The following is a 56312-nucleotide window of genomic DNA, read 5'->3' as shown; positions in this document are numbered from 1 at the left end:
AGAGTTCAAGGTACCGGTGATTGTCGAGATCATCCTGGAGCGTGTGACCAACATCTCCATGGGGACCGAGATCAACGCCGTCAACGAATTCGAAGACCTGGCACTGGTCGGCAACGACGCGCCAACGGCGATTTCGTTGCTCGATTAACTGCTGACCGCTCTCCCTGTGGGAGCTAGCCATGTGGCGAGGGAGCTTGCTCCCGCTCGGCTGCGAAGCAGTCGTAAAGCTTTTGGGGCCGCTGCGCGCCCCAGCGGGAGCAAGCTCCCTCGCCACACAGGCCCGCTCCCACAAAGGGGAACCTCACAAGATTTACGGGAGACCACCATGCCGCGTTTCGCAGCCAACCTGTCCATGCTGTTCACCGAACAGGATTTCCTTGCCCGTTTCGACGCCGCCGCCAAGGCCGGTTTCAGTGGTGTGGAATACCTGTTCCCGTACGACTTCAGCTCTGCCGAAATCAAGGCCAGGCTCGATGCCAACGGTCTGACCCAAGTGCTGTTCAACCTGCCGGCCGGTGACTGGGCCAAGGGCGAGCGCGGTATCGCGTGTCTGCCGGATCGCGTTGAAGAGTTCCGCGCCGGGGTCGATCTGGCGATTGCCTACGCACAAGTGCTGGGCAACACCCAGGTCAACTGCCTGGCCGGTATCCGTCCGCAAGGCGTGGACGATGCCACCGTGGAAAAAACCTTCGTCGCCAACCTCAAATACGCCGCCGACAAGCTGCAGGCGGCCGGTATCAAACTGGTGATGGAAGCGATCAACACCCGCGACATCCCGGGCTTCTACCTGAACAACACGGCGCAAGCCCTGTCGATTCGCGAGCAGGTCGGCAGCACCAATCTGTTCCTGCAATACGACATCTACCACATGCAAATCATGGAAGGCGATCTGGCCCGCACCCTGCAATCGCACCTGGGCGAGATCAACCACGTGCAGCTCGCGGACAACCCGGGGCGCAATGAACCGGGCACCGGTGAGATCAACTACCGCTTCCTGTTCGAACACCTGGATCGCATCGGTTATCAGGGTTGGGTGGGTTGCGAATACAAGCCGCTGACCACCACTGAAGCAGGCCTCGGCTGGCTGAAAACCCACAACGCAATCTGACGAACACATGACCCTGTAGGAGCTGCCGAAGGCTGCGATCTTTTGATCTTGACCTTCAAAAGCAAAGTCAAAAGATCGCAGCCTGCGGCAGCTCCTACGGCTGTTTATAAAAACAAGAGGATTTTCTCATGGCTAAAATCGGATTTATCGGCACCGGCATCATGGGCCACCCAATGGCTTCGAACCTGCAGAAAGCCGGTCACAGCCTGTTCCTGTCGGCGCACCACGACGCCGCTCCAGCCGATCTGGTCGCCGCTGGCGCCGTCGCCCTGGCCAACCCGCGCGAAGTGGCACAGGAAGCTGAATTCATCATCGTCATGGTGCCGGATACCCCGCAGGTCGACGACGTGCTGTTCCGCGCCGACGGCGTTGCTGCCGGTATCGGCAAAGGCAAAGTCGTGATCGACATGAGCTCGATCTCGCCGACCGCCACCAAGGCTTTCGCCAAGAAGATCAACGAAAAAGGCGCGCAGTACCTCGACGCTCCGGTATCCGGTGGTGAAGTCGGCGCCAAGGCCGCGACCCTGAGCATCATGGTCGGTGGCGACGCCGATGCCTTTGAACGCGCGCTGCCGCTGTTTCAGGCCATGGGCAAGAACATCACTCTGGTCGGTGGCAATGGCGACGGTCAGACCGCCAAAGTGGCGAACCAGATCATCGTCGCGCTGAACATTCAGGCCGTGGCGGAAGCCCTGCTGTTCGCCTCGAAAAACGGTGCCGATCCAGCCAAGGTGCGTGAAGCACTGATGGGTGGCTTTGCTTCGTCGAAGATCCTCGAAGTGCACGGCGAGCGCATGATCAAAGGCACCTTCGATCCGGGCTTCCGCATCAGCCTGCACCAGAAGGACCTGAACCTGGCCCTGCAAGGCGCCAAGGAGCTGAACATCAACCTGCCGAACACTGCCAACGCCCAGCAAGTGTTCAGCACCTGCGCGGCGATCGGTGGCAGCAACTGGGACCACTCGGCGCTGATCAAGGGCCTGGAACACATGGCCAACTTCTCGATTCGCGATAAAAAATAAAACCACTGCCCCACCGCTTAAACCTGTGGGAGCGAGCTTGCTCGCGAAGAGGGAGTATCAGTCGACATGGATATTGACTGATCCATCGCATTCGCGAGCAAGCTCGCTCCCACAGGGATCTCTACCGCCCTTTCGAATAACAAGAATTCCGGGAGCCCGCCATGTCGGTCGATCCGCAACAACTGCTGCGCGAGCTGTTTGCCACAGCCATCGACGCGGCCCATCCGAACCAGGTCCTCGAAGCCCATCTGCCTGCCGATCGCACGGGTCGGGTGATCGTCATCGGCGCCGGCAAAGCCGCAGCTGCCATGGCCCAGGTGGTCGAGCGCAGCTGGGAAGGTGAAGTATCCGGCCTGGTCGTGACCCGTTACGGTCACGGCGCTCCATGCGAAAAAATCGAAGTGGTCGAAGCCGCGCATCCGGTACCGGACGCTGCCGGTCTGGCCGTGGCCAAGCGTGTGCTGGAATTGGTCAGCAATCTGACGGAAGACGACCGTGTGATCTTCCTGCTCTCCGGCGGCGGCTCTGCCCTGCTCGCGCTGCCGGCTGAAGGCATTACCCTGGCTGACAAGCAATCGATCAACAAAGCCCTGCTCAAATCCGGCGCGACCATCGGCGAGATGAACTGCGTGCGCAAGCACCTCTCGGCGATCAAGGGCGGCCGCCTGGGCAAGGCTTGCTGGCCTGCCACCGTCTACACCTACGCGATTTCCGATGTACCGGGCGACCTCGCCACGGTCATCGCCTCCGGCCCGACCGTGGCCGACCCGAGCACTTCGGCCGAAGCGCTGGCGATCCTCAAACGCTACGGCATCGAAGTCCCGGCCTCGGTACGCACCTGGCTGCAAAGCGCGGAATCGGAAACCGTCAAACCCGGCGACCCAAGCCTCGCGCGCAGCCACTTCCAGTTGATCGCCCGCCCGCAGCAATCGCTGGATGCCGCTGCAGTGAAATGCCGTCAGGCCGGTTTCAGCACGCTGATCCTCGGCGACCTCGAAGGCGAATCCCGCGAGGTGGCGAAAGTCCACGCCGGCATCGCCCGGCAGATCATCAATCATGGCCAGCCACTCGCTGCACCGTGCGTAATTCTCTCCGGCGGCGAAACCACGGTGACCGTGCGCGGCAATGGCCGTGGCGGACGCAACGCCGAATTCCTCTTGAGCCTCACCGACAGCCTCAAGGGCCAGCCCGGCGTCTACGCGCTGGCCGGTGACACCGACGGCATCGACGGTTCGGAAGACAACGCCGGCGCGATCATGACCCCGGACAGCTATGCCCGCGCCGCCGCCCTCGGTTTGAGCGCCAGCGACGAGCTGGATAACAACAACGGTTACGGCTACTTCGAGGCGCTCGACGCGCTGATCATCACCGAGCCGACCCGCACCAACGTCAACGACTTCCGCGCCATCCTGATCCTTGAGAACTGCAAATCATGACGCCTGATAAAAAGGTCAAAATCCTCGCCACCCTCGGGCCTGCCGTCGATGGCATCGAAGACATCCGTGAACTGGTCGAGGCCGGGGTCAACATCTTCCGCCTGAACTTCAGCCACGGCGATCACGCCGACCACGCCAAGCGCTATCAGTGGATCCGCGAAGTCGAGCGCCAGCTCAACTATCCGCTGGGCATCCTGATGGATTTGCAGGGGCCGAAACTGCGCGTCGGCAAGTTCGCCGGAGGCAAGGTGCAGCTGCATCGCGGTCAGGCGTTCCGCCTCGATCTGGACGCCACACCCGGCGATGAACGCCGGGTGAACCTGCCGCACCCGGAGATCATCGCCGCGCTCGAAACGGGCATGGATCTGCTGCTGGATGACGGCAAACTGCGCCTGCGCGTGGTCAGCAAATACACCGACGCGATCGACACCACCGTGCTCGCCGGCGGCGAACTGTCGGACCGCAAAGGGGTGAACGTGCCGCAAGCGGTGCTCGACCTCAGCCCGCTGACCGCTAAGGATCGCCGCGACCTGAGCTTCGGTCTGGAACTGGGGGTGGACTGGGTGGCGCTGTCGTTCGTGCAACGTCCGCAAGACATTCTCGAAGCCCGCGAACTGATCGGCGACAAGGCCTTTCTGATGGCGAAAATCGAGAAGCCGTCAGCGGTTGAACAACTGCGTGAAATCGCCGAATTGAGTGACGCGATCATGGTCGCTCGCGGCGATCTCGGCGTGGAAGTGCCGGCGGAAAGCGTGCCGCAGATCCAGAAGAACATCATCAGCACCTGCCGCGAACTCGGCAAACCGGTGGTGGTGGCGACGCAGATGCTCGAGTCGATGCGCTTCTCCCCGGCGCCGACCCGCGCCGAGGTCACCGACGTTGCCAACGCTGTGGCTGAAGGCGCGGATGCGGTGATGCTCTCGGCCGAAACCGCGTCCGGCGAATACCCGCTGGAAGCGGTGCAGATGATGAGCAAGATCATTCGTCAGGTTGAGAACGGTCCGGACTATCAGACGCAGCTCGACGTCAGCCGACCGAAAGCCGAAGCGACGGTGTCCGATGCCATTAGCTGCGCGATCCGCCGCATCAGCAACGTGCTGCCTGTGGCGGTGCTGGTCAACTACAGCGAGTCGGGCGCCTCGACATTACGTGCCGCGCGGGAACGGCCGAAAGCGCCGATCCTCAACCTGACGCCGAACCTGCAGACCGCGCGGCGTTTGAGCGTGGCGTGGGGCATTCATTCGGTGGTCAACGATCGCCTGCGTCAGGTCGATGAAGTGTGTTCGACCGCGCTGGAAATCGCTCAGGCGCAAGGCATGGCAGAGCGTGGCGATACCTTGCTGATCACCGCCGGGGTGCCGTTCGGGCAACCGGGATCGACCAACTCACTGCGGATCGAAACGCTGATCTGACCCCATATTTTTGATGTGAATACAAAACCTGTGGCGAGGGGATTCATCCCCGATTGACTGCGCAGCAGTCACAGCTTTTAAGAGAGTGACGGTTTTCAGAGAAAAACCGCATTCACCGAGGGGCTGCTTCGCAGCCCATCGGGGATAAATCCCCTCGCCACGGGCAACTCGGTTTCACTGACTTTCAGAACTGCCATGCCTGCCAATCATTTCAACAACCACTGCCCCGACTGGGCCGAGGCTTTGCTCAACGGTTTCAGTCAGATATTCCTTCAGCGCCACCCGCTGTGCGGCTTGCTGTGCCTGCTGGCGATTCTGCTCACTGCGCCGGTGCTGTTTGCCGGTGCGCTGCTCGGGGCCGTCGCCGGATTGCTCACCGCACAACGACGTAACTATGCCAAGGCTGATCGTCAGGCCGGGTTGTTCAGTTACAACGGCGTGCTGCTCGGTCTGTTGCTCAGCCTGTATTTCCCCTGGTCACCGCTGCTGCCGCCGCTGATTCTGGCGGCTGGCGGGCTGAGCGCGATGCTCACTCAGCAATGGCTCAAACATGTGTACCGCAGTCGATCGATACCGGCTTACACCTCGCCGTTCGTGGCCATCGGCTGGATTTTGCTGCTGTTCGCTGAACCGTCGGCGCCGATCACGGCAATCGAAATGAACACATTGAATCTACTCGCCGCTGCACTCAACGGCTTCGGTCAGGTGATGTTCCTCGATCATCCGCTGGCCGGTACGTTGATCGGCATCGGTTTGCTGATCGCCGATCGCCGGGCGTTCTGCTGGGCGCTGCTGGCCTCGGCCGTCGGTCTCGCGTCGAGTCTGCTGCACCACGAAACCGCTGCCGCATTATTGGGTCTGGGCAGCTACAACGCGGTGCTCGCCGCCCTCGCCTTCAGTGCGCAACGCCAACATCCGTGGCTGCCGCTGCTGGGCATCGTCCTCGCGCTGCTGGTCACCCCGCTGTTCGCCGCCCTTGGTCTGGCGACGCTGACCGCGCCATTCATCCTCGCCGGCTGGCTGATCCGCGCCGGGATCCAGATGCTTGGCAAAGCGGCCGGCGACGCCACGCCTTGCGCACAGGGGGACAATCAACCTAGGCTGCGCTGATCTTCCATTCAGGCGTTATCCATGGACAGCAGCAACAGTTGGCGCGAACGGCTTTACGTGATGATTTTCCAGAGCGACACCCTCGCCGGGCGGCGCTTCGACGGCACCTTGCTGTTGATCATCCTCGCCAGCCTGGTGGTGGTGATGCTCGACAGCATCGACAGCATTCACCAGAACTACGCCGATGTGCTGGCTTACATCGAGTGGGGTTTCACCGTCATTTTTCTCGGTGAATACATCCTGCGCCTGTATTGCTCACCGAAACCGTTGCGCTACGCCTTCAGTTTCTACGGACTGGTGGATCTGCTGGCGATCGTGCCCGGCATCCTCGCGCTGTATTACAGCGATGCGCAGTACCTGCTGATCATCCGCATCATTCGGATGCTGCGGATCTTCCGGGTGCTCAAGCTCAGCCCGTACCTCAAGCAAGCCAACTATTTGATGTCGGCGCTGCGTGGCAGCAAGCAGAAAATCGTCGTGTTCCTGGTCAGCGTCTGCACCCTGGTAACGGTGTTCGGCACCCTGATGTACGTGATCGAAGGCCCGGAACATGGCTTCACCAGCATCCCCAAAGGCATCTATTGGGCTATCGTGACCCTGACCACCGTCGGCTTCGGCGACATCGTGCCGAAGACCCCGCTGGGCCAGGTGATTTCGTCGCTGGTGATGATCACCGGTTACTCGATCATCGCCGTGCCCACCGGGATCTTTACCGCCGAACTGGCCAACGCCATGCGCGGCGAACAGCTGCAACATGACTGCCCGGTGTGCAAGAAAAACAGCCATGAACATGGCGCGGCGTTCTGCTCCCGTTGCGGTAATGCGCTGTTCAAGAAACTGGAATAAGCACAGAGCTTTTTAATCTTTAAACGACTATGCCAGCCCCGTTATAGTCACTAGCAAATTGGCATCACCCACAATCCCTGTAGGAGCTGCCGAAGGCTGCGATCTTTTGATCTTGTTTTTAGACCAAAATCAAAAGATCGCAGCCTTCGGCAGCTCCTACACATAAACAACAAGGAATGCGCAGTGAAAAAACTCTTTGGCGCCTCACTTCTCGCCGCCGGTCTTGCCTTTGGCAGCGTGGCTCAAGCCGCACCGACCCTGCTCAACGTCTCCTATGACGTGATGCGCGATTTCTACAAGGACTACAACACCGCGTTCCAGAAACACTGGCAGGCCGAACACAACGAAAACATCACCGTGCAGATGTCCTTCGGCGGTTCGAGCAAGCAGGCGCGCTCGGTGATCGACGGCCTGCCGGCTGACGTCATCACCATGAACATGGCGACCGACATCAACGCCCTCGCCGACAACGGCAAACTGGTGCCGGAGAACTGGGTCACCCGCCTGCCGAACAACAGCGCGCCGTTCACCTCGGCCACCGTGTTCATCGTCCGTAAAGGCAACCCGAAAGCCCTGAAAGACTGGCCGGATCTGCTCAAGGACGGCGTGCAAGTGATCGTGCCCAACCCGAAAACTTCGGGCAACGGCCGCTACACCTACCTCTCGGCCTGGGGCTACGTGCTGAAAAATGGCGGTGACGAGAACAAGGCCAAGGACTTCGTCGGCAAACTGTTCAAGCAAGCGCCGGTGCTCGATACCGGTGGCCGCGCCGCGACTACCACGTTCATGACCAACCAGATCGGCGACGTACTGGTGACCTTCGAAAACGAAGCCGAGATGATCGCTCGCGAGTTCGGTCGCGATCAGTTCGAAGTGATCTACCCAAGCGTCTCCGCCGAGGCCGAACCACCGGTGTCGGTGGTCGACAAAGTGGTCGACAAGAAAGGCACCCGCGCTGCGGCCGATGAATACCTGAAGTACCTGTGGTCGCCGGAAGGCCAGGAAATCGCCGCCGCCAACTACCTGCGTCCACGGGACCCGGCGGTGCTGGCGAAGCACACCGACCGCTTCCCGAAAGTCGACTTCCTGTCGGTGGAGAAAACCTTCGGCGACTGGCGTTCGGTGCAGAAGACCCACTTCAATGATGGCGGGATCTTTGATCAGATTTATACCGTTCAGTAAGGCTTAGCAGTAACGAAAAAGGCGACCTCAACAGGTCGCCTTTTTTGTGGGCATTGGCAATCACCACAGTCCCCCCTGTGGGAGCGGGCTTGCTCGCGAAGGTGGTGTGTCAGTCAAAAACATGTATCTGACACACCGCCTTCGCGAGCAAGCCCGCTCCCACAGGGGATTGTTTGTCAGCCAGTTACATCGGTGGGGTCACGCCATCCTTGCCGGCGGAAATCGATTGCGCAGTCAACGTGCCGTCGGCGTCCTGGGTGACGAAGCTGACAATCTTCACCCCCACCCTGAGCAAGCTGCGATCCCCCGGCGTCAAATTGACGATCGGCACATCCTCCGGCACCAGGATCTTCTGCTGCCCGCCCTTGTAGTTGACGGTCAGCACCCGCCCATTGCTGACCACCAGATCACCAACACTGCCATTGGTCATGCTGCTGCCCTTGGCCAGATCAAACGGCCGGTGGCCATCGCCGCTGCCGGCCAGTTCCGGCGGGAAGACGTGCACTTCCATTGCCTTGAGCGTGCCATCCTCCTGCGGCATGGCGGCCGAGCCGATGTAGCTGCCGGGTTTGATGTCCTCGATATTCGCCAGAGTCACGGCGCGGACTTTGGTGTCACCGGTCAACTGAATCACCACGTTCTCGCCGCTGTTGACGTGGACGTTCAACGAGTCGGCGCTGACCCCGGTGATCTCACCGCGCACGCCGAGACGCATACCGGGAGCATCGGCCGCCTGCACCGCAGCAGCGCCGAGCAGGCCGATCAAGGCAATCGTGGTGGTGTGACGCAGCAGCTGGCGCAACATGGCATTCCTCCGGTGATGAGCAGTAAAAGCGCAGCGGTAAACATAAGCACGCTATCGAAGAAGATGTAAGTGAATGTATCATCAGCCCTCCCCGGCCGGACGCAAGGTTCGCCGATGGACGACACCGCCGTTGAAGCCAATCATTCCGCAACGGAATAACTGATATCGATACAAGGCTTCTACCGCCGCATCGGTGCGTCCCTTAGCCTCACCGCATTCCCTTTCGCTGGATCGAGAAACCTTATGAACGCCACAACTCACGCAATGACCCGAGGCATGGTGCTGCTGTTCGCCTTCTGCTGCGGCGCGATCGTCGCCAACATCTACTACGCGCAACCGATCATCGGGCTGATCGCGCCGGACATTGGTCTTTCCGACACCATGGCCAGTTTCATCGTCTCGCTGACGCAGATCGGTTATGCGTTAGGCTTGTTCTTCCTGGTACCGCTGGGTGACCTGCTGGAAAACCGCCGGCTGATGATCATCACCACGGTGGTGGCGATTGCCAGCCTGCTCGGCGCGGCGTTCACCAGTCAGCCGAATGTGTTTTTACTGATCTCGTTGCTGGTGGGTTTCAGTTCGGTGTCGGTGCAGATCCTGATTCCGCTCGCCGCGCATCTGGCGCCGGAAGAATCCCGTGGCCGGGTGGTCGGCGGGATCATGGGCGGTCTGCTGCTGGGCATTCTGCTGGCGCGGCCGGTGTCGAGCGTGGTGGCTGACCATTTCGGCTGGCGCGCGATGTTCATGATTGCCGCCGCGTTGATGGCCGCGATCAGCGTGGTGCTGGCACTGACCGTGCCCAAGCGTCAACCGGATCACAGCGCTTCCTACGGCCAGTTGCTCGGCTCGCTGTGGACCCTGCTGCGCCAGCAACCGATACTGCGTCAGCGCGCGTTTTATCAGGGCTGCATGTTCGCCACCTTCAGCCTGTTCTGGACAGCGGTGCCACTGGAACTGGCGCGCAACCATGGCCTGTCGCAAAGCGAAATCGCGATCTTCGCGCTGGTCGGTGCCATCGGCGCCATCGCCGCACCGATCAGCGGACGCCTGGCGGACGCCGGCCACACCCGCATCGCTTCGCTGCTGGCGATGCTCTTCGCCAGCCTGAGCTTCCTGCCGGCCTTCATTCATCCGGCCTACAGCGTGATCGGTCTGGCCGTGACCGGCGTGGTACTGGATTTCTGCGTGCAGATGAACATGGTGCTTGGCCAGCGCGCGGTCTACTCGCTCGACGCCAAAAGCCGTGGTCGCCTGAATGCGCTATACATGACCAGCATCTTCATCGGCGGCGCCTTCGGCTCGTCGGTTGCCAGTGCGGTGTATGAGCATGGCGGCTGGTTGTGGATCGTGATTGTCGGCAGCGCGTTCCCGCTGCTGGCGCTGTTGCGGTTTTTGAGTGCTTCGCAGCGTGGTTCTTTGGCAACGGCGTAGGCATCAAGGCTCGCTCCCACAGGTTGCTCACTGGGCCTGTGGGAGCGAAGACGCTTAATACCGAACCAGTTTTTCCATCGCCGCATCCGCCAGAAACGAAGAGCGGCTTTTGACATTGTGTTCACGCACATAACGATCGATGCGCTGGATCACATAGCCTGGCAACGTCACGTTGACCTTCTCGGTCTTGCCCATGTACGGCGAGATATCCAGCTCGAGCATCCCCCAGCCCATGTCGGCAAACTCCGGATTATTGCGATGCGCCGCTGCCGACGTCGGCATCGGAATCGATTCCCCGTCCGCCGCCATCTCCTGCAACATGAGATGGGCGACTTCAACGGCTGCGTTATAGGCGTCCTCGAAAGTGTCCCCGGCCGTGACGGCGCCGGGAATGTCAGGTATCTGAATACCGATGGCGGTGTTGTCGTCACCCCATTCGATGCAGATCGGATATTGCATTATGGATCTCCCTTGTAGCTGGCTGGCGGGTGGTACAACCCGGCACGCCTCCTGATGCTTTTGACCGTCCCCAGCGGCAAATCCTTTTTAGGGTGAGGAACGGGAATGGTGTACGGGTTGTAACGATGCGTGAAGATGTGATGACTGCCGGTGACTCGATCCAGCGTCCAGCCTGCCTCCTCCAGCTCCTTGATCAATAGCCTGCTTTGCACCTACCGCCTCCTTGCTCCGGCCGAATAAAAGTAACTCTAGAGTTATCTTTACTCAAGCACATAAATCTGCAGGGCGACGTTTGGTTGTTTTACCGCATGTGATTGAATGGACGCGGATTACACTCAGCACCCTATTCCCTGTGGGAGCGGGCTTGCCCGCGAAGGCGTCGGATCGGCCAACACATGTGCTGAATGTCAGACCGCTTTCGCGAGCAAGCCCGCTCCCACAAGGGGGGTACGACAACTTTCAGATTTGCAGGAAGACTGATGGACCGCCTCGCCGCCATGGAAACCTTCGTCTACGTCGTCGAAACCGGATCGTTTTCCGCCGCCGCCCGACGGCTGAATATCGGTCAGCCCGCCGTGTCGAAAACCATCGCTCAGCTGGAAAAACGCCTGGCTGTCAGCCTGTTGCTGCGCTCGACTCGCGGCCTGACTCCGACCGAAGCGGGGCTGGCGTTTTTCGAACGGGCCAGACGCGCCATCAATGAAGCCAACGAAGCCGATAACGCCGCCCGTGGCAGTGCCAGCGGTTTGCGCGGCAACTTGCGGATCAGCGCTGCGGTGACCTTCGGCCGCCTGCATGTGGTGCCACAGTTGGGGCCGTTTCTCGATCAGCATCCGCAATTGAACATCGAGCTGATGCTTGATGACCGCAACATCAATTTGGTCGAAGAAGGCATCGACGTCGCCCTGCGCATGGGCCCGCTCAGCGACTCTGGTCTCACCGCGCGCAAGATCGCCGACTGCCGCCGCGTGGTGCTCGGCAGCCCGGCCTACTTCGATCGCTACGGCGAACCGAGCTGCCCTGCCGACCTCAATCAGCATCAAGGCATCGTCTACAACCTCAGCGGCGGCGCCACCTGGACCTTCACCCAGGGCAGCGAACAACAGACGCAAACCCTGACCGGCCGCCTGCGGGTCAGCGCCGCCGAGGGTTTGCGTGCAGCCGTGCTGGCCGATCAGGGCCTGACCATCGCCTCGCAATGGATGTTCGCCCCGGATCTGGCAAGCGGCGCGGTCAGGGCGGTGATGGGTGACTGGCGTTTGCCGGATCAGGACTTGTGGGCGGTGTTTCCCACGGGGCGGATGGTCAGTGCGAAGGCGCGGGTGTTTGTGGAATACATGGAAAATTTGCTGACACACCTGAACTGAACCGGCTTATGTTTCGTTTATTGCGATTTTCGTTTAATTCGAATAACGTTCCAGCATCCTCTCTTCAGAATGTTGGAATTCATTATGTCGATCGTCCTTCACCCCTCTCTCAACCTCCCGGTGGAGCGCGAAGTCAAAGCCGCAATTGAAGGCAAACGCGCGCTCGCCGCCTACCTGGCGACCCAATTCGAAACACAGCACATCCAGATTTTCGACGAACAGAACCAGGCGCATCAGGTCGAGCTGCCGACCTCGGCATTACAACTGCTGATGGATATTCTGGCGGCGCTGGCCGAGGGTAACGCAGTCAAAGTCGTACCGGTGCATGCCGAGCTGACCACTCAGGAAGCCGCCGACCTGCTCAACGTCTCACGCCCGCACCTGATAAAACTGCTGGAAAGTGGCGAGTTGTCCTACCACAAAACCGGCAAGCACCGACGTGTGCGTTTCGCCGATTTGATGGACTATAAAACCCGGCGCGATACCGCCAGCGAGCAGGCAATGGCGCTTCTCGCGGAGCAGGCACAGGCGTTAAGGACAGGATACGATTGAGGCATTCACCTTTCACCGCTGTATACGATGCATGTGTTTTGTACCCCGCCCCATTGAGAGACTTCCTCATGTGGCTCGCGCTATCGGGGCGATTTCGGGCCCGATGGACCCAGGAGATTCACCGCGAATGGAAACGCAATTTATTGAAAAACCGAACCGATCTGACGATAGAGCAACTGGATCGCACGTCCGAGCTTATGGACCGTGCGATTCCGGATGCCTGTGTCTACGATTTTGAAGACCTGATCACCGGACTTTCCTTACCCGATACCAACGACCGCCATGTTCTGGCCGCAGCCATACGCTGTGGTGCAGGGGTGATCGTGACGTTCAACCTGAAAGATTTTCCCGATACCTGCCTCGCCCCCTATGGCGTAGAGGCCCAACACCCTGATGAGTTTGTCGAAAACCTGTTTCACCTTGATCAGGCAGTTGTTATCGCTGCAGCGCAACGGCAGCGCCAACAACTTAAATTGCCGCCGATAGCCGTTGAGCCGTTGAGCCGTTTCTTGATCTTTTGCAGCGACAGGGATTGGTTGAGTCAGTTCGGGCGCTAAGCGCCTATCGTGCGATTCTCTGAATAATCATTTTGTGAACACCAGACAAACAAACGGCGATCCAGAGATCGCCGTTTTTTCGTCACTGCCCGAACTGTTTGCCCAACCCCGGCGGCACGCCGTGGATGTTGGTGTCTTCCCACGGGCCGTTGGGGCTGACCGAACGGCTCCAGCCGTTGTTCCAGCGGTAGTAGGTGCGCTGGCGGTAGAAGGTGTTGGTCTGGTGGTCGAGGACGTAGACGCCGAGTTTCTGATCCCAGTGGCTGTTGCCGCCCGGTGGTGGGGCGAAGCTGGCCGAGGTGCGTGGGACTGGCTTGGACGGTTTGGCCGGGATGCTTTTGCCCGGTGTCGGCGAGGTCGACGGGGTCGGGCTCGGTTGTGACGGCGGGATCGGCGGCAGGTTGGTGGTCGGTTCCGGTCGGTGCACCGCACATGCGCTCATGCTCAAGGCCAATGTGATGACGGTGATGCGGGCGAGGCTGTGCATGGCGGTGCTTTCCTGTGGGTTCCCGGGTTATTTGTCCGGGCTGTCGATGGTCAGTGTTTGCGGCGCGGTGGTGCTGCTGGCCAGCGGGCCGCTGCGACCCACCCACTCCCCGGCGGTCGGCTGGCCGGCGCGGGAGATGCGCGCAACCAGTTGGACTTCAGGGAAGTTCGACAGTTTCAACTGCGGCATCATGGCGTCGGCATCGCCCAGTTCGACGGTCACCGGCAGATCGGCCACGGTCAGGCGCTTGGCCGCCAATGGTGCCGGTGGGCCGGAAACGGCGCGGGCGAAGATGAACACGCTGTCGCCCGGTTGCACCTTGCCTTTGAGTTCGCTGGCCAGATCGACACGCACCTTGAGCAGTGCGGCAACCTTGGCGGCCGGCGCGGCGGCGACCTTGCCGCCACTGGCTTGCAGGCGCTCGGTGGCTCGCTCGATCCCGCCCTGCAAGGCGGCGCGGGAGTTGTCGCCCTCTGGCAACTGCGCCAGTAGCCGGTTCCAGTAGTCGATTGCCTGCTGATAACGCTCGCCCTCGAACGCGGCGATGCCGAGCAGGCCGAGGCTGGTGACCTCTTTCGGATCGGCTTTCAGCGCTTCGTCGGTCAGGGCCTGGATCTTGTCCGACCACTTTTTACCGTCGGCAAAATACTGCGCCTGGGCCCACTGGCCGAGCAGTTCCGGCTGGCGACCGGCGAGGTTGGCGGCGCGTTCGAACATCTTCGCCGCGTCCGCCGGACGATCCTGGGCCATGTAAGTGCGCCCGAGGAAGTACAGGCCTTCCGCCGAATCCGGCTGCGCCGCAACAGCACGCTCCAGACGCTGGGTCATCTCTTCCATCGACTGCGGCGCCTGGGCGAACTCGCGGGTCAGTTCGACTTTATCGGCAGCGCCGAAATGCAGGTACAGACCCAGGCCCAACACCGGCACCAGCACCGCTGCCAACAACGGCAACGGCTTGCCCAGTTTCGAGACACGCGGCGCGGCAACGCCTTCGGTATCGGCGAGCAGTTCACGCGCCGCTTCAGCACGACCGCTATCCATTTGCGCCGCATCAAGTACACCTTCAGCCTGCTGCGCTTGCAGCTCGGCAACACGTTCCTGATACAGCGCCACGTTCAGGGCAGTTCGATCCTCTTCACGCTGGGCGCGACGGCCACGCAAAACCGGGATCAGCAGAAAACTCAGGGCGACCAGAAGCAACAGCCCTGCGGCAAGCCAGAAATCAATCATTCTTGGTTTTTATCCAACAGTTGGTCGAGACGCTGACGCTCTTCGGTGGACAGCGATGGCGGGGTCTCGGTGCGCTGTGCGCGACGCCGGCGAACGATCACTGCGATCACCACCAGACCACCGAACAACAGACCGGCCGGGCCGAACCACAGCAGTGCAGTCTTGGCATTGAGCGCCGGTTTGTAGCGGACGAAATCACCGTAGCGATCGACCATGAAATCGATGATCTGCTGATTGTCCTTGCCCTCGCCGAGCATGCGGAAAATCTCTTTGCGCAGGTCAGCGGCGATCGGTGCATTGGAGTCGGCGATGTCCTGGTTCTGGCACTTGGGGCAGCGCAGTTCCTTGGTCAACTCGCGGAAACGCTCGCGATCACCTTCCTTGGCGAACTCGTAAGTGTCGATCGCGGCATGCGCCACGCCGGCCAGACTCAAGCCCAAGACTACGGCAGCGATAAAGCGCTTCATGGCTTGGCCTCATCGACCAACGCCTGATACTTGGCTGCGAGTTTTTCACGCCAGACCTGCTCGTCGATCACCCCGACGTACTTGTCACGGATGATGCCCTTGGCGTCGATGAAGAAGGTTTCCGGCGCGCCGTACACGCCGAGGTTCAGGCCCAGCGAACCCTCGTCGTCACGGATATCCAGCAGGTACGGGTTGTGGAATTCGGCCAGCCACTTCAACGCATCGGCGTTGGTGTCCTTGTAGTTGATGCCGTAGATCACCACACCGCGCTCGGCCAGTTTGTTCAGCACCGGGTGCTCGACCCGGCAGGAAATGCACCAGGTGCCCCAGACGTTGACCAGTGCCGGCTTGCCGAGAATGTCAGCTTTGGTCAGGGTCTTGTCGCCCTGCACGTTCGGCAGAGTGAACTCCGGGAAGGGCTTGTTGATCATCGCCGACGGCAGCTCCGCCGGATCGAGGTACAGACCGCGATAAAGAAACACCGCCACCAGCAGAAAAATCGCCAGGGGTACCAGCATCAACCAACGTCTCATGCAGCCGCTCCTTGCAGGCCGAGGGCTTCACGCACCTTGGCTTTGACCTTGACTCGATAACGCCGATCCAGCGCCGCCAGCAATCCGCCCAGACCGGTCAGCAGGCCGCCGAACCAGATCCAGCGCACGAACGGTTTGACGTGAACCCGTACCGCCCACGCGCCGTTTTCCAGCGGCTCGCCCAGTGCAACATAGAGATCACGGGTGAAACCGGCGTCGATCCCGGCCTCGGTCATCATCGAACTCTGCACGGTGTACAGGCGTTTTTCCGGGTGCAGCACGCTGATTTCCTTGCCGTCGCGGATCACCCGAACGGTGCCTTTGTCGGAGGTAAAGTTCGGCCCTTCGAAGTGCTTGGCACCTTCGAACACAAACTGATAACCGGCCAGGGACATCGACTCGCCCGGCGCCAGACGCAGATCACGCTCGGCACTGTTCTGACTCGACAGCACCACGCCGAGGGCGCACACGGCGATGCCCAGGTGAGCGATCTGCATGCCCCAGTAGCTGCGGGTCAGGGTTGGCAGGCCTTTGATCAGGCCCTTGTGGCGAGTCTTGTCGAAGATGTCGCGCACACCGGCGAGCAACACCCACGCGGCGAGCAGGAACGTCGCAATCACCGCCCAGTTGAAATCGCCGTAGGCGACACCGGCGACCACCGCCAATACGACACTGCCGAGCAGCACCGGGGTCAGCATGTTTGCCAGCCACTTCACCGGGGTGTCTTTCCAGCGGACGATCACGCCGACCGCCATCACCAGCATCAGCAACGCCATCAGCGGGATGAACAGCGCGTTGAAGTACGGCGGGCCGACCGACAGCTTGGCGCCACTCAAGGCATCCAGAATCAGCGGATACAGGGTGCCGAGCAGAATCATCGACGCCGCCACCACCAGCACCAGGTTGTTGCCCAGCAGCAGGGTTTCCCGCGACCACAGGTTGAAGCCGACCTGACTTTTGACCACTGGCGCACGCAACGCAAACAGCGTCAGTGAACCGCCGACCACGAACAGCAGGAAGATCAGAATGAACACGCCGCGCTCAGGGTCCGAGGCAAACGCGTGCACCGAGGTCAGCACGCCGGAACGCACGAGGAACGTACCGAGCAGGCTCAGGGAGAAAGCAGCAATCGCCAGCAACACCGTCCAGCTCTTGAACACGCCACGTTTTTCCGTGACCGCCAGCGAGTGGATCAACGCGGTGCCGACCAGCCATGGCATGAACGAGGCGTTTTCCACCGGGTCCCAGAACCACCAGCCGCCCCAGCCGAGTTCGTAGTAAGCCCACCACGAACCAAGGGTGATGCCGATGCCGAGGAAGGCCCAGGCGACAATCGTCCAAGGGCGCGACCAGCGTGCCCATGCCGCGTCGAGACGACCGCCCAACAAAGCGGCGATGGCGAAGGCGAACGCCACCGAGAAACCCACATACCCCATATAGAGCATCGGCGGATGCACAATCAGGCCGATGTCTTGCAGCAACGGATTGAGGTCACGGCCATCCGCCGGAATCTGCGGCAGGATCCGCGAGAACGGGTTGGAGGTGAGGATCAGAAACAACAGGAAACCGGTGCTGATCATGCCCATCACCGCCAGCACGCGGGCGAGCATGACTTGCGGCAACTGCCGGGAGAACACCGACACGGCAAAGGTCCAGCCGCCGAGGATCAACGCCCACAGCAACAGCGACCCTTCGTGGGCGCCCCACACCGCACTGAACTTGTAGTACCACGGCAAGGCGCTGTTGGAGTTCATCGCCACATAGCCGACCGAGAAGTCGTCGGTCATGAACGCGTAAGTCAGGCAACCGAAGGCAAACAGCAAGAACGCAAACTGGCCCCACGCCGCCGGCTGGGCCAGGCCCATCCACATACGATCGCCGCGCCACGCACCGAACAGCGGCACCACGGCCTGCACCAGCGCGAAACACAGCGCCAGAATCATCGCCAGATGACCAAGCTCGGGAATAAACAGTGCAGAAGTCATCGATCAACCCTCCTTCGCTGGGGTCGGTGCCGATTGACCACTGTCTTTCAGCGCTTTGGTCACTTCCGGCGGCATGTACTTCTCGTCGTGCTTGGCCAGCACTTCATCGGCCACCACCACGCCGTCGGCGTTGAGTTTGCCCAGGGCGACGATGCCCTGCCCTTCGCGAAACAGATCCGGGAGGATCCCGCGATAGGTGATGGTCACGGACTTGTTGAAATCGGTGACGACGAATTTGACGTCCAGCGAGTCCGGCGAACGTTGCAGCGAGCCCTTCTCGACCATGCCGCCGGCGCGGATGCGCGTGTCGTGCGGCGCTTCGCCGTTGGCGATCTGGGTCGGCGTGTAGAACAGGTTGATGTTTTCCTGCAGGGCGCTGAGGGCCAGGCCGACGGCAGCACCGACCCCGACCAAGATCGCCAGAATGAGGGTCAGACGTTTTTTGCGCAGCGGATTCACTTGCCGTTCTCCCGGCGCAGACGACGCGCCTCTTGTTGCAGATAGCGCTTGCGGGCCGCGATCGGTGCGACCACGTTGAGGATCAGCACCGCCAGACAAATGCCGTAGGCCGACCAGACATACAGGCCATGATGGCCCATGGCGAGGAAGTCGCCGAATGAAGCGAAACTCATCGAGCGGCCTCCAGACTGTTCTGCACTTCTTCTTTGACCCAACTGGCGCGGGATTCGCGCTTGAGCACTTCAAGGCGCATGCGCAGCAACAGCACGGCGCCGAAGAAACAGTAGAAACCCAGCACCGTCAGCAACAGCGGCAGCCACATTTCAGCGGGCATCGCCGGTTTCTCAGTGAGGGTGAAGGTCGCGCCCTGGTGCAGAGTGTTCCACCACTCCACCGAGTATTTGATGATCGGGATGTTGATCACCCCGACGATCGCCAGCACCGCGCAGGCCTTGGCGGCGCTGTCGCGATTGCTGATGGCGTTGCCCAGCGCGATCACGCCGAAATACAGGAACAGCAGAATCAGCATCGACGTCAGCCGCGCATCCCAGACCCACCATGAGCCCCAGGTCGGCTTGCCCCAGATGGCCCCGGTGACCAGCGCCACGGCAGTCATCCACGCGCCGATCGGTGCCGCGCATTGCAGGGCGACGTCGGCCAGTTTCATTTTCCACACCAGCCCGACCACGCCGCACACCGCCAGCATCACGTAGATCGACTGCGCGAGCATCGCCGCCGGCACGTGGATGTAGATGATGCGGAAGCTGTTGCCCTGCTGATAATCCGGCGGCGCGAAGGCCAGGCCCCAGACGACGCCAATGCTGATCAGCAGCAACGCGGCAATGCTCAGCCACGGCAGAAACCTGCTGCTGATGCCGTAGAACCACTTGGGCGAGCCGAGCTTGTGAAACCAGGTCCAGTTCATACTGTTTCCATCACGGGTGCCGCTCATCGGTGTGAGCAGTCTCAGGGTCTTTGCTGGTTAAATTTTAACCAGACCTCATTATTCGCCGACGCTGATCTTCAGGCCAGCCGCTATTGCAAAAGGTGTCAGGGTGATCGCCAGGGCGGTCAGGCTACCCAGCCACAGCAGATACCCGGTCGCCGGCATCCCTTGCAGGGCGGCCTGCAAAGCGCCACTGCCCAGGATCAACACCGGGATGTACAACGGCAGAATCAGCAACGCCAGCAACAGGCCGCCGCGTTTCAAACCAACCGTCAGCGCCGCGCCCACCGCACCGAGCAGGCTCAGCACCGGTGTACCCAGCAGTAACGACAACAGCAACACCGGCAGGCAGGCGACCGGCAAACCGAGCATCAACGCCAGCAACGGCGAGAGCAGAACCAGTGCCAAGCCTGAGAACAACCAGTGTGCCAGCACCTTGGCCAGCACCAGTAGGGGCAGCGGGTGCGGCGAAAGGACCCACTGTTCCAGGGAGCCATCTTCAAAATCACTGCGAAACAATCCGTCCAGCGAAAGCAGAACCGACAACAGCGCGGCCACCCAGACTAACCCCGGGGACAGGTTTTGCAAGACTTGAGTTTCCGGGCCGACGGCCAGCGGGAACAAGGCGATGACGATGGCGAAGAAAATCAGCGGATTGGCCAGTTCCGCCGGGCGACGAAACAGCAGACGGGACTCACGGGCAACCAGCAGGCCGAACACACTCATACTGCCCAGTTCCCCAGATCGATATCGCGATAACCGGCCGGCATCCGGCTCAGCGTGTGGTGCGTGGTCAGCACCACCAGACCGCCGCGCTCGCAGTGCCCGGCCAAATGCTCTTCAAGCTGCGCCACGCCCTGTTTGTCGAGCGCGGTGAACGGCTCGTCGAGAATCCACAGCGGCGGGCTGTCCAGATACAGCCGCGCCAGCGCCACGCGGCGTTGCTGACCGGCGGACAGGGTGTGGCAGGGAACATCTTCGAATCCGCGCAATCCTACGGCTGCCAGTGCCTGCCAGATCGCCTCGCGTCCGGCCGGCCGATGCAGGGCGCAGAGCCAGGACAGGTTCTCTTCCGGGGTCAGCAGGTCCTTGATCCCGGCGGCGTGGCCGATCCACAACAGGTTGCGCGCTAGTTCGCTCGGCTGGGCATCCAAGGGCTGGCCGTTGAGCAGCACCTGACCGCTGGTCGGCTGCATCAACCCGGACAACAGGCGTAGCAGACTGGTCTTGCCGCTGCCGTTGGGGCCGCTGATCTGCACCATATCGCCACTGGCCAGTCTTAATTCGAGATTTTCGAAGAGCAGCCGCAGGTCTCGCTCACAAGCAAGGGCAACGGTTTGCAGGACAGGACTGGTCAAGGGATCACGGGCCTTATACGGTTCAAGTCGGCTCTGGCGCGGCCGTTAAAGAGATGCAGGATAAATGCAATGACGGTGCGAAGCAGAGAGCTGGATCAAACAATTGCTATGTTTTTTGAACGAAGCGCAAGACGCGCGGCATTATACATGCCGTGCCTTACTCCCAAGCGTGCAATTTCCTCAGGTTGTGTCCGCGTATGACAGGCGAAATGAACATCCTCCCGCTCCCGCCCACCACCCCGGCGAACGCTCGTCCGCTGGCGATGAGCGGTGAGTTGCTCAAGCTGCTGACCCCGGTCGAAGGCTTGATCGGTGCCGGGCAAAGCGCCCAGGCCGAGGTGTTGTCACTCAAGCAGGCGGATCAGACCTTTCAACTGCTGCTCAAGGTCACCGTCGACGGCGGCCGGCAGACCACCGTGCAAGCCAGCAGCAACCTGCCGCTGCCAACTGGCACCAACCTGGCCGTCACTCAGCCGTCGGCGGGTAATCTGGCGATCACCGTGCAGCAGGCAATTGCCAGCAGCGTCGCCGCCCTCACCCGCATCGACACCGCGCAGTTGCCGGTCGGCACGCTGCTGCAAGGCAAGGTGCTGACCTCGCAGACACTGCCGCAAGTACCGGGACAACCGACGGTGTACCGCTCGCTGGTGAGCCTGCTCAACACCGCGCAGCGCGGTGCCACGCTGGATATCGACAGTCCGACGCCGCTGCGCATCGGCACCCTGCTCTCGGCACTGGTCGAAGACTCGCAAACCCTCAAGTTCGTGCCGCTGAGCAGCCGCCAGGAGCAATTGGCGGTGAGCCAGCAACTGCTCGGCCAGCAGAGCCGCCAAGGTTCGCTGGACGGTTTGCTCAACGCTCTGCAAAACCTGCCGAGCGACGACGATCAGACCTCGCAGGATCTGCGCGCTGCCGTCGTGCGTCTGCTCGCCAACCTGCCCGATGTGCAGCAGATGAGCAGCGCCAAAGGCGTGGCGCTGGCGCTGGCCAACAGCGGTGCCTTTCTCGAAGCCAAACTGCTGACCGGACAAAATCCTGCGCTGGCCCCGGACATGAAAGCCGATCTGCTCAAGCTGATCGCTCAGCTGTCGCCGGGCGCACCGGGCAATGCCAGTTTCAACGCGATCATCGCCGCCAACACCCTGGCGCAGGTGCTGCCGAGTTTCGTGCGCAACGCACTTGGCACCCTCGGCCAGGTCAGCGCCAAACCCGTGCCGAGCAGTTTTCCGCTGCCCGACCGCTTGCTGCAAAGCCAAGACGGTGAAGCTGACCTGGAACATCTGCTGCGCCTCGCTGCAGCCGCCGTGTCGCGCCTGCAAAGCCATCAGCTATCGAGCCTGGAACAGACCGGGGTCACTGACGACGGCCGTCTGCTCAGCACCTGGCAGCTGGAAATCCCCATGCGCAACCTGCAGGACATCGTGCCGTTGCAGGTCAAGTTTCAGCGCGAGGAAGCGCCGGAAAGAGAACCGCAACCCAACGAACGCCGTGACGAACGCGAACCCAGACAGCAGCTGTGGCGCGTCGATCTGGCGTTCGACATGGAGCCGTTGGGGCCGATGCAGATTCAGGCGCAGCTGATTGCCGGCAGCCTGTCGAGCCAGCTCTGGGCCGAGCGCCCATACACCGCCGACCTGATCGGCAACAATCTGTTCGCCCTGCGCCAGCGCCTGCTCGATCGCGGCCTGAACGTCGGCGATCTCGACTGCCATCTCGGCACCCCGCCGCAAGGCAATCAAACCCGCCTCGAACACCGCTGGGTCGACGAAACCGCATGAACGATTCCACTGCTCCACGCCAGGCCATCGCCCTCAAATACGACGGCAACCACGCCCCGACCCTCACCGCCAAGGGCGACGAGGAACTGGCCGAAGAAATCCTGCGCATCGCCCGCGACTGCGAAGTGCCGATCTATGAAAACGCCGAGCTGGTGCGGCTGTTGGCGCGGATGGAACTGGGCGACAGCATTCCCGAGGAGCTGTACCGCACGATCGCCGAGATCATCGCGTTCGCGTGGAATCTGAAAGGGAAATTCCCCGAGGGGCAGGATCCGGATGCGCCGATGGTCGAGAAGGACGTTACCGAACGCGGGGATGATTACTAGGCCGCGCCGGAGACAAGCCCAGATGCACGCGCTCTCGCTCGATATTCAATTCAAACGCGCTCGCCACTGCAGGTTCGCCCATTCAAACCGTTGTGAGCGACCATAATCCTTGATCCCGACGGGCATACCTTGCTCGGACAGATTCAGTGCCTTGAAGCCGACTTTTCCGATTCGCCAGTAATACTCATGCACAGGATCGTTGACGCGATAGGGAAGCAGGATCTGCCTGCCCGTCCCCAGCCCATAAGATCGCACGTCAGCCCAATTAAGCACGCTCGTCTCGAAAGCCGGAGACGAAGGCTCTTCGAACTCTCCGCCGCCAAGATTTTTGACTTTCCAGAAATTGATATCACTACCGTCTGATCGAGCATGCAGCACCCATACATCGGTCAGTTTGGTAATCGGCGAATCCAGCACTGCGGTCTTTGAACGCGCAGAATAGAAGCCCGGCAACTCCAACACTTTCTCAAAATCCAGAGAACGGCCGCTACTCCTGTAGGTGAGCAGCTTCAAGAGCTGCTCACTTGAATCAACAGCGAGCACATCATCCTTGCCATCGTTGTCCAGCCTGGCGCTGTAGAAGTGGGCCGGCAATGCGTTTTTTCGAGCATCTCCCCAATGAGCAGGAATGCCCAGACTCGCCCCTTTATTCTCCATCAGCCAGAAATCGGACACTGTGTTATTCAGAGTTTGCACGATCAACACATCTTGCTTGCCGACGCCTCTGAAGTCGCCAGCCAGATATTGCTGAGCTTGCCGGTAGGCATGCCCTTGCTGAACCGAACGCCAGATAATCGGATCAGCAAAATGCCCGCCTTCATTCTTCAATAGCCTGAAAATGGTTTCGTCAGCTTTTCCGGGCGATATCGCCATCAGATCAGCCTTGCCGTCACCTGTGAAATCCGCCAGCAGATAGCGCGTAGCGTCGTAGCAAATCGCTGTAGCACACCCGGAATCAAAAGAGTCTGGATCAAATGGAAGTCTGTTCTCATACCATTTCTCGGATGCAATCGCGTCTGCGTCCAGCGACGTGACCCAAATATCGACACCTGGACCATCCTGCCGGCGCTGCACTTGCACCGTCCGGTTCGTCCCGTCACCGATGACATCCCCCGTCAGCGCCACTTCCATCGAATCATTGCTGTCGATGTTATCGACGCTGCGCACCCACAACGTAGAACCCGCAAACTCCATGCAATCCGCTATCAAGCTCGGCTGTACTCCGTCCAGGCATTGCCCCTGCGCTCCGGGAACATAAATTTTCCCGAAATCCCACGGAGTCCAGTGTTGAGAGGGCTCATTGCTTTCACATGCGCGTTCGATCAATTGGCCATTCTGACGCGCTATGCAATGGCCAGAGGCTGTTTTCAGCAGCGCAACTCCCCTGCTCGCGCCGACTGCAATGTCGGAGGGCACAAACGCCCAGCGCTGGTCAGCGTCTGGCTCACATCCATCCAGTGTCACCTGCTGCCCCAATCCATTGGCAACCAGGCACTGTTGCGTCTGGAAATTGACTAGCGGTCTGAAAGGGATATTGACCAGTGGCCCGGCGGCGTGAGCATGGCTGAGCGTGAAATTCAGTCGCGCCACCCAATTGCCATTCCAGGTGGCTTCACTGTACGCACTGCTGACTGACTCAGCCCCTTCAAAGTGAAAGTAGCTGGCGACAACATGCCGTTTCGCCTGCACAGCTGCCGGGTCCACGTTAGGAGCGACGGCCGCCGAGGGATAGGTCTCGTGATAAATCACCGGGATATCTGCACTGATCCCGCGCAAGGCCAGGCGCGTCAAACGTGCCGAATAAATATGGTCAGGATGCTCCGTGTACGCAACGGTGTCCGGATTGAGTGCATACACCCGGGTGGCTCCTTCATTGACGATCAGTTCGGTCAAGAGCTGCACGAAAGATGTCCGACTGTAGAGGTTTACCGGACCTGAAGCCGAGTCCAGATAGGGCCAACTCCGAACAGTTTTATCGAGGTCGAGCAAATCGGCCAGCGGCACATCTCCACCACGAACGTCCCCTCCCGGCACACGCAAATATATGAGCTTCAATCCAGGTCGCTCATTGGCCTTGACGCTCATCACAATGGCTGAATCAGTGAATATCAGGTTAGGCGTCCATCCGGTCGCAAAACCCAGCATTTTTTCATAGGCTTTTCTCGACGCGCTTTCGCGCTTCAGCACATAGTCGAAGCCGGCGCCAGAACTGCCACCGTTCATGAAGATACTGGTCACACAGCCGCCGGCAGCCAGAACTTGCGAAATCCGCGGATCAATAAACAGCAGATCGTCGTCCATATGCGCAACGACATTGACCAGGTGGACACCGTGACAATTTTGCCGGTCGGCAATATTGGCTTCTGGAGCAAGCCTGCTGACCTGAGCCTGACAAGCCGTCAGGAGCAGCACGATTGCCAGCCGCAAGGCGGCAACACCGGGTAACCCTACTTTTTTCACGCGCTCGATTCTGGCTGGTAAATGCATACCCACTCCACGATTGGCTGGATCGGTGAATTGGCGATCAGAAGCGTCTGCCTGAAAAGCCGACGGGACTATCGCGAGTCACGAGCAGTGTGAGGAGCGATGAGCGAAATTCTCTACTGTCAGAAATACCAGTTCAGATAGACGGCCATCGGCGAATCAGGTAACAAAATCGAGCGCAAAAAAAATCGCCGGCATGGCCGGCGATCCTTAATCAAATGACATGCCTCTACGCATATCAGCTTCTGTGCAGCTTGCGCATCAACTCCGCCTCAGCCTGGGTCAAGCCGCAGGACTGAGTCAGCTCATCGACGCTCGCGCCCATGCCCACCAGTTTCGCCGCCTGGGCGAACGACAGGCTCGACGGGTCGCGCTGTTCCAGCGCGACAATCTTGTCCGGCAACGGACCGACTACCGAGCGCAGCTCGTGCAGGGCTTCGCCCATGCGCACGTTGCCGTTCTGATAGTCGTCGACACGCTTGGCCAGGTCCTTGATGCGCTGATCACGCAGCGCATCGCCCTGAGCCTGTTGCGCAGCGATTACCCGCTGCGCCTTGATGTACGCCAGAAACATTGCCAGCGTGCCTGCCCAGAAAAGGAACAGGACAATGACCGCAACCTCGAGAATCAATCAGATGCTCTCCAGTTCCGACCATTCTTCTTCGCTCATCATCTTGTCCAGCTCGACCAGGATCAGCAACTCGTTGTTCTTGTTGCACACGCCCTGGATGAACTTGGCCGACTCTTCGTTACCGACGTTTGGCGCGGTCTCGATTTCCGACTGACGCAGGTAAACCACTTCGGCCACGCTGTCGACCATGATCCCGACCACTTGCTTGTCGGCTTCGATGATGACGATACGGGTGTTGTCGCTGATCTCGCCGCTGTTCAGGCCGAAGCGCTGACGGGTGTCGATCACGGTGACCACGTTACCGCGCAGGTTGATGATGCCCAGCACGTAGCTTGGCGCACCCGGTACCGGAGCGATTTCGGTGTAACGCAGGACTTCCTGAACGCGCATCACGTTGATGCCGTAGGTTTCGTTGTCCAGCTTGAAGGTCACCCATTGCAGGATCGGATCTTCAGAACCTTTTGCATTCGTCGCCTGACTACTCATACCCTGACCCCTCGAAAAAACCGCACTGGGCGGTGTGTGTTCTGTGTGGAGGCACTGAAAAATGCCTTCGCCTGACTGTTATGTCGGCTGCTATGTCGATTTATGTAGCGGCTTGTGGCCGCCCAAGTGCTTAGCCCCGCCGCTGGCGATCAACTCGGCCAGCGCGGCTACATCAAGTAATGCACACATGTGCTCGATCACCGTGCCGGCGAGCCATGGCCGCTGACCCCGGTGACTTCTCCATTTGATTTCATTCGGGTCCAGACGCAACGAACGGCTGACCTGATGCACCGCCAGGCCCCATTCGTAACCTTGTACCGAAATCACGTACTGCAGGCCCTGACGGAAGTCATCGCGATAGCGATCCGGCATAACCCAACGCGCCGTGTCCAGGACTTTCAGATTGCCGGCCTGGCTCGGCAGAATCCCGAGGAACCATTCCGGTTGCCCGAACAGTGGCGTCAACTCGTGGCCGGCCAGCGAATAGATCGAACCGAGGCACACCAGCGGCACCGCCAACGTCAGCCCGGCAACATCGAACAACAGGCATTCGAAGGCTTCCGAGGCCCAGGCCGGACGGCCATCGGTTTCCACCGGGGGCGGCGTGTTGCTCGGTGGCAGGTGCACTTCCACCACTGGCGGCACCAGCGTCTGTTCGACGGGTGCCGGTGCCATCGGCGCCGGTTCGGCCACGACCGGTTCCGGCGCGGTTTTCAGCAATTGGGTTTGCAGCAACGGTGCGAGTGTCGAAACCGGCGCGCGTGGTGGCTCGGCTTCTTCGATCAACGCCACTGGCGCCTTGGCGATCGGTGCGGCGGCAGGCGCGACAACCGGGGCGGCAGGTTGGGCGGCTTTCTGCGCATCACGCGCCTGCTCTTCCAGTACCGCAGCCTGAAACTCGTCCAGCGCCGCAGCACTTTCGACCACCTCGACCGGCGCCTCGACCTGCACTTCCACTGGCGGCAACTCGTCAGGGATTTCCTGCAGCAGGCTGTCCAGATAGGACTGCAACGCCAGTTGCGGCTTCGACGTCAACTTCACCGGCCGATTCATGCGCAGCCCCCTGTAGGAGCTGCCGCAGGTTCGGTGCCGCGTTCGGACGATCTTTTGATCTTTTCAGGAGCAACGCCAAGCAAGATCAAAAGATCGCAGCCTGCGGCAGCTCCTACACGAATTAAGATCATGCTCAAGCCACCTGCGGAACAAGTTGTTGCGCCAGCAGATGCTTGAGCAGCGCGCGGTAAGCCAGCACGCCACGACTCTTGCCGTCGAACTGCGAAGGCGTGACACCGGCCCGGCTGGCGTCGCGCAGACGGGTATCGACCGGGATGTAACCCTGCCAGATCTCTTCCGGGAATTTGTCACGCAGCACGCGCAAGGTGCCCAGCGACGCCTGGGTGCGGCGGTCGAACAGAGTCGGCACGATGCTGAACGGCAGCGCCTGTTTGCGCGAGCGGTTGATCATCGCCAGGGTGTTGACCATGCGCTCCAGACCTTTGACGGCCAGGTGCTCGGTCTGCACCGGGATCACCAGTTGCTGGCTCGCGGCCAGGGCGTTGACCATCAGCACACCGAGCAACGGCGGGCTGTCGATGATTGCGTAGTCGAAGTCCTGCCACAGCTGCGCCAGACTCTTGGCGATCACCAGGCCCAGACCACTCTGCCCCGGCGACTGGCGCTCAAGGGTGGCCAGTGCGGTACTCGACGGCAACAGGGAAATGCGTTCGTCGCTGGTCGACAGCAGCAACTGCCCGGGCAAGCCTTGCGGCACGCTGCCCTTGTGCAGAAACAGGTCGTAGTTGCTGTGTTCCAGGCTGTCGGGGTCGTAGCCGAAATAGCTGGTCATCGAGCCGTGCGGGTCGAGATCGACCACAACCACGCGCTTGCCCGCCTCCGCCAGCAATCCGGCTAAAGCGATGGAAGATGTGGTTTTACCGACACCACCCTTTTGATTGGCGACTGCCCAGACTCTCATTCGGTTCGTTCCTCCCGGTCGAGATGCTCGACCGAGACATAGCTCAGCGTATTAATGCGGGCGACGGAGAATTGACGGCACTCTCGCGTCCCGGCGTCTTGACCGGGGACGGTGCAGTTTGTGTGCCAGCGCGCTTCAATGCCGCGTCCGGTTGTGCATTGGCGGTCCCGGTGCCGGTCAGGCTGCGGCGCACATCGAGGTTGCGCGACACCACCAGCACCACACGCCGGTTTTTCGCCCGGCCTTCGGCGGTGGCATTGTTGGCCACCGGCTGAAACTCACCGTAACCCACCGAGGCCAGACGGCCAGGGTTCACGCCCTGCATCGCCAGCATCCGCACGATGCTCGCCGAACGCGCCGAGGACAGCTCCCAGTTGGTCGGGTACTGCGCGGTGCGGATCGGCTGATCGTCGGTGAAGCCTTCGACGTGGATCGGGTTGTCGAACGGTTTGAGGATCGCCGCGACCTTGTCGATGATGTTGAAGGCGATATCACTCGGCATTGCGTCGCCACTGCCGAACAACAGACTGGAATTCAGTTCGATCTCGACCCACAACTCGTTGCCGCGCACGGTCATCTGGTTGGAGCTGATCAAGTCGCCGAACGCGGCACTGATGTCATCGGCAATGCTTTTCAGCGGATCGCTGGCCCCGGCAATACCGGCGTCAACCTGCTCGCTGTCCTTGACCAGCGGCTTGGCCGGGGTCACGGTTTTCGGGCGTTCCTCACCGATCGGGATCGGTTTGAGCGAACGATCGGAGTCGGTGAAAACCCCGATCAGCGCCTCGGAAATGACTTTGTACTTGCCTTCGTTGATCGACGAGATGGAATACATCACCACGAAGAAAGCGAACAACAACGTGATGAAGTCAGCGTACGACACGAGCCAGCGCTCGTGATTGACGTGTTCTTCCTGATGTCTGCGACGAGCCATGAGGTTATTCCCTTAATCCATGAAGCCTTGCAGCTTCAACTCGATGGAGCGTGGGTTTTCACCTTCGGCGATCGACAAAATACCTTCCAGCAACATTTCGCGATAACGCGACTGCCGCAACGCGATTGACTTGAGCTTGGCCGCCACCGGCAGCAACACCAGGTTGGCACTGGCCACGCCGTAGATGGTCGCGACGAATGCCACGGCAATGCCGCTGCCCAATTGCGTCGGATCAGCGAGGTTGCCCATCACATGAATCAGGCCCATTACCGCACCGATGATGCCGATGGTCGGCGCGTAGCCGCCCATGCTTTCGAAAACTTTGGCCGCTTCGATGTCGCGCGCTTCCTGGGTGTAGAAGTCCACTTCGAGGATGCTGCGAATCGCTTCCGGCTCGGCGCCATCGACCAGCAGTTGCAGGCCCTTGCGCGAGTAGTTGTCCGGTTCGGCATCGGCGACGCCTTCCAGGCCGAGCAGGCCTTCCTTGCGCGCGGTGAGGCTCCAGTTGACCACGCGGTCGATGCCGCCAGCCAGATCCACACGTGGCGGAAACAGGATCCAGGCGAGAATCTGCATGGCGCGCTTGAAGGCGCTCATCGGCGATTGCAGCAGCGCTGCACCGATGGTCCCACCGAGGACGATCAGCGCCGCCGGGCCGTTGGCCAGCGCGCCGAGGTGACCGCCTTCAAGGTAGTTGCCGCCGATGATGGCGACGAACGCCATGATGATCCCGATAAGGCTTAAAACATCCATCAGATACACGCCTCGACGATGTGCTTGCCGATGTCGTCCAGGCCGTAGACCGCGTCAGCCAGATCGGCTTTGACGATGGCCATCGGCATGCCGTAGATCACGCAGCTTGCTTCGTCTTGGGCCCATACCGAGCTGCCGCCCTGCTTGAGCAGACGCGCGCCTTCACGGCCGTCGGCGCCCATGCCGGTCAGAACGACCGCCAGAACTTTGTCACCGTAGGACTTGGCCGCGGAACCGAAGGTGATGTCCACGCACGGCTTGTAGTTCAAACGCTCGTCGCCCGGCAGAATCTTCACCGCGCCACGGCCGTCGATCATCATCTGCTTGCCACCCGGGGCCAGCAGCGCCAGGCCCGGACGCAGGATGTCACCATCCTCGGCTTCCTTGACGCTGATGCGGCACAGCTTGTCCAGGCGCTCGGCAAACGCCTTGGTGAACGCCGCCGGCATGTGCTGGATCAGCACGATCGGCGCCGGGAAGTTCGCCGGCAACTGGGTCAGCACCCGTTGCAGGGCAACCGGGCCGCCGGTCGAGGTACCGATGGCAACCAGTTTGTAGGCTTTGCGTTTCGGTGCCGGCGACGACGCGCTGGCAGCCGGCGCACGTGCAGGTGCTGGAGCAGGCGCCGGACGCGTTGGAGCAGCAGCGCTGTGGCTGCTGAAGCTCGATGCCGCCGGGGCTGGCGCAGGCGTCGGTGCAGCGGCCGGAGCCGGCGCACTGTAGGCACTGAAACGACGGTTACTGCGCGAGATGCTGTGGACCTTCTCGCACAGCAGTTGCTTGACCTTCTCGGGATTGCGCGAGATGTCTTCGAAATTCTTCGGCAGGAAATCCACCGCGCCGGCGTCCAGCGCATCCAGGGTGACCCGGGCGCCTTCGTGCGTCAGCGAGGAGAACATCAACACCGGGGTCGGGCAGCGCTGCATGATGTGCCGCACCGCCGTGATGCCATCCATCATCGGCATCTCGTAGTCCATGGTGATCACGTCCGGCTTGAGCGCCAGGGCCTGATCGATCGCCTCTTTACCGTTGGTGGCCGTGCCGACCACCTGGATGCTCGGATCCGCTGAAAGAATTTCCGAGACGCGGCGGCGGAAAAAACCCGAATCGTCCACCACCAGGACTTTGACTGCCATAAACACTCCATTAGGTGCAGCGGGACGTCGTCGCCCCGCCGCCCCGGATTCAAATACGCTTCGTCGCGTAACGCTTGAGCATGCTTGGAACATCAAGGATCAGCGCGATGCGGCCGTCACCGGTGATGGTGGCGCCGGACATGCCCGGAGTGCCCTGCAGCATTTTGCCCAATGGCTTGATGACCACTTCTTCCTGGCCGACCAGTTGATCGACGACGAAGCCGATCCGCTGGGTGCCCACCGAAAGGATCACCACATGGCCTTCGCGCTGCTCTTCGTGAGCGGCGGAGCTGACCAGCCAGCGCTTGAGGTAGAACAATGGCAGCGCCTTGTCCCGCACGATCACCACTTCCTGGCCATCCACCACGTTGGTGGTCGACAGGTCGAGGTGGAAGATTTCGTTGACGTTGACCAACGGGAACGCAAACGCCTGATTGCCGAGCATCACCATCAGGGTCGGCATGATCGCGAGGGTCAGCGGCACCTTGATGACGATCTTCGAACCCTGGCCCTTGGTCGAGTAGATGTTGATCGAACCGTTGAGCTGGGAAATCTTGGTCTTCACCACGTCCATGCCGACACCGCGGCCGGACACGTCGGAGATCTCGGTCTTGGTCGAGAAACCCGGGGCGAAGATCAGGTTGTAGCACTCGGTATCGCTCAGGCGATCGGCCGCGTCCTTGTCCATCACACCGCGTTTTACCGCGATCGAACGCAGGACGTTCGGGTCCATGCCCTTGCCGTCGTCGGAGATCGACAACAGGATGTGGTCACCTTCCTGCTCGGCGGCCAGTACCACACGACCACCACGGGCCTTGCCCGAAGCTTCGCGTTCTTCCGGCGACTCGATGCCGTGGTCGACCGCGTTGCGCACCAAGTGGACCAACGGGTCGGCCAGGGCCTCGACAAGGTTTTTGTCGAGGTCGGTTTCTTCACCCACCAGTTCCAGGTTGATCTCTTTCTTGAGCTGACGCGCGAGGTCACGAACCAGACGCGGGAAGCGCCCGAAGACCTTCTTGATCGGCTGCATCCGGGTCTTCATCACCGCGGTCTGCAAGTCAGCCGTGACCACGTCGAGGTTCGACACGGCCTTGGACATGGCTTCGTCGCCGCTGTTGAGACCCAGGCGCACCAGGCGGTTACGCACCAGCACCAGCTCGCCAACCATGTTCATGATTTCGTCGAGACGTGCGGTATCGACCCGCACGGTGGTCTCGGCTTCGCTCGCCGGTTTTTCCGGCGGCGGAGCAGCTGCGGCGCGGGCCGGCGCCGGTGCAGCAGCGGCAGCAGGTTTTGGCGCTTCGGCTTTCGGCTCAGGCTTGGGAGCAGCCTTCGGCGCAGCAGCCGGAGCGGCAGCAGCCTTGGCGGCAGGCGCGGCCACAGTCGACGCGGTGCCTGCAGCAGCGGCGCCAACGTCGGTGAACTTGCCTTTGCCGTGCAACTCGTCGAGCAGCGATTCGAATTCGTGATCGCTGATCAGATCGCTGCCGGCAGCGGCGGCCGCCGGTGCGGCAGGCGCAACCGGTGCCGAGGCGATCGCCGACTCCAGCGCTTCAACGGCAAAGTTGCCCTTGCCGTGCAACTGATCGAGCAGTGCTTCGAATTCGTCGTCGGTGATGTCCGAGCTGTCGCCCGCCGCCGGTGCCGCCGGAGCGGCCGCTGCCGGTGCCACGGCGTCCGCCGCGAACTGGCCTTTGCCGTGCAACTGATCGAGCAACGACTCGAATTCGGCGTCGGTAATTTCATCGCTGGCATCGGCAGCCGGCGCAGGTGCAGCAGCAGCCGGGGCTTCGGCTTCGGCCTTGACGGCGTTCAGCGAATCCAGCAGCTGTTCAAATTCGTTATCGGTGATGTCGCCCGAATCGCTCGAATCGCCTTCGACGACCAGTTCTTCGATCATCTCGGCCACTGGCGAAGCCGGTGCTTCGTCGGCCGTTTGCGGTTCGGCCAGACGCGCCAGCGCGGCCAGCAGTTCCGGGGTTGCAGCAGTGATCGGCGCACGTTCACGGACTTCGCTGAACATGCTGTTCACCGCGTCCAGTGCCTCAAGCACCACGTCCATCAGTTCTGCATCAACGCGACGCTCACCCTTGCGCAGGATGTCGAACACGTTTTCGGCGATGTGACAGCACTCCACCAGCTCGTTGAGCTGAAGGAAGCCGGCGCCCCCTTTTACAGTGTGGAAACCGCGAAAAATTGCGTTGAGCAGATCTGCGTCATCCGGGCGGCTTTCCAGCTCGACCAGTTGCTCGGACAGTTGCTCAAGAATCTCGCCGGCCTCAACCAGGAAATCCTGAAGGATCTCTTCATCGGCGCCGAAGCTCATTAATGGGGTGCTCCTACAGGTCTAAAAACCCAAAAAACCTAAAATTCCAAAACTCTAGAATCCGAGGCTGGATAACAAATCGTCCACATCGTCCTGACCGGACACAACGTCTTCTCGTTTATCGGCATGAATCTGCGGACCTTCACCCTGCGAGAGATGTTTTTGTGGATCTTTTTCTGCAAGCATCGCGGCACGGTCGTGTTCGATGCCCGCAAAGCGGTCAACCTGACTGGCCATGAGGACGAGTTTGAGCAAATTGCTTTCGACTTCGGTGACCAGTTGGGTCACACGCTTGATCACCTGACCTGTGAGGTCCTGGTAATCCTGAGCCAGCAGGATGTCGTTGAGGTTGCTCGACACCGCACGGTTGTCCGTGCTGCTGCGTGACAGAAAACCGTCGACCCGGCGCGCCAGTTCGCGGAACTCTTCAGCCCCGACTTCACGACGCATGAAGCGGCCCCAATCGGTGCTCAGGGCCTGGGCTTCTTCAGCCAGGCCATTGACCACCGGGGTGGCGCTTTCCACCAGATCCATGGTGCGGTTGGCCGCGGCTTCGGTCAGCTTGACCACATAGCCCAGGCGTTCGGTGGCGTCGGTGATTTGCGACACTTCCTCGGCCTGCGGCATGTGCGGATCGATCTGGAAATTGACGATCGCACTGTGCAGTTCGCGTGTGAGCTTGCCCACTTCCTGATACAGGCCGCGGTCACGGGTCTGATTGAGCTCATGGATCAGTTGCACAGCGTCGCCGAACCTGCCTTTTTCAAGGCTCTCGACCAGTTCGACCGCGTGTTTTTTCAGGGTCGACTCGAAATCGCCCTGTGAAGATTCGTTATGCTCCATAGCTCCCCCGCGCGTCATCAGCCGATGCGTTCGAAAATCTTCTCGATTTTGTCTTTCAACGCCTGAGCCGTGAAAGGTTTGACCACGTAGCCGTTCACACCGGCCTGAGCGGCCTCGATGATTTGCTCGCGCTTGGCTTCAGCGGTCACCATCAGCACGGGCAGATGCTTGAGTTTTTCATCGGCACGTACGTGGCGCAGCAAGTCGATACCGGTCATGCCCGGCATGTTCCAGTCCGTTACCAGAAAGTCGATGCTTCCGCTGTTGAGTACCGGAATGGCGGTAGTGCCATCGTCGGCCTCGACGGTATTGGTGAACCCAAGATCGCGCAGCAGGTTCTTGATGATCCGCCGCATCGTTGAGAAGTCATCAACGATGAGGATTTTCATGTCTTTGTTCAATTCGACCTCCAAGCAGTCTTAAACGCGCCCAGCACCTGGACGCGCCACTTCAATCAATCCGGCAAAGCACTCGATGACTGTCTGGAGCACAACAGAGCAAGACCGGTGCCGTTCATCACCGCACCAGCCTCGTTCGCAGTGTCCCCACACTGCCTTCAGCGCGCTCGCCACTCCCCCAAACGCCCCCGCAAACGGGCCGCGCACTGGCTGTGTAACTGGCTGACCCGCGATTCACTGACGCCAAGGACTTCACCGATTTCCTTGAGGTTCAGCTCTTCGTCGTAGTACAGCGCCAACACCAGTCGCTCACGCTCCGGCAAATTGGCAATCGCATCCGCCAGCGCCGCCTGGAAGCGTTCATCTTCCAGATCGCGTGACGGCTCAAGATGAGCACTGGCGCCATCCTCGTGCAGCCCTTCGTGTTCGCCGTCCTGCAACAGGTCGTCGAAACTGAACAGCCGGCTGCCCAGCGTGTCATTCAAAATCCCGTAGTAATCGTCGAGACTCAATTGGAGTTCGGCCGCAACCTCGTGATCTTTAGCATCACGTCCGGTTTTAGCTTCAATTGAGCGAATTGCGTCGCTGACCATACGGGTGTTGCGGTGAACCGAGCGTGGTGCCCAATCCCCTTTGCGCACTTCATCAAGCATCGCGCCGCGGATTCGAATGCCCGCGTACGTTTCGAAACTGGCGCCTTTGCTGGCGTCGTATTTGGTCGAGACTTCGAGCAGGCCGATCATCCCGGCCTGAATCAGGTCTTCAACCTGCACACTCGCCGGCAAGCGCGCCAGCAAGTGATAGGCAATGCGCTTGACCAGTGGCGCGTAACGCTCGATCAACTCGTACTGCGCGTCACGTGCCGACTTCTTGTAGTAGTTCATACCGCTCGCGGTCATAACACAGGCCCTGCTGTTTGCTGCACGAGGCGCTCGACGAAAAACTCAAGGTGACCGCGCGGGTTGGCAGGCAGCGGCCAGGTATCGACCTTCTGCGCGATCGCCTTGAACGCCAGCGCGCACTTGGAACGCGGAAAGGCTTCATAGACCGCTCGCTGCTTCTGCACTGCCTTGCGCACGCTTTCGTCGTACGGCACGGCACCGACGTATTGTAAGGCGACGTCGAGGAAGCGATCCGTGACCTTGGTCAACTTGGCGAACAGGTTGCGCCCTTCCTGCGGGCTCTGCGCCATGTTGGCGAGGACGCGGAAGCGGTTCATGCCGTAGTCGCGGTTGAGCAGTTTGATCAGCGCGTAGGCGTCGGTGATCGAGGTCGGCTCGTCGCAGACCACCAGCAACACTTCCTGCGCGGCGCGGACAAAACTGACTACCGAGTCACCAATACCCGCAGCGGTGTCGATCACCAGCACATCGAGGTTGTCGCCGATGTCGCTGAAGGCCTGAATCAGACCGGCATGTTGCGCCGGGCTCAGGTGCACCATGCTTTGGGTGCCGGAAGCGGCCGGCACGATGCGGATCCCGCCGGGCCCCTGCAACAGCACGTCGCGCAGTTCGCAGCGGCCTTCGATCACGTCGGCCAGAGTGCGTTTGGGGGTCAGTCCCAGCAGAACGTCGACGTTCGCCAGCCCCAGGTCGGCGTCCAGCAGCATGACCCGACGGCCAAGCTCTGCCAGCGCCAGAGACAAGTTCACTGACACGTTAGTCTTGCCGACGCCACCTTTGCCGCCGGTCACCGCGATCACCTGTACGGGATGCATGCTGCCCATGTTATTTCTTTACCTTGTCTTGCATAGACGGAGGCCACATTACTGGCTGCGCGTTCTCAACCGGAACAATGCATGGCAGACCATCGATGTAGGTACAAAAACGGTTCATTACCTCAGCCAACCTGCTTGGTCGGGCTGTGGTAGATATCAGCGAACATGTCAGCCATGGCTTCTTCGCTGGGTTCTTCCTGCATTTGCACGCTGACGGCGCGGCTGACCAGTTGATGACGGCGCGGCAGATGCAGATCATCCGGAATCCGTGGGCCATCGGTCAGGTACGCGACCGGCAATTCATGACTGATCGCCAGGCTCAATACTTCGCCAAGACTGGCCGTCTCATCCAGTTTAGTCAGGATGCAGCCGGCAAGCCCGCAACGCTTGTAACTGTGGTACGCGGCGGTTAGAACCTGTTTCTGGCTGGTGGTTGCCAGCACCAGATAATTTTTTGAACGGATGCCACGCCCGGCCAGGCTTTCCAGCTGCATGCGCAGGGCCGGATCGCTGGCCTGCAAGCCGGCGGTATCGATCAGCACCACGCGTTTGCGCAGCAATGGATCCAACGCCTGCACCAGCGACTGGCCCGGATCAACGTGGGTCACCGGCACATTGAGAATGCGGCCCAAGGTCTTCAGTTGTTCCTGGGCGCCGATACGGAAACTGTCCATGCTCACCAGCGCGACATTCTGCGCGCCGTATTTCAGCACGTAGCGCGCGGCCAGCTTGGCCAGGGTGGTGGTCTTGCCCATGCCGGCCGGACCGACCATGGCAATCACCCCGCCCTCTTCCAGCGGCTCGACTTCCGGTACGGCAATCATCCGCGCCAGGTGCGCAAGCAGCATGCGCCAGGCCTGACGCGGCTCTTCGATATCAGTAATCATCGCCAGCAGATCGCGCGACAACGGCCCGGACAGACCGATGCGTTGCAGACGGCGATACAGATTGGCTTGCGCCGGACGGCTGCCTTGCAGCTGATTCCAGGCCAGGGTGCCGAGCTGCACTTCCATCAGCTCACGCAGACTGTTCAATTCGAAACGCATCGAATCCAGCGCACGCGGATCGACGCCAGCGGCCGCCGGTGCAGGTGCCGGAGCCGGACGCGCCGGGGCGGCGTAAGTCGGTTCGCTCAACGGTTCGGCAGCGGTCAGCGGCAGGCCGGCCGTCAACGGCAGCCCGGCGAACAACTGGCGATTGGTGTTGCCGTCGGCTTCGCCACGCAGGCTCAGCTCGGCCTGGGCGGTCACGATGCGCGACTGGGTCTTGCGCAGCTCGTCCTCAAGTTCCATGTTCGGAACCCGTGGCGCCAGCGCCGACAATTTGTAATCCAGCGCCGCCGTCAGCTCGACGCCGCCGGCAATGCGGCGGTTGCCAATGATGGCGGCATCAGCGCCCAGCTCATCACGAACCAGCTTCATGGCCTGACGCATATCGGCGGCGAAAAAACGCTTAACTTGCATAAACCACTACCTCAGCCGTTGGGCCCTACTGTCGCAACGATGGTCACTTGCTTGTTGTCCGGAATTTCCTGGTAGGCCAGCACGTGCAGCCCCGGGACTGCGAGGCGACCGAAACGCGAGAGCATCGCGCGGATCGGGCCTGCTACCAACAGGATCACCGGCTGACCTTGCATTTCCTGGCGCTGCGCCGCTTCGATAAGCGAACGCTGCAGCTTCTCGGCCATGCTTGGCTCCAGCAGAACGCCCTCTTCAGAGCCTTGTCCTGCCTTCTGCAGACTATTGAGCAATATTTGTTCCAACCTTGGTTCCAGGGTGATCACAGGCAGCTCGGAGTCAGTGCCTACAATGCTTTGGACGATGGCGCGGGATACGCCGACGCGTACTGCGGCCACCAAGGCGGCGGTATCTTGACTCTTGGCGGCGTTGTTGGCGATAGCCTCGGCAATGCTGCGGATATCGCGCACCGGCACGTGTTCGGCCAGCAGCGCCTGCAACACTTTGAGCAACTGCGACAACGAAACCACCCCCGGCACCAGTTCTTCCGCCAGTTTCGGCGAGCTTTTGGCCAGCAATTGCATGAGTTGCTGCACTTCCTCGTGGCCGATCAGCTCACTGGAGTGCTTGTAGAGAATCTGGTTCAAGTGGGTCGCGACCACGGTACTGGCGTCGACCACGGTGTAACCGAGCGACTGCGCCTGCGCGCGCTGGCTGACTTCGATCCACACCGCCTCCAGGCCGAAAGCCGGATCTTTGGCGGTAATGCCGTTGAGCGTGCCGTAAACCTGCCCCGGGTTGATCGCCAGTTCGCGGTCCGGATAGATCTCGGCTTCGGCCAGAATCACCCCCATCAGGGTCAGGCGATAGGCGCTCGGCGCCAGATCGAGGTTGTCGCGGATGTGCACGGTCGGCATCAGGAAGCCCAGGTCCTGCGAGAGCTTCTTGCGCACGCCCTTGATCCGCGCCAGCAACTGCCCGCCCTGATTGCGATCCACCAGCGGGATCAGGCGGTAACCGACCTCAAGGCCGATCATGTCGATCGGCGTCACGTCGTCCCAGCCCAGCTCCTTGGTTTCCATGGCGCGGGCCGGCGACGGCAGCAGTTCCTGCTGACGCTGAACCTCTTGCAGCGCCTGCACCTTGGCGACGTTCTGTTTTTTCCAGAACAGGTACGCACCACCGGCAGCCAGCGCGGCCATGCTCAGGAACGAGAAGTGCGGCATGCCCGGGACCAGACCCATGACCGCCATCAAACCAGCGGCCACCGCCAGCGCTTTTGGCGAGGCGAACATCTGCCGATTGATCTGCTTGCCCATGTCTTCCGAACCGGAAGCACGGGTCACCATGATCGCCGCCGCTGTCGATAACAACAGTGATGGCAATTGCGCCACCAAACCGTCACCGATGGTCAGCAAGGCGTACACCTTGCCCGCGTCGGCGAAGGTCATGTTGTGCTGGAAGATACCGACAGCCATACCGCCGATCAGGTTGATGAACAGAATCAGCAGGCCGGCGATGGCGTCACCACGGACGAACTTGCTGGCACCGTCCATCGAACCGTAGAACTCAGCCTCTTGGGCGACTTCCTGACGGCGCGCCTTGGCCTGGTTCTGGTCGATCAGACCGGCGTTGAGGTCGGCGTCGATCGCCATTTGTTTGCCGGGCATCGCATCGAGGGTGAAGCGCGCGCTCACTTCGGAAATCCGCCCGGCACCCTTGGTCACCACGACGAAGTTGATGATCATCAGGATCGCGAACACCACGATACCGACTACGTAGTTACCGCCGATCACCACTTCGCCGAAGGCCTGAATCACCTTGCCGGCGGCGGCGTGGCCGTCCTGACCGTGGAGCATCACCACCCGCGTCGAGGCCACGTTCAACGCCAGCCGCAGCAGCGTCGCCACCAGCAGAATGGTCGGGAACACCGCGAAATCCAGCGGCCGCAGCGCGTACACGCAGACCAGCAGGACGACAATCGACAGGGCAATGTTGAAGGTGAAGAACACATCCAGCAGGAACGGCGGAATCGGCAACATCATCATTGCCAACATGACCAGCAGCAACAACGGCACGCCCAGATTGCCTCGACTGAGGTCGGCAACATTCGAGCGAGCAGTGTTGAATAACTGAGAGCGATCCACCGGTTTTCCCCGTTCCTTTAAAGCAAACTTTTGACGCCCAAAGCAGGCGCACGGCGGCTACTGCAAGAAGCCTTCCAACTTTTGCCGGGGATTGAAATTGAGGTTTGCTTCAGGGGAAGTGTCTTGAGAGAAGCTGGGCGCCATGGAGCCGACCGCAAAACAGACGCAGGACGGCTATCACCATTAGCAGTGAACAAAAATCAGAAAAACCCGCGCACTCACGGATACCCGGCAGTCAAAATTTGCTCTGGATTTATCGCACCAAGACGCAAATCGCGGCCCACCAGGTAGCGCGTACCCTTACGGATCGGCTTCCCTCCCACGTCGACAAGCGCCTCCTCAGAATCGCCCAAAGTCACGATTTCCTCAGGCTGATGAAAAGGATCTTCGGGGTATGCCTTCAACACACTCAGTGCCCAGACAAAGTAAATGTCCGGCACATCCTGTGGCTCGATCTTCCGTTCGATCTTCCGTTCGATCTTCCGCTCGACCTCCGGCTCGACCTCCCATCGAAAGTCCTGCCCACCCGTGACCTGTAACTGATCACCGACCATGTGAAATTGTGGTTTGTGATAACGCGCCAGTAGGCCGGTGCCATTGCTACTCCATGTGTCGGAGTAGTTGTTGGGCGAAGAGAAAACGCTGACCAACTCTTCAACAGTACCAATGTTGCCAGCGGCACTATTGAATCGGTTGTAGATACTATGGTGGGCTACCCCGTCCAACCTTGGCTTGATCGCATTGATATACGAATCGAGATAGCCCGGCACATACGCATTGCTCATGTGCACGAAATGCGTGAAGTCCAACATCGCCTTAAAAGTGAACGTGCAAGCGATATGATCAGACTCTTTCGCCACCGACCCGGAAACGAACTCGAACCTCATTCCTTCAAGCTTTTTGTAGTTCTCTGGCATGACCTTCTCCTTGGCGAATGTTAAAGACAGGTCAGAAGGCGACTTGCCCGTGAAACCTGCCAAGGAACATGGAATAGCTGAATGCCCATTGTGTCCACTGTCAGAACTAACAGGTAGAGGTCTTTTTCAGATAAACGGAAGGCCGCGGTCTTTTGATTTATCAGGAATCGCGCCGCAATGAACACAGATTGTAGGTATCACACAGATCCCCTGTGGGAGCGGGCTTGCTCGCGAAGAGGCCATCCGCGAAACCACAGAGTCATGAGCAGCACTTTTAAACGCTGGCGTTTAATAGACACCTCCAGACACGCCTTGCGGGCTACACATCCTTGCGCCATTGCCTACAGCTACGCCAGAATCCGCCGGCTTGTGCGCCTTGGGGTCGGGTTCTATTGTGGGTCGGTCGCTAACGAATCAGCGATCGGGTCTCGCAGCCCGCTGATTTCTAGACGCACAACTTCCGTCCTCGTTTTATGGCGGCTGTACGTGGGAGACCTTTGGGTCTGCCGGTTCTAGAGTCCCGGTCTGCGACCCGCGTATGGCTGCCACCTCCCTTTCGTATCGCAGCGAAATGTGGCAGCTCCGCCGACTCTAGGAGCTTCACCATGATCAAACCAACACCCAACCCACCTGAATCCGACGCCACCTCCCCCTACGAATCCCTCGATTCAAAAAAGCTCCACGAAGCCGCCGACCGCGCCCTCGACCACTACCTCTGCTCGCCCGGCGCCACGCCCATTCAACGTAAAACCCGTTCGATGTACGCCGTGACCGCAGACTTCAAAAACGAAGAACTGCTGGCCGATGCCTGCGAAACACTCGCCTCGGCCAGAACCATCGCCAATGATTTCGCCCACCTCATACCGGCGTCCCAGCGCAGGACGCTGCTGGGCATCGCGCAACTGATCATGCTCGGCGAGCTGGCGGTGAATCGGGCGCTGGATAATCTGCAGTTGCCGCAGTAGCAGGGATCTGTGACAAGCCCTGAGTGAGGCGTTGTGGCTGCTGACGTCTTCGCGGGCAAGCCCGCTCCCACAGGGATTGGTGTCGATCACAAACCTGTGCCTGCACGCCGAACCGGTGGGAGCGGGCTTGCTCGCGAAAGCGGCCTCACAGCCGACACATGTCTCCAGGCATAAAAAAACCGCCACCTCATCTAACCTGGCTGCGGTTTGTCGGCTCTTTCCTTCAGCCCACACGACCACTTGTCGGAAACCCGCCGACACCTGTCAGATCTGACAGGTGCCTAATTCCTCCAACGCGCGCTCAATAACTCCGTCACCCAGCCCCCCGACCGGAGTTCGCCAGATGTCCAGCCAAGCAGACCCTGCCCCTCAAGCCCTCAAACCTCCGTATTTTCCGGCGCTGGTCAGCCTCAGCCCTGCCGAACACTATAACGGCGGCATACCCATCAGAGCCGTGGAAGGCGATCTGCAAGGCATCATTCCCGCCTGGCTGACCATGTCCGTTGGCGATCTGGCCGAGGTGTTCTGGGGCAATGACAGCGCCGCGGTCTGGAGCAAGACCCTCGAGAACGATGCCGAGCTCAACCAGGACGTGGTTTTCACCATTACCAAGGGCCAGGTACTTGAGGGGGATGCCACGCCAGTGTTCTACCGGATCACGCGCAAGAACCAGGCCCCGGAGGACTCGTTACCGGTCATGACCCTGCTGGTCAAACTCACGCGTCCCGGCGATTACGACGACATTCCCGGCGATGACGGCCACTCCGATCTCAAGTTCTCCCTCTCCCACCACGAGGTCGATGAAACCTTGCCGCCCAGCGGGGTGACGATGCACATCGTGCCCTACCGCAACCTCACCCGATACGACCGCATTCTCGCCCGCTGGGGCAGCCAGCAAGTGGTGCATATCGTTACGCCGGAACAGGCCCAGGACCCGATCAGAAACCCGATCGAGGTTGTCTTCAGCCGCGCCGTCATAGACGCCGCCGGGGACGGCGATCGTGTCGCGGTGGCTTATCAGGTCATTGACCGCTGCGGTAATTACCCGGACGAACGTGCGCCGTGGTCAGCGACGCGTGAATTGCTGGTGGACCTGGGGGGCAATCGGCTGGACGAACCGCAGGTGCTGGTCAACGGCATTCCAACCGACAGCATCGACCTCGACCAGCTCGGGGATGACGATGTGAACGCCCGCGTGTACATCACCAAGGACGATTTTGCGGTGGGCGACAAGGTGCTCCTGACCTGGATTGGCACCCCGGCGCAAGGCTCGCAGATCATCGTCGGGCCGCTGGAGAAAGAGGTGTCGTACGTGCCCTTACAACTCGATTTCCCCATCCCCAACGCCGCCGTCAAAGCCATTGCCAAAGGCGCAGCCTCGGTCGGCTATGTGCGCCGTCGCAGCGATGAAAGCGACCGCCGCTCAAAAAATGCCAGCGTCACCGTGATTGGCGACATCAGCCAGTTAGTCGCCCCCACCGTCGACGAGGCACCGGGCGGAACGTTGCCACCCGAAACGCCTTGGGCGACTGTACAGATCCCTTGGTATCCCGGTCGCAACAGCAGCGACCTGCTCAACCTGATCTGGTGGGCCCAGGCGCCCGGTAACGACACCGTTTATTACGAAGATCCGCGCCCGGTCGGCAACGTAGCGGACAATCAGCCCGTCCTGCGCAGCGTGAGCAATGCCGAAATCCAGCGTTTCAACGGCCTGAACGTCAAGGTCTATTACGTCGTCACCAACAGCGAAACGGGGCTGTTGAGCGTTCGCGAGTCGCTGCCGTTCATGATGCAGGTCGGCGTCGCCCTGCCGACGTTCGACCGGCCGGAAGTCGAGGGCGCAGATGCCAACGACGTGCTCGATCCGGACAACGTGCCACCCACCGGTGCCACGCTGGTGGTGCCGTACCTCGGCACCCGCGACAAGGATCGTGTGAACTACCGTTGGCGCGGCTCTGCCAGCGGCGGTAGCGTCAGTAGTCATGTCGACCTGATCCCTGCCACCGCTGGCCGGCCTGTGCGGATTACCGTTGAGAAAAAATACGTGACCACCAACCTGAACGGTACGGTGGTTGCCGATTACAGCATTCAGCGGGCGGGCGAGACGCTGGGGCATTCTCATGAGTTGACGTTGCGCATCGGGACGGCGCTGGGGGAGCTGCCGCCACCGTTCCTTGTAGCACCGGCCAAAGATCCGATTGATGTCCTGGCCTACCCGGACGGGGTGACGGTGCGCATCGAATACCCAGAAGCATTGAGCGGCGACCAGGCATGCCTGGAGGAAGACAATCCACCGGCAGGTTGGCCGCCGTTTCCGTTGGTGGAATTCAACAGCAACAAGCGAGTGAACACACTGTTGAGCCCCGCATTCCTAGCGGCGCGACATGGAACGGTGATCGAGCTGCGCGGGAACTTGTATCGCAACGGTGGCCACGCTGGCCAATCAGACGCGATCAAGGTGAGACTGCTGAAAATTATCGATGAAGACCCGCGTCTTCCAACACCTAATATCGACGGCAACACCAGTAAAGAGTTGAGCGTTCAAGACCTCACAACAGACGCACGGATTCTCGCGGAAAGATGGCCGTTGTTCGAACCAGGACAACCGATCTGGGCAACCTGTAGAGGCTTTGACAAGAACGGCGAGCCGATAACCAACGACGTCAGGTCGGGAGAGCCCAATGATTCGCCGGATGGATTGTCCCTGGCGGCTCCGATTGAGTGGTTAAAAGAACTGAAGGACGGAACTGAGCTGACGATCAGCGTGAAAGTAAATCTTGACGGAATAGCCAGTGAGTTGACCGCGACAGCCTGCCCACGACGAATCTATAGCCTTAGAGGCACCCAGAGAGATGAAAACTTTGATAATGTCCCCCCTCAACTTATAGGGCCATTGGAAACTTTAGATACTGGTGCGATAAGCATCATTAATCAAAGCTCAACAGGATCACTAAAAATCGTCACATTTAATAGGGATAGCGCTTCAGGGGCGATAGAAGGAAACGTGTTAATTAACGAGAGCGCTGTAACCAAATTCAGGATAGAGCTCAAAGCCCCCGTGCAAAAATTAAGCTTTTACTACGCAGACGTTCAAGCCACCCTCGGAAAAATCCTGTTCTATGGCCCAGAGGGATATATAGACGAAAGACCACTAATCAGCAGCGCAGGTATTTCACAGTTAATTTTTTCCGCGGCGAACATCAATTACATTGAATTTTATAACGGAGGCGAAGAACAAGTAATTTTCGATAACTTTATGTTCAACTGATTTCTGTAAGCGCCTCAATTGGGGCGCTTGAAACCCGCTCGATGTACGCCGTGACCGCAGATTTCAAAAACGAAGAACTGCTGGCCGATGCTTGCGTAACACTCGCTTCAGCCAGAACCATCGCCAATGACTTCGCTCACCTCATACCGGCGTCGCAGCGCAGGACGCTGTTGGGCATCGCGCAACTGATCATGCTCGGCGAGCTGGCGGTGAATCGGGCGCTGGATAATCTGCAGTTGCCGGGCTAAGAACGCAGGCAAGAACCTGTGGCGAGGGGATTCATCCCCGATCGGTTGCGCAGCAGCCGTAAACCCTGAACTCGCGGTATTTCTGAAAGATTGAAGTCTGGGGCCGCTGTGCAGCCCATCGGGGATAAATCCCCTCACCACAATGACCGCGGCAGGAGCCGACGTTTCATTGGGTCAGGCGGGGGAGCTGGCGGTGAATCGGGCGCTGGATAATCTGGAATCGCCGGGCTAAGAAGGCAGGCAAGAACCTGTGGCGAGGGAGCTTGCTCCCGCTCGGCTGCGCAGCAGTCGTAAAACCTGAGCTCGCGGTATTTCTGAAAGATTGAAGTCTGGGGCCGCTGTGCAGCCCATCGGGGATAAATCCCCTCACCACAATGACCGCGGCAGGAGCCGAAATATCTTTGGGTCAGGCATAAAAAAACCGCCGCTCCGTTTGTTCGGGGCGGCGGTTTTTTGATCACGGCAAACGTCAGGAATCGCGCCGCAGATCCGGCGGGATCGGCAGATCGTCTTTCAGCGGATCCGGGCGTTTGCCCTTGCCGGCGCGGTACTGGCGGATCTGGTAGACGTAGGCCAGCACCTGGGCGACTGCCAGGTACAGGCCGCCGGGGATTTCCTGCTCAAGTTCGGTGGAGTAATAGATCGAGCGCGCCAGCCCCGGCGATTCGAGGAGCATGACGTTGTTGGCGACGGCGATTTCGCGGATCTTCAGCGCGAGGAAGTCGCTGCCCTTGGCCAGCAGCACCGGCGCGCCGCCCTTCTCCGAGTCGTACTTGAGCGCGACGGCGTAGTGGGTCGGGTTGGTGATGACCACGTCGGCGTCGGGAATCGCCGCCATCATCCGCCGCTGCGACATCTCGCGCTGGGTCTGGCGGATGCGCTGCTTGACCTCCGGCCGGCCTTCCTGATCCTTGTGCTCGTCGCGCACTTCCTGCTTGGTCATCAGCAGTTTCTTGTGCGCTTCCCAGAGCTGCACCGGGACATCGACGGCGGCGATGATGATCAGGCCGCAGGCCAGCCACAACGTACTCCAGCCGACCAGCGTGACACTGTGAATGATCGCCATTTCGAGCGGCTCGTGGGCGATACGCAGCAAATCATCGACATCCGCCGACAACACCACCAACGCCACCCCGAGGGTGATCAGAAACTTGGCCAGCGCCTTGAGCAGTTCGACCACTGCCTTGAACGAGAACATCCGTTTCAGGCCTGCCGCCGGGTTCATCCGGCTGAATTTGGGCGCCATGGAGCCGGCGGCAAACAGCCAGCCACCGAGGGAGATCGGCCCGATCAATGCCGCCAGCAACAGGGTGATCATGATCGGCTGGATCGCCAACAGTGCCATCTGGCCGGACTGCAACAGGAACCTGCCCATGGCCCCCTGATCCATGATCACCTCGCGCGAGAGGGTGAAGTTCAGGCGCATCAGCTCCATCAGGTCTTCGGCCAGCATGCCGCCGAACACCAGCAGCGCACCGGCACCGGCCATCATCACGGCGAGGGTGTTGAGCTCTTTGGAGCGGGCAATCTCACCCTTCTCACGGGAGTCCTTTTTGCGTTTGTCCGTGGGGTCTTCTGTTTTGTCCTGACCGCTTTCGCTCTCTGCCATGGCTCAGCGCGCCCGTGCCAGTTCGCGTAACAACTGCAAGGCCTCGGAGGCCAGCGGTTGATACTGATTGAGGATGTCCGCCAGACCGACCCAGACAATGAACAGGCCCAGTACCAGAGTCAGCGGGAAACCGATGGAGAAAATGTTCAGTTGCGGCGCGGCGCGGGTCATCACGCCGAATGCGATGTTGACCACCAGCAGCGCGGTGACCGCCGGCAACACCAGCAACAACGCCGCCCCGAGAACCCAGCCGAGTTTGCCGGCCAGCTCCCAGTATTGCGCGGTCATCAACCCGCCGCCGACCGGCAGCGTTGTGAAGCTCTCGGTGAGCACTTCGAAGACCACCAGGTGGCCGTTCATCGACAGGAACAGCAAGGTCACCAGCATGGTGAAGAACTGGCCGATCACCGCCACCGAGACGCCGTTGGCCGGGTCAACCATCGAGGCGAAGCCCATACCCATCTGGATCGCGACAATCTGCCCGGCCACGGCAAACGCCTGGAAAAACAGTTGCAGGGAAAACCCCAGCACCGCACCAACCAGAATCTGCTCGGCAATCAGCAACAGGCCACTGAGATCCAGCGGGCTGACCGCTGGCATCGGCGGCAGGCTCGGCGCAATGCACACGGTAATGGCCACGGCGAAATACAGGCGTATCCGCCGCGACACCAGCGTGGTGCCGAACACCGGCATGACCATCAGCATCGAGGCGACGCGAAACAGCGGCAACATGAACGACGCCACCCAAGTACTGATCTGGGTGTCGGTCAGCTGAAGCAGCGACTGCATGGCTTAGCCGATGACCATCGGAATGTTTTTGTACAACTGAATGATGTATTCCATGAACGTCTGCACGATCCACGGACCTGCGACGATCAGCGTCACCAGCATCACCAGCAGACGCGGCAGGAAGCTCAGGGTCTGTTCGTTGATCTGCGTCGCCGCCTGAAACATCGCCACCAGCAAACCGACCAACAGGCTCGGCACCACCAGAATCGCGACCATCAATGTGGTCAGCCAAAGGGCTTCACGAAAGATATCGACCGCAACTTCCGGCGTCATGGCGAGACACCTCCGAAACTGCTGGCCAGGGTGCCGATGATCAGCGCCCAGCCATCCACCAGCACGAACAGCATGATCTTGAACGGCAGCGAAATGATCAGCGGCGAGAGCATCATCATACCCATCGCCATCAGCACACTGGCCACGACCAGGTCGATGATCAGGAACGGGATGAAGATCATGAAGCCGATCTGGAAGGCGGTTTTAAGCTCGGAAGTGACAAACGCCGGCACCAGAATGGTCAGCGGCGCCTGATCCGGGGTGGCAATGTCAGTGCGCTTGGACAGACGCATGAACAGCTCCAGATCGCTGGTGCGGGTCTGGGCGAGCATGAAGTCCTTGATCGGTACCTGGGCCTTTTCCACCGCTTGCTGGGCGGTGAGTTTTTCCGCCAGATACGGCTGCAGCGCATCGTTGTTCACCCGATCGAACACCGGAGCCATGATGAACATGGTGAGGAACAGCGCCATGCCGGTGAGGATCTGGTTCGACGGCGTCTGTTGCAGGCCGAGGGCCTGACGCAGGATCGAGAAGACGATGATGATCCGGGTGAAACTGGTCATCAGGATCACGGCCGCCGGAATGAAGCTCAGCGCCGTCATGATCAGCAGGATCTGCAGGCTGACCGAATACTCCTGCGCGCCGTCGGCATTGGTGCCCAGCGTGATCGCCGGAATCGACAACGGGTCGGCGGCGAATGCCAGTGGCGCGGCCAGCATCAGGGCCAGCGTCAAGACGATGCGTAGCGCACCCATTACTTCTTATCCTTCTGATCCTTGCCGAGAATCTTCAGCAGATGCTGGGCAAATTCCGGGGTCGCTTTTTCGCTGCTGCTCGGCACTTGCACCGGCTCCTTGAGCACGTGCAGCGCGGTGATGGTGCCGGGGCTCAAGCCGAGCAGAATCTGCTCGTTGCCGACCTGCACCAGCATCAAGCGGTCACGCGGACCGAGGGCGCGGGAGCCGATCAGCTCGATCACCTGGCCCTTGCCCGCCGGCCCTGCCTGTTGCACTCGACGCAACAGCCAGGCGAGGAAGAAGATCAACCCCAGCACCAGCAACAGACCGAACACCAGTTGCGTCAGTTGCCCGGCCACGCCGCTGTTGACCATCGGCGCGGTGGCAGCAGGCACGGTGGTCGCCGTCGACGGCTCGGCGGCCAGCACGCTCAATGGCAGTGCCAGCAAAGCCCAGAGAAACCGTTTCACTCAGCGCAGCTTCTTGATGCGTTCGCTTGGGCTGATCACGTCGGTCAGGCGGATGCCGAACTTCTCGTTGACCACCACCACTTCACCGTGCGCGATCAGGGTGCCGTTGACCAGCACGTCCAGCGGCTCGCCGGCCAGACGATCGAGCTCGATCACCGAACCCTGGTTCAGTTGCAGCAGGTTGCGAATGTTGATGTCGGTGCTGCCCACTTCCATCGAGATCGACACCGGGATGTCGAGGATCACGTCCAGGTTCGGACCGTCCAGGGTCACCGGATCGTTGTTCTTCGGCACGCTGCCGAACTCTTCCATCGGCAGACGGTTGGAGCTCGCAGCGCCAGCGTCGGCGGCCAGCAGCGCGTCGATGTCAGCCTGGCTGCCATCACCGGTCTCTTCCAGGGCCGCAGCCCATTCGTCGGCCAGTGCCTGATCGTCCTGGGCGTTCATTTCGTCGTTCATCATGTGTCCTCGGCGGGCAACAATTCAGTTAAATACGTGGGGGAAAAGCGCCGCTTCAGCGACGCTCGATCGGCTCGATCACCTGCAACGCGAGGTTGCCTTTGTGCGAGCCCATCTTGACCTTGAAGGCCGGTACGCCGTTGGCGCGCATGATCATGTCTTCCGGCATCTCGACCGGGATCACATCCCCCGGCTGCATGTGCAGGATGTCGCGCAGCTTCAACTGGCGGCGGGCCACGGTGGCGCCGATCGGCACGTCGACATCGAGCACGTCCTGACGCAGGGCGTTGACCCAGCGCTCGTCCTGATCGTCGAGGTCCGACTGGAAACCGGCATCGAGCATTTCGCGCACCGGCTCGATCATCGAGTACGGCATGGTTACGTGCAGGTCACCGCCGCCGCCATCGAGTTCGATGTGGAAAGTCGAGACCACGATCGCTTCGCTCGGGCCGACGATGTTGGCCATGGCCGGGTTCACTTCCGAGTTGATGTACTCGAAATTGACTTCCATGATCGCCTGCCAGGCTTCCTTCAGATCGACGAACGCCTGCTCCAGCACCATGCGCACCACACGCAATTCGGTCGGGGTGAATTCACGCCCTTCGATCTTGGCGTGGCGGCCGTCGCCGCCGAAGAAGTTGTCCACCAGCTTGAACACCAGTTTGGCGTCGAGGATGAACAGCGCGGTGCCGCGCAACGGTTTGATCTTGACCAGGTTGAGGCTGGTCGGTACGTACAGCGAGTGCACGTATTCGCCGAACTTCATCACCTGGACGCCACCGACGGCAACGTCTGCCGAGCGGCGCAGCATGTTGAACATGCTGATGCGGGTGTAACGGGCAAAACGCTCGTTGATCATCTCCAGAGTCGGCATGCGTCCACGGACGATGCGATCCTGGCTGGTCAGGTCGTAGCTTTTGACACTGCCGGGTTCGGCAGCGTTATCGGTCTGTACCAGACCATCGTCGACACCATGCAACAGCGCGTCGATTTCATCCTGGGACAGCAGATCCTGCACGGCCATGTCGTGTTCCTACTGCAGTACGAAATTAGTGAAAAGCAACTGTTCGATCACCACTTTGCCCAGCTCTTTCTGCGCCACTTCCTGGACGCTGGCGGTAGCCTTCTGGCGCAACATCTCCTGGCCGACCGGAGTCGCCAAGGTGGCAAAATCCTGACCGGAGAAGAGCATCACCAGGTTGTTGCGGATCACCGGCATGTGCACTTTGAGCGCCTCCAGATCGGCCTGGTTACGCGCCAGCATGGTGATGCTCACCTGCATGTAGCGCTGACGGCCGTTCTGGTTGTAGTTGGCGACAAACGCCGGCGCCATCGGCTCGAAGATCGCCGGCTGCTTGCCGACCGGCGCGGCCTCGGCCGCTGCGGCAGGCTTGCTCTGAGCACTGTGCATGAAGTACCAGGTCGCGCCCACGGACACACCGATCGCCAGCAGCAGAGCCACCACGATCAGGATGATCATCTTGAGTTTGCCTTTGGTCGCGGGGTCTTTTACAGCTGCTGCTTCGCTCTTCGCCATGCCAATAATCCGTCACTAATCGGGTTTTCACAGTCGCACGGCAAGGCAAGAGCAAGTGTTATGCCAGAAGTGTCGGGACAGATTGGAAGGCACTGTAAAACCAATGTGGGAGCGGGCTTGCTCGCGAATGCGGTGTGTCAGCCGACATTGATGTCGATTGAACAACCGCATTCGCGAGCAAGCCCGCTCCCACAGGGGGGATACAGCGTTGTGTCAGGCGTAGTAGTCGACGGCACTGCTGCCGATCACGCTGGTGGTTTGTGCAGCGGCTTCAGCCACCGCCGCCGGCGTCAGCTCCTCTTCCGCCGAATCCAGTCGACCACCCGCAGCGCTGGTGCGACCGCTCTGGCCCTGCTGCGCCTGTTCCTGCTGACCCTGCCAGCCACGGCTCTGATCGGAGACATTGACGTCGACCTGGCCCATGCCCTGCTGGGTGAACATGTCACGCAAGCGATGCATCTGACCGTCCAGCGCTTCGCGCACGCTCGGATGCGCGCTCATGAAAGTCACCTGGGTCTGCTGGTCCGGGACCATGTTCACCCGAATATCCAGACGCCCGAGTTCTGCCGGCTGCAATTGAATATCCGCCGCCTTCAGGTTCGCGCTGGACAGGTACATGACGCGGTTGACAATTTCTTCGGTCCAGCCGCTCTGGTGCATGGCGATCGGTTGATTCACCGGCACCGCGTTCGCGGTTTTCGGAGTGGCCGCCTGAGTCAACGCCGCCAGACGGTTGGCGAAGTCATCGACACGGGTATCGCTGGTCGCAGACTTGAGATCTTTCAGGCCGTCGTCGATCAGGCCGCTGAAGGCCTTTTCGCCATTCTGACTGGTGCTGTCCTTGTCGGCCTGCACGTCGAGCATGCTGGCCATGCCGGCAGCGAAGTTCTGCGCCGCAGTCAATTCACCGTCGGCCTGAGTCTGGGCCGGTGTAGCTTTGGCTTGTGCCTGGCTGCTGGCGGAAATGTGCCCGCCCTGCTCCATCGCCATGCGCAGCGCCGGCAACGAGTCGAGCGGATCGGCCGCCGGGTCGAAAGCGCTATCGGTCGATGCCGCCGGATCTTTGACCACGGCTGGCGCCAATGTGGCGGCCACGACCGGCGTTTCGGTTTTGGCCGGTTCCGGCGTTTCAGCGACTGGCGCTGCCACTACCGGCGCGGTCACCAGCGGCTGCACGGTTTGCGCAAGTGCCGGATCCAGCGCCGGATCCACCGGGGTGGTGTCCGCCACTGGCGTCTGCGCGCTGTCAGCGGCCGCATCGGCGGCGGCTTTGTCAGCGGCTGCCTGATCATCGGAGGTGGTCGACGCGGTCTTGTCGGCAGGCAAGGCATTGCCGCTATCGGCAACGGTCTGTTGTGTGGCGGCAGACTTATCCTTGGCGAAATCTTTCTTGTCGCTGTTGTCGGCAACCTTGTCGCGCGCCGGTTTCAACGAACTGTCAGCGCTCGCAAGAGGCTTTTTCGGGCCTTGATCGGCGAACACCTGAGCGAAGCTTGAGGCCTTGTCCCCGGTGTCTGCGGCCATGACCGGCGTTTTCGCGGCGGCGGCTTGCGCCTTGGCCTGGGCGGCAGATTGAAGAAGAACATTGGGGGTCGCAGGCATGACACGGTCTCCGCTGCACTGGGATCGTAGGTACAGTTGACGAGGAATATTGCAAGTGTCGGGCCAGTTTTGTCCGGCGCTTGCGAAAAGCGCCGGACGGCAGGATTCAATGGGTCAGGGCGTGCTGGCGTTCGTCTTCGTAGTCAGGACGGACTTTCGCGAATTCGCGACTGATGTCGGCCACCATTTTGACGATTTCCGCGGGGCTTTTATTTTTGGCTTCCGATTCCAGCTCCTGGCAGAGCGCCGCCAACCGGACAGCCCCCATGTTGCTGGCGCTGCCCTTGAAACTGTGGGCAACTTCAGACAAAGCCTTGGCATCCGCCGTCTTCTGCAGCTCAGTCAAGCGCTTTTCGGAATCGGTCAGAAAGGTATCCAGAAGCTCCGGATAACCCTCCTCCATGACTTCGCGCAGTACGCTCAGCGCCCCGCGATCGATATGTGTGTCAGTCACTTGTTCACTCCTTGATCAAGAATCCGCGAATTATGCCTCAACCCTCCCAGAAAAACTCCACGCAAGCACTGCGACCTTCGTCCGACCAACTGGCGTTATGCCCCAATTGCCGGATCAAACTGACGCCGCGCCCCGACAGACGGACACCGTCCAGCGGCCGCTCCATTACCCGCACCACGTCAAAACCCTTGCCGCTGTCCTCGACGCGGATCACCAGACAACCACCGGCACCTTGCGGCTTGACCTGCAGATGCACGCGCACGTAACCGTCCTGCAGGGCTTCGAGCCGCTCGTTGCGCATTTCATAGTAGCGGGCGAATCCAGCCGCATCGCGCTTGAGGCTGGAATCGAGACCCAGCACGCCGTGCTCCAACGCATTGGAGTACAACTCGGCGAGCACGCTGTAGATCGCCCCACCCTGAGTGCGCAAGCCGTGTACTTCCAGCAACAATTGCAGCAGATACGGCAACGGATTGAAGCGCCTGAGCGTCGCCCCGCGAAACTCGAAACTTACCGACCAGTCCAGCGGACAGGATTGACCACTGTCGGAATACACCGGCGCCGACGGCATCACCTGCGCCGCCTCCAGCAAGCTGATCTCGACCATGCTCACATCGTCGCGGGGCTCGCCGCGAAAGGCGTGCAAGGCCTGCTCGATCTCGGCGAACAGGTTGTCCGGCTCACGATTGGCGGCAAACAGTTGCTGCAAACGCTCGACACCGAACAAGCGGTCGTCGGCGTCAGTGGTATCGATCACCCCGTCCGACAGCAGGAACACCCGGTCGCCCACGCCCATGGTCTGTACTTCGGTGCGATCATCAAACGCTTGCGGACTGAGCACCCCCAGCGGCAAATGGCGCGCCGCCAGCGGCACCCGTTCGCCGGTGGCGATCCGGTGCAGATAACCGTCAGGCATGCCGCCGTTCCACACCTCTACCGAACGCCGCTGAAAACTCAGGCAAAGCATGGTCGCGCAGCAGAACATGTCCACCGGCAGGATGCGCTTGAGTTTGGCGTTCATCTCGCGCAGGGTCTCGGCCAGGCCGTAGCCCTTGGCAGTCATGCCGTAAAACACTTCGGCCAGCGGCATCGCCCCCACCGCCGCTGGCAAGCCGTGGCCGGTGAAATCACCGAGCAGCACATGCATGTCGCCGGCCGGGGTGTAGGCCGCCAGCAGCAGGTCGCCGTTGAACAACGCATAGGGTGATTGCAGGTAGCGGATGTTCGGCGCGCTCAGGCAACCGGAATGCGCGACCTTGTCGAAAACCGCTTTGGCCACGCGCTGTTCATTGAGCAGGTAATCGTGATGTCTGGCGATCAGGTCACGCTGCTGCAGCACTGTGGCCTGCAAGCGGCGCAAGCGATCCATCGCCTTGATTTTGGCGGCGAGGATCACCTGGTTGTAGGGCTTCGCCAGAAAGTCGTCGCCCCCCGCCTCCAGACAACGGGCCAGCGCTTCGCTCTCGGTCAGTGAGGTCAGAAAAATGATCGGCACCAGGGTTTCCCCCGCCAGCGCCTTGATCTGCCGCGCCGCTTCAAAGCCGTCCATCACCGGCATCATCGCGTCCATCAGCACCAGATGCGGTGACTGTCGACGAAACATCTCCAACGCTTCGGCGCCATTGGCCGCCGTCAATACTTCATGGCCCTGACGGCGGACGATGGTCGCCAACAGCAACCGGTCGGCGGCGCTGTCTTCGGCGATCAGGATCGTCAGCGGCTCTTGCGCCTGCATGTCCGTCAACTGATGTCGAACAGTTTGTCGAAGTTGGAGATGGCGAGGATCTTGCGCACGTCGGAGTTGCTGTTGATCACGCGCACATCCGAGTCGTCGCCGCCGGCGTGATCGCGCAGAAGGAGCAGCATGCCCAGCGCGGAGCTGTCGAGGTAGGTGGCATCTTTCAGATCAACCACGATGGAGTCGGGTCTCTGGTTAAGTCGCTCATAGGACTCGCGAAACTCCTGATGGCGTCCAAAATCGAACCGCCCCTTGACCGAAATCGTCAGTTTTTGACCATCCGGAGAGACTTCTGTAACGACTGACATTGACTGGCTTCCTTGTCATTGACGAACGTGTACAAGGTTTAGCACCTGGACAGGGTTGGGGCAAGGCTCAGCGCAGAACCAAATGTGGGAGCGGGCTTGCTCGCGAAAGCGGTGTGTCAGTCAATATTGGTGTCTCTGACACACCGCCTTCGCGAGCAAGCCCGCTCCCACAGGGAGTTTTTGGGCAATTTGAAAAGGGTTGTGTTGCGGCAGGCGCTGCGACAACTGGTCCAGCAGCTTCTGCTCGCGCTTGTCTTCGAGGCCTTGCGCCTCTTCGCGGTAGCACTGCGCCCGTTTGCGCAGAAGCACCGAGGCCCTGCAGCCACTCCGCGACTGCCGCTCGTCGCCACTGTCAGATCTGACAGTAGACCGAGGAAAGAGGCATAGCCCTTAATCAAGTGGCAGCAATTTCGCTGCGCTCAGGTCAAAGGACTGCATCATGAACTCGCCTAATGCATTTTTCGAAGCACCGTTCCTGCATAACACCCAGTCACCATACATCATGACCTACGATGAATTCCTAGGTGGAAAGCTTAGATGCAGCGTGGTGGCGCGCTACCCTAATAAAATAGGCGAAACGCTTACGTTTTACCTTATAGCCGACACACCCTACCCCAGCCTGGATATTATTGAGATCTATAGTGAGCAGGAGCTATGGGGCACGAACGTCGACCGCACCAGGTTTTCGGAACTTGAGGGCAAACAAGTACATGCGTTCTTCGTCGTAACCCGTGACTCTACATTCGTGGGTTTCTCCGCAATGCTCAGGTTCGAAATATTAGCCCAATGACTCAG

57 protein-coding genes and 3 pseudogenes (1 of these 60 cut by a window edge) are annotated in these 56312 nt (G+C 60.4%); 18 read left to right on the top strand and 42 right to left on the bottom strand.

What is annotated here, in order from left to right:
- From gcl to CKW11_RS22145, 8 genes are all read left to right on the top strand, one after another.
- Nucleotides 1–148, top strand: the 3' portion of a protein-coding gene (gene gcl / locus CKW11_RS22180) for a glyoxylate carboligase (RefSeq protein ID WP_041479607.1). The gene continues 1628 nt to the left of window position 1, outside the view; 148 of the gene's 1776 nt are visible here — the last part of the coding sequence; its start codon lies off the left edge, out of view; its stop codon occupies nucleotides 146–148.
- 177 nt (nucleotides 149–325) lie between these two features.
- Nucleotides 326–1108, top strand: coding sequence for a hydroxypyruvate isomerase (hyi, locus tag CKW11_RS22175; RefSeq protein WP_095139404.1), 783 nt, complete (start codon nucleotides 326–328; stop codon nucleotides 1106–1108).
- 128 nt (nucleotides 1109–1236) lie between these two features.
- Nucleotides 1237–2130, top strand: a complete 894-nt coding sequence (locus CKW11_RS22170; RefSeq protein WP_003222962.1) for a 2-hydroxy-3-oxopropionate reductase — start codon at nucleotides 1237–1239, stop codon at nucleotides 2128–2130.
- A 161-nt stretch (nucleotides 2131–2291) separates the two neighbouring features.
- Nucleotides 2292–3566 carry a glycerate kinase gene (locus CKW11_RS22165; protein WP_095139403.1) on the top strand — a complete coding sequence of 425 codons (1275 nt, stop codon included), beginning with the start codon at nucleotides 2292–2294 and terminating at the stop codon, nucleotides 3564–3566.
- On the top strand, nucleotides 3563–4978 hold the full coding sequence (gene pyk, locus CKW11_RS22160) for a pyruvate kinase (protein ID WP_095139402.1): 1416 nt from the start codon (nucleotides 3563–3565) through the stop codon (nucleotides 4976–4978). Before CKW11_RS22165 ends, pyk begins: the two co-directional genes overlap by 4 nt.
- 195 nt (nucleotides 4979–5173) lie before the next feature.
- Nucleotides 5174–6088: an urea transporter gene (locus CKW11_RS22155; RefSeq protein ID WP_095139401.1), complete on the top strand. Its 915-nt coding sequence runs from the start codon at nucleotides 5174–5176 to the stop codon at nucleotides 6086–6088.
- Between the two features lie 21 nt (nucleotides 6089–6109).
- The gene (locus CKW11_RS22150; RefSeq protein WP_047292605.1) at nucleotides 6110–6934 is read left to right on the top strand and encodes an ion transporter; all 825 of its coding nucleotides are present in this window, start codon (nucleotides 6110–6112) and stop codon (nucleotides 6932–6934) included.
- A 183-nt stretch (nucleotides 6935–7117) separates the two neighbouring features.
- Nucleotides 7118–8116, top strand: coding sequence for a sulfate ABC transporter substrate-binding protein (locus CKW11_RS22145; protein WP_095139400.1), 999 nt, complete (start codon nucleotides 7118–7120; stop codon nucleotides 8114–8116).
- 184 nt (nucleotides 8117–8300) lie between these two features.
- Here the strand turns inward: CKW11_RS22145 and CKW11_RS22140 are convergent, their stop codons facing one another.
- Nucleotides 8301–8921 (bottom strand): DUF5666 domain-containing protein, encoded by a 621-nt coding sequence (locus tag CKW11_RS22140; RefSeq protein ID WP_095139399.1) that lies wholly within the window; start codon nucleotides 8919–8921, stop codon nucleotides 8301–8303.
- A 243-nt stretch (nucleotides 8922–9164) separates the two neighbouring features.
- Between CKW11_RS22140 and CKW11_RS22135 the strand changes: the two genes are divergently transcribed.
- A complete protein-coding gene (locus CKW11_RS22135; RefSeq protein ID WP_095139398.1) occupies nucleotides 9165–10352 on the top strand; it encodes an MFS transporter in 1188 nt (395 codons plus the stop codon).
- Between the two features lie 54 nt (nucleotides 10353–10406).
- Here the strand turns inward: CKW11_RS22135 and CKW11_RS22130 are convergent, their stop codons facing one another.
- Together CKW11_RS22130 and CKW11_RS22125 are read right to left on the bottom strand one after the other, a co-directional pair.
- A complete protein-coding gene (locus CKW11_RS22130) occupies nucleotides 10407–10811 on the bottom strand; it encodes a type II toxin-antitoxin system HicB family antitoxin (protein ID WP_007961664.1) in 405 nt (134 codons plus the stop codon).
- Nucleotides 10811–11023, bottom strand: a complete 213-nt coding sequence (locus tag CKW11_RS22125) for a type II toxin-antitoxin system HicA family toxin (RefSeq protein ID WP_027613935.1) — start codon at nucleotides 11021–11023, stop codon at nucleotides 10811–10813. The genes CKW11_RS22130 and CKW11_RS22125 overlap by 1 nt, the downstream gene beginning before the upstream one ends.
- 267 nt (nucleotides 11024–11290) lie before the next feature.
- On the opposite strand from CKW11_RS22125, the gene CKW11_RS22120 reads away from it, so the two are divergent.
- The 3 genes and pseudogenes from CKW11_RS22120 (at nucleotide 11291) to CKW11_RS22110 (ending at nucleotide 13310) form a co-directional block, all read left to right on the top strand.
- The gene (locus CKW11_RS22120; RefSeq protein ID WP_095139397.1) at nucleotides 11291–12178 is read left to right on the top strand and encodes a LysR family transcriptional regulator; all 888 of its coding nucleotides are present in this window, start codon (nucleotides 11291–11293) and stop codon (nucleotides 12176–12178) included.
- A gap of 84 nt (nucleotides 12179–12262) precedes the next feature.
- Entirely contained in the window at nucleotides 12263–12730 is a 468-nt protein-coding gene (locus tag CKW11_RS22115) for a helix-turn-helix domain-containing protein (protein WP_095139396.1), read from the top strand.
- Nucleotides 12727–13310 (top strand): annotated as a pseudogene (locus CKW11_RS22110) (PIN domain-containing protein). Before CKW11_RS22115 ends, CKW11_RS22110 begins: the two are co-directional and overlap by 4 nt.
- Nucleotides 13311–13369: 59 nt before the next feature.
- Here CKW11_RS22110 and CKW11_RS22105 read toward each other — a convergent pair.
- From CKW11_RS22105 to ccmA, 10 genes are all read right to left on the bottom strand, one after another.
- Nucleotides 13370–13774: a hypothetical protein gene (locus CKW11_RS22105; RefSeq protein ID WP_095139395.1), complete on the bottom strand. Its 405-nt coding sequence runs from the start codon at nucleotides 13772–13774 to the stop codon at nucleotides 13370–13372.
- A gap of 27 nt (nucleotides 13775–13801) precedes the next feature.
- Nucleotides 13802–15004 carry a c-type cytochrome biogenesis protein CcmI gene (gene ccmI, locus CKW11_RS22100; RefSeq protein ID WP_095139394.1) on the bottom strand — a complete coding sequence of 401 codons (1203 nt, stop codon included), beginning with the start codon at nucleotides 15002–15004 and terminating at the stop codon, nucleotides 13802–13804.
- Nucleotides 15001–15471: a cytochrome c-type biogenesis protein gene (locus tag CKW11_RS22095; RefSeq protein ID WP_003222948.1), complete on the bottom strand. Its 471-nt coding sequence runs from the start codon at nucleotides 15469–15471 to the stop codon at nucleotides 15001–15003. Before CKW11_RS22095 ends, ccmI begins: the two co-directional genes overlap by 4 nt.
- Nucleotides 15468–16004 (bottom strand): DsbE family thiol:disulfide interchange protein, encoded by a 537-nt coding sequence (locus CKW11_RS22090; RefSeq protein WP_095139393.1) that lies wholly within the window; start codon nucleotides 16002–16004, stop codon nucleotides 15468–15470. The genes CKW11_RS22095 and CKW11_RS22090 overlap by 4 nt, the downstream gene beginning before the upstream one ends.
- Nucleotides 16001–17989, bottom strand: coding sequence for a heme lyase CcmF/NrfE family subunit (locus tag CKW11_RS22085; RefSeq protein ID WP_095139392.1), 1989 nt, complete (start codon nucleotides 17987–17989; stop codon nucleotides 16001–16003). Before CKW11_RS22085 ends, CKW11_RS22090 begins: the two co-directional genes overlap by 4 nt.
- Nucleotides 17990–17992: 3 nt before the next feature.
- Complete coding sequence (gene ccmE / locus CKW11_RS22080; RefSeq protein WP_095139391.1) at nucleotides 17993–18448, bottom strand: cytochrome c maturation protein CcmE; 456 nt, start codon at nucleotides 18446–18448, stop codon at nucleotides 17993–17995.
- On the bottom strand, nucleotides 18445–18621 hold the full coding sequence (gene ccmD / locus CKW11_RS22075) for a heme exporter protein CcmD (protein ID WP_003222944.1): 177 nt from the start codon (nucleotides 18619–18621) through the stop codon (nucleotides 18445–18447). Before ccmD ends, ccmE begins: the two co-directional genes overlap by 4 nt.
- Nucleotides 18618–19373: a heme ABC transporter permease gene (locus CKW11_RS22070; RefSeq protein ID WP_095139390.1), complete on the bottom strand. Its 756-nt coding sequence runs from the start codon at nucleotides 19371–19373 to the stop codon at nucleotides 18618–18620. Before CKW11_RS22070 ends, ccmD begins: the two co-directional genes overlap by 4 nt.
- 78 nt (nucleotides 19374–19451) lie before the next feature.
- On the bottom strand, nucleotides 19452–20120 hold the full coding sequence (gene ccmB / locus CKW11_RS22065) for a heme exporter protein CcmB (protein ID WP_003222942.1): 669 nt from the start codon (nucleotides 20118–20120) through the stop codon (nucleotides 19452–19454).
- A complete protein-coding gene (ccmA, locus tag CKW11_RS22060; RefSeq protein ID WP_095139389.1) occupies nucleotides 20117–20752 on the bottom strand; it encodes a cytochrome c biogenesis heme-transporting ATPase CcmA in 636 nt (211 codons plus the stop codon). Before ccmA ends, ccmB begins: the two co-directional genes overlap by 4 nt.
- A 197-nt stretch (nucleotides 20753–20949) precedes the next feature.
- Here ccmA and CKW11_RS22055 point away from each other — a divergent pair, with 197 nt between their 5' ends.
- Together CKW11_RS22055 and CKW11_RS22050 are read left to right on the top strand one after the other, a co-directional pair.
- Nucleotides 20950–22530 (top strand): flagellar hook-length control protein FliK, encoded by a 1581-nt coding sequence (locus CKW11_RS22055; protein WP_095139388.1) that lies wholly within the window; start codon nucleotides 20950–20952, stop codon nucleotides 22528–22530.
- A complete protein-coding gene (locus tag CKW11_RS22050) occupies nucleotides 22527–22856 on the top strand; it encodes an EscU/YscU/HrcU family type III secretion system export apparatus switch protein (protein WP_003222939.1) in 330 nt (109 codons plus the stop codon). Before CKW11_RS22055 ends, CKW11_RS22050 begins: the two co-directional genes overlap by 4 nt.
- 45 nt (nucleotides 22857–22901) lie before the next feature.
- On the opposite strand, the gene CKW11_RS22045 is transcribed toward CKW11_RS22050, so the two are convergent.
- From CKW11_RS22045 to CKW11_RS21970, 16 genes are all read right to left on the bottom strand, one after another.
- Nucleotides 22902–25343, bottom strand: a complete 2442-nt coding sequence (locus CKW11_RS22045) for a PIG-L family deacetylase (RefSeq protein ID WP_095139387.1) — start codon at nucleotides 25341–25343, stop codon at nucleotides 22902–22904.
- Nucleotides 25344–25578: 235 nt separating this feature from the next.
- On the bottom strand, nucleotides 25579–25971 hold the full coding sequence (locus CKW11_RS22040; RefSeq protein ID WP_007961680.1) for a DUF2802 domain-containing protein: 393 nt from the start codon (nucleotides 25969–25971) through the stop codon (nucleotides 25579–25581).
- The gene (locus tag CKW11_RS22035; RefSeq protein WP_003222936.1) at nucleotides 25972–26457 is read right to left on the bottom strand and encodes a chemotaxis protein CheW; all 486 of its coding nucleotides are present in this window, start codon (nucleotides 26455–26457) and stop codon (nucleotides 25972–25974) included.
- Between the two features lie 90 nt (nucleotides 26458–26547).
- Entirely contained in the window at nucleotides 26548–27510 is a 963-nt protein-coding gene (locus CKW11_RS22030; protein ID WP_095139386.1) for a CheW domain-containing protein, read from the bottom strand.
- A 133-nt stretch (nucleotides 27511–27643) separates the two neighbouring features.
- Nucleotides 27644–28432, bottom strand: coding sequence for a ParA family protein (locus CKW11_RS22025; protein ID WP_003222933.1), 789 nt, complete (start codon nucleotides 28430–28432; stop codon nucleotides 27644–27646).
- Between the two features lie 43 nt (nucleotides 28433–28475).
- A complete protein-coding gene (gene motD, locus CKW11_RS22020; RefSeq protein WP_007967837.1) occupies nucleotides 28476–29366 on the bottom strand; it encodes a flagellar motor protein MotD in 891 nt (296 codons plus the stop codon).
- 12 nt (nucleotides 29367–29378) lie between these two features.
- Entirely contained in the window at nucleotides 29379–30119 is a 741-nt protein-coding gene (locus tag CKW11_RS22015; RefSeq protein ID WP_003222929.1) for a flagellar motor protein, read from the bottom strand.
- A complete protein-coding gene (locus CKW11_RS22010) occupies nucleotides 30119–31255 on the bottom strand; it encodes a chemotaxis response regulator protein-glutamate methylesterase (RefSeq protein ID WP_095139385.1) in 1137 nt (378 codons plus the stop codon). Before CKW11_RS22010 ends, CKW11_RS22015 begins: the two co-directional genes overlap by 1 nt.
- 49 nt (nucleotides 31256–31304) lie before the next feature.
- Nucleotides 31305–33581: a chemotaxis protein CheA gene (locus CKW11_RS22005; RefSeq protein WP_095139384.1), complete on the bottom strand. Its 2277-nt coding sequence runs from the start codon at nucleotides 33579–33581 to the stop codon at nucleotides 31305–31307.
- 54 nt (nucleotides 33582–33635) lie between these two features.
- On the bottom strand, nucleotides 33636–34424 hold the full coding sequence (locus CKW11_RS22000; RefSeq protein WP_027613919.1) for a protein phosphatase CheZ: 789 nt from the start codon (nucleotides 34422–34424) through the stop codon (nucleotides 33636–33638).
- A 17-nt stretch (nucleotides 34425–34441) separates the two neighbouring features.
- Nucleotides 34442–34813, bottom strand: coding sequence for a chemotaxis response regulator CheY (locus tag CKW11_RS21995; RefSeq protein WP_024012118.1), 372 nt, complete (start codon nucleotides 34811–34813; stop codon nucleotides 34442–34444).
- 167 nt (nucleotides 34814–34980) lie between these two features.
- A complete protein-coding gene (gene fliA, locus CKW11_RS21990) occupies nucleotides 34981–35721 on the bottom strand; it encodes an RNA polymerase sigma factor FliA (protein ID WP_007920004.1) in 741 nt (246 codons plus the stop codon).
- A complete protein-coding gene (fleN, locus tag CKW11_RS21985) occupies nucleotides 35718–36548 on the bottom strand; it encodes a flagellar synthesis regulator FleN (protein ID WP_003222917.1) in 831 nt (276 codons plus the stop codon). Before fleN ends, fliA begins: the two co-directional genes overlap by 4 nt.
- A 113-nt stretch (nucleotides 36549–36661) precedes the next feature.
- On the bottom strand, nucleotides 36662–38002 hold the full coding sequence (flhF, locus tag CKW11_RS21980) for a flagellar biosynthesis protein FlhF (RefSeq protein ID WP_095139383.1): 1341 nt from the start codon (nucleotides 38000–38002) through the stop codon (nucleotides 36662–36664).
- 11 nt (nucleotides 38003–38013) lie between these two features.
- The gene (gene flhA, locus CKW11_RS21975) at nucleotides 38014–40143 is read right to left on the bottom strand and encodes a flagellar biosynthesis protein FlhA (RefSeq protein WP_047599970.1); all 2130 of its coding nucleotides are present in this window, start codon (nucleotides 40141–40143) and stop codon (nucleotides 38014–38016) included.
- Nucleotides 40144–40361: 218 nt separating this feature from the next.
- Complete coding sequence (locus tag CKW11_RS21970; protein WP_095139382.1) at nucleotides 40362–41060, bottom strand: hypothetical protein; 699 nt, start codon at nucleotides 41058–41060, stop codon at nucleotides 40362–40364.
- Between the two features lie 605 nt (nucleotides 41061–41665).
- Here CKW11_RS21970 and CKW11_RS21965 point away from each other — a divergent pair.
- The 3 genes and pseudogenes from CKW11_RS21965 to CKW11_RS21955 form a co-directional block, all read left to right on the top strand.
- The gene (locus CKW11_RS21965) at nucleotides 41666–42025 is read left to right on the top strand and encodes a DUF6124 family protein (protein ID WP_095139381.1); all 360 of its coding nucleotides are present in this window, start codon (nucleotides 41666–41668) and stop codon (nucleotides 42023–42025) included.
- Between the two features lie 343 nt (nucleotides 42026–42368).
- Nucleotides 42369–45293, top strand: a complete 2925-nt coding sequence (locus CKW11_RS21960; RefSeq protein ID WP_177440027.1) for a hypothetical protein — start codon at nucleotides 42369–42371, stop codon at nucleotides 45291–45293.
- A 29-nt stretch (nucleotides 45294–45322) separates the two neighbouring features.
- A pseudogene (locus CKW11_RS21955) lies at nucleotides 45323–45541 on the top strand (DUF6124 family protein); the annotation flags it as partial.
- Between the two features lie 469 nt (nucleotides 45542–46010).
- Here the strand turns inward: CKW11_RS21955 and flhB are convergent.
- The 13 genes and pseudogenes from flhB to CKW11_RS28900 form a co-directional block, all read right to left on the bottom strand.
- Complete coding sequence (gene flhB / locus CKW11_RS21950) at nucleotides 46011–47150, bottom strand: flagellar biosynthesis protein FlhB (RefSeq protein WP_095139379.1); 1140 nt, start codon at nucleotides 47148–47150, stop codon at nucleotides 46011–46013.
- A gap of 3 nt (nucleotides 47151–47153) precedes the next feature.
- Nucleotides 47154–47939, bottom strand: coding sequence for a flagellar biosynthetic protein FliR (gene fliR, locus CKW11_RS21945; protein ID WP_047599973.1), 786 nt, complete (start codon nucleotides 47937–47939; stop codon nucleotides 47154–47156).
- A 3-nt stretch (nucleotides 47940–47942) separates the two neighbouring features.
- The gene (gene fliQ, locus CKW11_RS21940) at nucleotides 47943–48212 is read right to left on the bottom strand and encodes a flagellar biosynthesis protein FliQ (protein WP_007920026.1); all 270 of its coding nucleotides are present in this window, start codon (nucleotides 48210–48212) and stop codon (nucleotides 47943–47945) included.
- Nucleotides 48209–48967 (bottom strand): flagellar type III secretion system pore protein FliP, encoded by a 759-nt coding sequence (fliP, locus tag CKW11_RS21935; protein ID WP_003222895.1) that lies wholly within the window; start codon nucleotides 48965–48967, stop codon nucleotides 48209–48211. Before fliP ends, fliQ begins: the two co-directional genes overlap by 4 nt.
- Nucleotides 48967–49419: a flagellar biosynthetic protein FliO gene (gene fliO, locus CKW11_RS21930; RefSeq protein WP_095139378.1), complete on the bottom strand. Its 453-nt coding sequence runs from the start codon at nucleotides 49417–49419 to the stop codon at nucleotides 48967–48969. Before fliO ends, fliP begins: the two co-directional genes overlap by 1 nt.
- Nucleotides 49420–49878 carry a flagellar motor switch protein FliN gene (fliN, locus tag CKW11_RS21925; protein WP_003222891.1) on the bottom strand — a complete coding sequence of 153 codons (459 nt, stop codon included), beginning with the start codon at nucleotides 49876–49878 and terminating at the stop codon, nucleotides 49420–49422. It lies immediately after the preceding gene.
- A 55-nt stretch (nucleotides 49879–49933) separates the two neighbouring features.
- Complete coding sequence (gene fliM, locus CKW11_RS21920; RefSeq protein WP_003222890.1) at nucleotides 49934–50902, bottom strand: flagellar motor switch protein FliM; 969 nt, start codon at nucleotides 50900–50902, stop codon at nucleotides 49934–49936.
- Between the two features lie 9 nt (nucleotides 50903–50911).
- Nucleotides 50912–51415: a flagellar basal body-associated protein FliL gene (fliL, locus tag CKW11_RS21915; protein ID WP_047599975.1), complete on the bottom strand. Its 504-nt coding sequence runs from the start codon at nucleotides 51413–51415 to the stop codon at nucleotides 50912–50914.
- 213 nt (nucleotides 51416–51628) lie between these two features.
- Nucleotides 51629–53017, bottom strand: coding sequence for a flagellar hook-length control protein FliK (locus CKW11_RS21910; protein ID WP_095139377.1), 1389 nt, complete (start codon nucleotides 53015–53017; stop codon nucleotides 51629–51631).
- 106 nt (nucleotides 53018–53123) lie between these two features.
- Nucleotides 53124–53471, bottom strand: coding sequence for an Hpt domain-containing protein (locus CKW11_RS21905; RefSeq protein WP_095139376.1), 348 nt, complete (start codon nucleotides 53469–53471; stop codon nucleotides 53124–53126).
- A 37-nt stretch (nucleotides 53472–53508) separates the two neighbouring features.
- Entirely contained in the window at nucleotides 53509–55206 is a 1698-nt protein-coding gene (locus CKW11_RS21900; RefSeq protein WP_095139375.1) for a fused response regulator/phosphatase, read from the bottom strand.
- 5 nt (nucleotides 55207–55211) lie between these two features.
- Complete coding sequence (locus CKW11_RS21895; protein WP_095139374.1) at nucleotides 55212–55517, bottom strand: STAS domain-containing protein; 306 nt, start codon at nucleotides 55515–55517, stop codon at nucleotides 55212–55214.
- A 192-nt stretch (nucleotides 55518–55709) separates the two neighbouring features.
- Nucleotides 55710–55820: pseudogene (locus CKW11_RS28900) on the bottom strand (flagella biosynthesis chaperone FliJ); the annotation flags it as partial.
- 136 nt (nucleotides 55821–55956) lie between these two features.
- Between CKW11_RS28900 and CKW11_RS21885 the strand changes: the two are divergent.
- Nucleotides 55957–56307 (top strand): hypothetical protein, encoded by a 351-nt coding sequence (locus CKW11_RS21885; protein ID WP_095139373.1) that lies wholly within the window; start codon nucleotides 55957–55959, stop codon nucleotides 56305–56307.
- The last annotated feature ends 5 nt before the right edge of the window (nucleotides 56308–56312 follow it).

It is taken from the genome of Pseudomonas sp. Irchel s3a10, from assembly GCF_900187525.1.
Lineage (GTDB): Bacteria > Pseudomonadota > Gammaproteobacteria > Pseudomonadales > Pseudomonadaceae > Aquipseudomonas > Aquipseudomonas koreensis_G.
Note: the sequence above shows the minus strand (reverse complement) of the source record. Positions and strands in the feature narration are given on the sequence as shown.

What these genes read in the sequence shown, in the direction of transcription:
- CKW11_RS22055 (WP_095139388.1), top strand. Translation starts at nt 20,950, where the DNA reads ATGACAGGCGAAATGAACATCCTCCCGCTCCCGCCCACCACCCCGGCG.
- pyk (WP_095139402.1), top strand. Translation starts at nt 3,563, where the DNA reads ATGACGCCTGATAAAAAGGTCAAAATCCTCGCCACCCTCGGGCCTGCC.
- CKW11_RS22150 (WP_047292605.1), top strand. Translation starts at nt 6,110, where the DNA reads ATGGACAGCAGCAACAGTTGGCGCGAACGGCTTTACGTGATGATTTTC.
- CKW11_RS21910 (WP_095139377.1), bottom strand. Translation starts at nt 53,017, where the DNA reads ATGCCTGCGACCCCCAATGTTCTTCTTCAATCTGCCGCCCAGGCCAAG.
- ccmD (WP_003222944.1), bottom strand. Translation starts at nt 18,621, where the DNA reads ATGAGTTTCGCTTCATTCGGCGACTTCCTCGCCATGGGCCATCATGGC.
- CKW11_RS21900 (WP_095139375.1), bottom strand. Translation starts at nt 55,206, where the DNA reads ATGCAGGCGCAAGAGCCGCTGACGATCCTGATCGCCGAAGACAGCGCC.
- fliP (WP_003222895.1), bottom strand. Translation starts at nt 48,967, where the DNA reads ATGGGTGCGCTACGCATCGTCTTGACGCTGGCCCTGATGCTGGCCGCG.
- CKW11_RS21965 (WP_095139381.1), top strand. Translation starts at nt 41,666, where the DNA reads ATGATCAAACCAACACCCAACCCACCTGAATCCGACGCCACCTCCCCC.
- CKW11_RS22000 (WP_027613919.1), bottom strand. Translation starts at nt 34,424, where the DNA reads ATGGAGCATAACGAATCTTCACAGGGCGATTTCGAGTCGACCCTGAAA.
- ccmB (WP_003222942.1), bottom strand. Translation starts at nt 20,120, where the DNA reads ATGAGTGTGTTCGGCCTGCTGGTTGCCCGTGAGTCCCGTCTGCTGTTT.
- CKW11_RS22005 (WP_095139384.1), bottom strand. Translation starts at nt 33,581, where the DNA reads ATGAGCTTCGGCGCCGATGAAGAGATCCTTCAGGATTTCCTGGTTGAG.
- hyi (WP_095139404.1), top strand. Translation starts at nt 326, where the DNA reads ATGCCGCGTTTCGCAGCCAACCTGTCCATGCTGTTCACCGAACAGGAT.
- CKW11_RS22170 (WP_003222962.1), top strand. Translation starts at nt 1,237, where the DNA reads ATGGCTAAAATCGGATTTATCGGCACCGGCATCATGGGCCACCCAATG.
- fliL (WP_047599975.1), bottom strand. Translation starts at nt 51,415, where the DNA reads ATGGCGAAGAGCGAAGCAGCAGCTGTAAAAGACCCCGCGACCAAAGGC.
- CKW11_RS22105 (WP_095139395.1), bottom strand. Translation starts at nt 13,774, where the DNA reads ATGCACAGCCTCGCCCGCATCACCGTCATCACATTGGCCTTGAGCATG.
- flhF (WP_095139383.1), bottom strand. Translation starts at nt 38,002, where the DNA reads ATGCAAGTTAAGCGTTTTTTCGCCGCCGATATGCGTCAGGCCATGAAG.
- CKW11_RS22095 (WP_003222948.1), bottom strand. Translation starts at nt 15,471, where the DNA reads ATGAAGCGCTTTATCGCTGCCGTAGTCTTGGGCTTGAGTCTGGCCGGC.
- fliN (WP_003222891.1), bottom strand. Translation starts at nt 49,878, where the DNA reads ATGAACGACGAAATGAACGCCCAGGACGATCAGGCACTGGCCGACGAA.
- CKW11_RS22130 (WP_007961664.1), bottom strand. Translation starts at nt 10,811, where the DNA reads ATGCAATATCCGATCTGCATCGAATGGGGTGACGACAACACCGCCATC.
- CKW11_RS22135 (WP_095139398.1), top strand. Translation starts at nt 9,165, where the DNA reads ATGAACGCCACAACTCACGCAATGACCCGAGGCATGGTGCTGCTGTTC.
- CKW11_RS21970 (WP_095139382.1), bottom strand. Translation starts at nt 41,060, where the DNA reads ATGCCAGAGAACTACAAAAAGCTTGAAGGAATGAGGTTCGAGTTCGTT.
- CKW11_RS21960 (WP_177440027.1), top strand. Translation starts at nt 42,369, where the DNA reads ATGTCCAGCCAAGCAGACCCTGCCCCTCAAGCCCTCAAACCTCCGTAT.
- CKW11_RS22015 (WP_003222929.1), bottom strand. Translation starts at nt 30,119, where the DNA reads ATGGATGTTTTAAGCCTTATCGGGATCATCATGGCGTTCGTCGCCATC.
- CKW11_RS21885 (WP_095139373.1), top strand. Translation starts at nt 55,957, where the DNA reads ATGAACTCGCCTAATGCATTTTTCGAAGCACCGTTCCTGCATAACACC.
- ccmI (WP_095139394.1), bottom strand. Translation starts at nt 15,004, where the DNA reads ATGATTGATTTCTGGCTTGCCGCAGGGCTGTTGCTTCTGGTCGCCCTG.
- CKW11_RS22010 (WP_095139385.1), bottom strand. Translation starts at nt 31,255, where the DNA reads ATGGCAGTCAAAGTCCTGGTGGTGGACGATTCGGGTTTTTTCCGCCGC.
- CKW11_RS22050 (WP_003222939.1), top strand. Translation starts at nt 22,527, where the DNA reads ATGAACGATTCCACTGCTCCACGCCAGGCCATCGCCCTCAAATACGAC.
- CKW11_RS22115 (WP_095139396.1), top strand. Translation starts at nt 12,263, where the DNA reads ATGTCGATCGTCCTTCACCCCTCTCTCAACCTCCCGGTGGAGCGCGAA.
- motD (WP_007967837.1), bottom strand. Translation starts at nt 29,366, where the DNA reads ATGGCTCGTCGCAGACATCAGGAAGAACACGTCAATCACGAGCGCTGG.
- CKW11_RS22085 (WP_095139392.1), bottom strand. Translation starts at nt 17,989, where the DNA reads ATGACTTCTGCACTGTTTATTCCCGAGCTTGGTCATCTGGCGATGATT.
- fleN (WP_003222917.1), bottom strand. Translation starts at nt 36,548, where the DNA reads ATGGGCAGCATGCATCCCGTACAGGTGATCGCGGTGACCGGCGGCAAA.
- CKW11_RS22025 (WP_003222933.1), bottom strand. Translation starts at nt 28,432, where the DNA reads ATGAGAGTCTGGGCAGTCGCCAATCAAAAGGGTGGTGTCGGTAAAACC.
- CKW11_RS21895 (WP_095139374.1), bottom strand. Translation starts at nt 55,517, where the DNA reads ATGTCAGTCGTTACAGAAGTCTCTCCGGATGGTCAAAAACTGACGATT.
- CKW11_RS21995 (WP_024012118.1), bottom strand. Translation starts at nt 34,813, where the DNA reads ATGAAAATCCTCATCGTTGATGACTTCTCAACGATGCGGCGGATCATC.
- CKW11_RS22030 (WP_095139386.1), bottom strand. Translation starts at nt 27,510, where the DNA reads ATGAATCGGCCGGTGAAGTTGACGTCGAAGCCGCAACTGGCGTTGCAG.
- fliR (WP_047599973.1), bottom strand. Translation starts at nt 47,939, where the DNA reads ATGCAGTCGCTGCTTCAGCTGACCGACACCCAGATCAGTACTTGGGTG.
- CKW11_RS22070 (WP_095139390.1), bottom strand. Translation starts at nt 19,373, where the DNA reads ATGAACTGGACCTGGTTTCACAAGCTCGGCTCGCCCAAGTGGTTCTAC.
- CKW11_RS22035 (WP_003222936.1), bottom strand. Translation starts at nt 26,457, where the DNA reads ATGAGTAGTCAGGCGACGAATGCAAAAGGTTCTGAAGATCCGATCCTG.
- fliA (WP_007920004.1), bottom strand. Translation starts at nt 35,721, where the DNA reads ATGACCGCGAGCGGTATGAACTACTACAAGAAGTCGGCACGTGACGCG.
- CKW11_RS22140 (WP_095139399.1), bottom strand. Translation starts at nt 8,921, where the DNA reads ATGTTGCGCCAGCTGCTGCGTCACACCACCACGATTGCCTTGATCGGC.
- CKW11_RS22155 (WP_095139401.1), top strand. Translation starts at nt 5,174, where the DNA reads ATGCCTGCCAATCATTTCAACAACCACTGCCCCGACTGGGCCGAGGCT.
- CKW11_RS22120 (WP_095139397.1), top strand. Translation starts at nt 11,291, where the DNA reads ATGGACCGCCTCGCCGCCATGGAAACCTTCGTCTACGTCGTCGAAACC.
- flhB (WP_095139379.1), bottom strand. Translation starts at nt 47,150, where the DNA reads ATGGCAGAGAGCGAAAGCGGTCAGGACAAAACAGAAGACCCCACGGAC.
- CKW11_RS22090 (WP_095139393.1), bottom strand. Translation starts at nt 16,004, where the DNA reads ATGAGACGTTGGTTGATGCTGGTACCCCTGGCGATTTTTCTGCTGGTG.
- fliQ (WP_007920026.1), bottom strand. Translation starts at nt 48,212, where the DNA reads ATGACGCCGGAAGTTGCGGTCGATATCTTTCGTGAAGCCCTTTGGCTG.
- CKW11_RS22045 (WP_095139387.1), bottom strand. Translation starts at nt 25,343, where the DNA reads ATGCATTTACCAGCCAGAATCGAGCGCGTGAAAAAAGTAGGGTTACCC.
- CKW11_RS22165 (WP_095139403.1), top strand. Translation starts at nt 2,292, where the DNA reads ATGTCGGTCGATCCGCAACAACTGCTGCGCGAGCTGTTTGCCACAGCC.
- fliM (WP_003222890.1), bottom strand. Translation starts at nt 50,902, where the DNA reads ATGGCCGTGCAGGATCTGCTGTCCCAGGATGAAATCGACGCGCTGTTG.